The organism is Dysgonomonas sp. ZJ279, from assembly GCF_011039205.1.
Taxonomy (GTDB): domain Bacteria; phylum Bacteroidota; class Bacteroidia; order Bacteroidales; family Dysgonomonadaceae; genus Dysgonomonas.
Map to the genome: position 1 here is coordinate 115,344 of NZ_JAAKEL010000005.1, position 57,671 is coordinate 173,014.

61 protein-coding genes and 1 pseudogene (2 of these 62 cut by a window edge) are annotated in these 57,671 nt (G+C 37.9%); 27 read left to right on the top strand and 35 right to left on the bottom strand.

Annotated features, from left to right (window positions below; genetic code table 11):
* From tssD (G7Y57_RS08520) to G7Y57_RS08555, 8 genes are all read left to right on the top strand, one after another.
* A protein-coding gene (gene tssD / locus G7Y57_RS08520) for a type VI secretion system tube protein TssD (protein ID WP_165022335.1) crosses the window boundary here: on the top strand, positions 1-220 show its 3' portion. 206 nt of this gene lie to the left of the window's left edge; 220 of the gene's 426 nt are visible here — the last part of the coding sequence; its start codon lies beyond the left edge, outside the window; it ends in the stop codon at positions 218-220.
* A gap of 24 nt (positions 221-244) precedes the next feature.
* Complete coding sequence (tssD, locus tag G7Y57_RS08525) at positions 245-685, top strand: type VI secretion system tube protein TssD (RefSeq protein ID WP_165022338.1); 441 nt, start codon at positions 245-247, stop codon at positions 683-685.
* A gap of 3 nt (positions 686-688) precedes the next feature.
* Positions 689-1,495: a hypothetical protein gene (locus G7Y57_RS08530; RefSeq protein ID WP_165022341.1), complete on the top strand. Its 807-nt coding sequence runs from the start codon at positions 689-691 to the stop codon at positions 1,493-1,495.
* Positions 1,482-1,976: a hypothetical protein gene (locus G7Y57_RS08535; protein WP_165022344.1), complete on the top strand. Its 495-nt coding sequence runs from the start codon at positions 1,482-1,484 to the stop codon at positions 1,974-1,976. Before G7Y57_RS08530 ends, G7Y57_RS08535 begins: the two co-directional genes overlap by 14 nt.
* 16 nt (positions 1,977-1,992) lie before the next feature.
* The gene (gene tssD, locus G7Y57_RS08540) at positions 1,993-2,313 is read left to right on the top strand and encodes a type VI secretion system tube protein TssD (RefSeq protein WP_255491385.1); all 321 of its coding nucleotides are present in this window, start codon (positions 1,993-1,995) and stop codon (positions 2,311-2,313) included.
* Between the two features lie 3 nt (positions 2,314-2,316).
* A complete protein-coding gene (locus tag G7Y57_RS08545; RefSeq protein WP_165022347.1) occupies positions 2,317-3,339 on the top strand; it encodes a hypothetical protein in 1,023 nt (340 codons plus the stop codon).
* Between the two features lie 902 nt (positions 3,340-4,241).
* On the top strand, positions 4,242-4,658 hold the full coding sequence (locus tag G7Y57_RS08550; protein WP_165022350.1) for a hypothetical protein: 417 nt from the start codon (positions 4,242-4,244) through the stop codon (positions 4,656-4,658).
* A gap of 104 nt (positions 4,659-4,762) precedes the next feature.
* Entirely contained in the window at positions 4,763-5,167 is a 405-nt protein-coding gene (locus G7Y57_RS08555; protein WP_165022353.1) for a hypothetical protein, read from the top strand.
* A gap of 9 nt (positions 5,168-5,176) precedes the next feature.
* Here G7Y57_RS08555 and G7Y57_RS08560 read toward each other — a convergent pair whose 3' ends face one another.
* The 7 genes from G7Y57_RS08560 to G7Y57_RS08590 form a co-directional block, all read right to left on the bottom strand.
* Positions 5,177-5,776 carry a ribonuclease HII gene (locus G7Y57_RS08560; protein ID WP_165022356.1) on the bottom strand — a complete coding sequence of 200 codons (600 nt, stop codon included), beginning with the start codon at positions 5,774-5,776 and terminating at the stop codon, positions 5,177-5,179.
* 2 nt (positions 5,777-5,778) lie between these two features.
* Positions 5,779-7,023, bottom strand: coding sequence for a metallophosphoesterase family protein (locus G7Y57_RS08565; RefSeq protein WP_165022359.1), 1,245 nt, complete (start codon positions 7,021-7,023; stop codon positions 5,779-5,781).
* A 96-nt stretch (positions 7,024-7,119) separates the two neighbouring features.
* The gene (locus G7Y57_RS08570) at positions 7,120-7,962 is read right to left on the bottom strand and encodes a hypothetical protein (protein WP_165022362.1); all 843 of its coding nucleotides are present in this window, start codon (positions 7,960-7,962) and stop codon (positions 7,120-7,122) included.
* Between the two features lie 59 nt (positions 7,963-8,021).
* Positions 8,022-8,507 (bottom strand): hypothetical protein, encoded by a 486-nt coding sequence (locus G7Y57_RS08575; RefSeq protein WP_165022365.1) that lies wholly within the window; start codon positions 8,505-8,507, stop codon positions 8,022-8,024.
* A 12-nt stretch (positions 8,508-8,519) separates the two neighbouring features.
* Positions 8,520-8,954 carry a hypothetical protein gene (locus G7Y57_RS08580; protein WP_165022368.1) on the bottom strand — a complete coding sequence of 145 codons (435 nt, stop codon included), beginning with the start codon at positions 8,952-8,954 and terminating at the stop codon, positions 8,520-8,522.
* On the bottom strand, positions 8,951-9,463 hold the full coding sequence (locus tag G7Y57_RS08585; RefSeq protein ID WP_165022371.1) for an RNA polymerase sigma factor: 513 nt from the start codon (positions 9,461-9,463) through the stop codon (positions 8,951-8,953). Before G7Y57_RS08585 ends, G7Y57_RS08580 begins: the two co-directional genes overlap by 4 nt.
* A gap of 607 nt (positions 9,464-10,070) precedes the next feature.
* Complete coding sequence (locus tag G7Y57_RS08590; RefSeq protein WP_165022374.1) at positions 10,071-10,856, bottom strand: hypothetical protein; 786 nt, start codon at positions 10,854-10,856, stop codon at positions 10,071-10,073.
* Positions 10,857-11,028: 172 nt separating this feature from the next.
* On the opposite strand from G7Y57_RS08590, the gene G7Y57_RS08595 reads away from it, so the two are divergent.
* Together G7Y57_RS08595 and G7Y57_RS08600 are read left to right on the top strand one after the other, a co-directional pair.
* The gene (locus G7Y57_RS08595) at positions 11,029-12,576 is read left to right on the top strand and encodes a glycoside hydrolase family 10 protein (protein WP_165022377.1); all 1,548 of its coding nucleotides are present in this window, start codon (positions 11,029-11,031) and stop codon (positions 12,574-12,576) included.
* A 90-nt stretch (positions 12,577-12,666) separates the two neighbouring features.
* A pseudogene (locus tag G7Y57_RS08600) lies at positions 12,667-13,809 on the top strand (class I SAM-dependent RNA methyltransferase); the annotation flags it as partial.
* A gap of 204 nt (positions 13,810-14,013) precedes the next feature.
* Here the strand turns inward: G7Y57_RS08600 and G7Y57_RS08605 are convergent.
* From G7Y57_RS08605 to G7Y57_RS08660, 12 genes are all read right to left on the bottom strand, one after another.
* Positions 14,014-14,409 (bottom strand): hypothetical protein, encoded by a 396-nt coding sequence (locus G7Y57_RS08605; RefSeq protein WP_165022380.1) that lies wholly within the window; start codon positions 14,407-14,409, stop codon positions 14,014-14,016.
* On the bottom strand, positions 14,396-14,776 hold the full coding sequence (locus tag G7Y57_RS08610) for a hypothetical protein (protein WP_165022383.1): 381 nt from the start codon (positions 14,774-14,776) through the stop codon (positions 14,396-14,398). The genes G7Y57_RS08605 and G7Y57_RS08610 overlap by 14 nt, the downstream gene beginning before the upstream one ends.
* Complete coding sequence (locus G7Y57_RS08615; protein WP_165022386.1) at positions 14,766-14,975, bottom strand: YtxH domain-containing protein; 210 nt, start codon at positions 14,973-14,975, stop codon at positions 14,766-14,768. The genes G7Y57_RS08610 and G7Y57_RS08615 overlap by 11 nt, the downstream gene beginning before the upstream one ends.
* A gap of 166 nt (positions 14,976-15,141) precedes the next feature.
* Positions 15,142-16,512, bottom strand: a complete 1,371-nt coding sequence (miaB, locus tag G7Y57_RS08620) for a tRNA (N6-isopentenyl adenosine(37)-C2)-methylthiotransferase MiaB (RefSeq protein ID WP_165022389.1) — start codon at positions 16,510-16,512, stop codon at positions 15,142-15,144.
* Positions 16,513-16,687: 175 nt separating this feature from the next.
* Positions 16,688-17,488, bottom strand: a complete 801-nt coding sequence (locus tag G7Y57_RS08625; protein WP_165022392.1) for a pilus assembly protein N-terminal domain-containing protein — start codon at positions 17,486-17,488, stop codon at positions 16,688-16,690.
* Positions 17,489-17,504: 16 nt separating this feature from the next.
* Positions 17,505-18,302, bottom strand: a complete 798-nt coding sequence (locus tag G7Y57_RS08630) for a pilus assembly protein N-terminal domain-containing protein (protein WP_165022395.1) — start codon at positions 18,300-18,302, stop codon at positions 17,505-17,507.
* A gap of 304 nt (positions 18,303-18,606) precedes the next feature.
* A complete protein-coding gene (locus tag G7Y57_RS08635; protein ID WP_165022398.1) occupies positions 18,607-19,035 on the bottom strand; it encodes a helix-turn-helix domain-containing protein in 429 nt (142 codons plus the stop codon).
* 52 nt (positions 19,036-19,087) lie between these two features.
* On the bottom strand, positions 19,088-19,501 hold the full coding sequence (locus G7Y57_RS08640) for a helix-turn-helix domain-containing protein (protein ID WP_165022401.1): 414 nt from the start codon (positions 19,499-19,501) through the stop codon (positions 19,088-19,090).
* 288 nt (positions 19,502-19,789) lie between these two features.
* Complete coding sequence (locus G7Y57_RS08645) at positions 19,790-20,248, bottom strand: GNAT family N-acetyltransferase (protein WP_165022404.1); 459 nt, start codon at positions 20,246-20,248, stop codon at positions 19,790-19,792.
* Positions 20,249-20,437: 189 nt separating this feature from the next.
* Positions 20,438-21,178, bottom strand: coding sequence for a CPBP family intramembrane glutamic endopeptidase (locus G7Y57_RS08650; RefSeq protein ID WP_165022407.1), 741 nt, complete (start codon positions 21,176-21,178; stop codon positions 20,438-20,440).
* 18 nt (positions 21,179-21,196) lie between these two features.
* On the bottom strand, positions 21,197-22,021 hold the full coding sequence (locus G7Y57_RS08655; protein WP_165022410.1) for a DNA-formamidopyrimidine glycosylase family protein: 825 nt from the start codon (positions 22,019-22,021) through the stop codon (positions 21,197-21,199).
* Positions 22,022-22,070: 49 nt separating this feature from the next.
* The gene (locus G7Y57_RS08660) at positions 22,071-22,352 is read right to left on the bottom strand and encodes a hypothetical protein (protein WP_165022413.1); all 282 of its coding nucleotides are present in this window, start codon (positions 22,350-22,352) and stop codon (positions 22,071-22,073) included.
* A gap of 363 nt (positions 22,353-22,715) precedes the next feature.
* On the opposite strand from G7Y57_RS08660, the gene G7Y57_RS08665 reads away from it, so the two are divergent.
* Positions 22,716-23,087, top strand: a complete 372-nt coding sequence (locus G7Y57_RS08665; protein ID WP_165022416.1) for an iron chaperone — start codon at positions 22,716-22,718, stop codon at positions 23,085-23,087.
* Between the two features lie 481 nt (positions 23,088-23,568).
* The gene (locus G7Y57_RS08670) at positions 23,569-24,795 is read left to right on the top strand and encodes an MFS transporter (protein ID WP_165022419.1); all 1,227 of its coding nucleotides are present in this window, start codon (positions 23,569-23,571) and stop codon (positions 24,793-24,795) included.
* A gap of 75 nt (positions 24,796-24,870) precedes the next feature.
* Here the strand turns inward: G7Y57_RS08670 and G7Y57_RS08675 are convergent, their stop codons facing one another.
* The 4 genes from G7Y57_RS08675 to G7Y57_RS08690 all read right to left on the bottom strand — a co-directional run bounded on the left by G7Y57_RS08675 (position 24,871) and on the right by G7Y57_RS08690 (position 29,296).
* Positions 24,871-25,380: a GNAT family N-acetyltransferase gene (locus G7Y57_RS08675; RefSeq protein WP_165022422.1), complete on the bottom strand. Its 510-nt coding sequence runs from the start codon at positions 25,378-25,380 to the stop codon at positions 24,871-24,873.
* 6 nt (positions 25,381-25,386) lie between these two features.
* Entirely contained in the window at positions 25,387-27,447 is a 2,061-nt protein-coding gene (locus G7Y57_RS08680) for a dipeptidyl-peptidase 3 family protein (RefSeq protein ID WP_165022425.1), read from the bottom strand.
* Positions 27,448-27,838: 391 nt separating this feature from the next.
* A complete protein-coding gene (locus tag G7Y57_RS08685) occupies positions 27,839-28,957 on the bottom strand; it encodes a universal stress protein (protein WP_165022428.1) in 1,119 nt (372 codons plus the stop codon).
* Positions 28,958-29,041: 84 nt separating this feature from the next.
* Complete coding sequence (locus G7Y57_RS08690) at positions 29,042-29,296, bottom strand: DNA-binding protein (protein WP_165022431.1); 255 nt, start codon at positions 29,294-29,296, stop codon at positions 29,042-29,044.
* A 256-nt stretch (positions 29,297-29,552) separates the two neighbouring features.
* On the opposite strand from G7Y57_RS08690, the gene G7Y57_RS08695 reads away from it, so the two are divergent.
* The 3 genes from G7Y57_RS08695 to G7Y57_RS08705 all read left to right on the top strand — a co-directional run bounded on the left by G7Y57_RS08695 (position 29,553) and on the right by G7Y57_RS08705 (position 32,275).
* Positions 29,553-30,332 (top strand): hypothetical protein, encoded by a 780-nt coding sequence (locus G7Y57_RS08695; protein ID WP_165022434.1) that lies wholly within the window; start codon positions 29,553-29,555, stop codon positions 30,330-30,332.
* Positions 30,333-30,433: 101 nt separating this feature from the next.
* Positions 30,434-31,480: a winged helix DNA-binding domain-containing protein gene (locus tag G7Y57_RS08700; protein ID WP_165022437.1), complete on the top strand. Its 1,047-nt coding sequence runs from the start codon at positions 30,434-30,436 to the stop codon at positions 31,478-31,480.
* Between the two features lie 30 nt (positions 31,481-31,510).
* Positions 31,511-32,275 (top strand): alpha/beta fold hydrolase, encoded by a 765-nt coding sequence (locus G7Y57_RS08705; protein WP_165022440.1) that lies wholly within the window; start codon positions 31,511-31,513, stop codon positions 32,273-32,275.
* Positions 32,276-32,472: 197 nt separating this feature from the next.
* Here the strand turns inward: G7Y57_RS08705 and G7Y57_RS08710 are convergent, their stop codons facing one another.
* The 3 genes from G7Y57_RS08710 to G7Y57_RS08720 all read right to left on the bottom strand — a co-directional run bounded on the left by G7Y57_RS08710 (position 32,473) and on the right by G7Y57_RS08720 (position 35,875).
* Complete coding sequence (locus tag G7Y57_RS08710; protein WP_165022443.1) at positions 32,473-33,561, bottom strand: family 10 glycosylhydrolase; 1,089 nt, start codon at positions 33,559-33,561, stop codon at positions 32,473-32,475.
* A gap of 6 nt (positions 33,562-33,567) precedes the next feature.
* The gene (locus G7Y57_RS08715) at positions 33,568-34,668 is read right to left on the bottom strand and encodes a carbohydrate-binding family 9-like protein (RefSeq protein WP_165022446.1); all 1,101 of its coding nucleotides are present in this window, start codon (positions 34,666-34,668) and stop codon (positions 33,568-33,570) included.
* Between the two features lie 514 nt (positions 34,669-35,182).
* Positions 35,183-35,875, bottom strand: coding sequence for an SIR2 family NAD-dependent protein deacylase (locus G7Y57_RS08720; RefSeq protein ID WP_165022449.1), 693 nt, complete (start codon positions 35,873-35,875; stop codon positions 35,183-35,185).
* A 260-nt stretch (positions 35,876-36,135) separates the two neighbouring features.
* Between G7Y57_RS08720 and G7Y57_RS08725 the strand changes: the two genes are divergently transcribed.
* From G7Y57_RS08725 to G7Y57_RS08745, 5 genes are all read left to right on the top strand, one after another.
* Positions 36,136-37,353, top strand: coding sequence for an outer membrane beta-barrel protein (locus tag G7Y57_RS08725; RefSeq protein WP_165022452.1), 1,218 nt, complete (start codon positions 36,136-36,138; stop codon positions 37,351-37,353).
* Between the two features lie 238 nt (positions 37,354-37,591).
* Entirely contained in the window at positions 37,592-38,176 is a 585-nt protein-coding gene (locus G7Y57_RS08730; RefSeq protein ID WP_165022455.1) for an FKBP-type peptidyl-prolyl cis-trans isomerase, read from the top strand.
* A 21-nt stretch (positions 38,177-38,197) separates the two neighbouring features.
* The gene (locus G7Y57_RS08735) at positions 38,198-39,190 is read left to right on the top strand and encodes an FKBP-type peptidyl-prolyl cis-trans isomerase (RefSeq protein ID WP_165022458.1); all 993 of its coding nucleotides are present in this window, start codon (positions 38,198-38,200) and stop codon (positions 39,188-39,190) included.
* Positions 39,191-39,314: 124 nt separating this feature from the next.
* Positions 39,315-39,779, top strand: coding sequence for an Lrp/AsnC family transcriptional regulator (locus G7Y57_RS08740; protein ID WP_165022461.1), 465 nt, complete (start codon positions 39,315-39,317; stop codon positions 39,777-39,779).
* Between the two features lie 262 nt (positions 39,780-40,041).
* The gene (locus G7Y57_RS08745) at positions 40,042-40,329 is read left to right on the top strand and encodes a putative quinol monooxygenase (RefSeq protein ID WP_165022464.1); all 288 of its coding nucleotides are present in this window, start codon (positions 40,042-40,044) and stop codon (positions 40,327-40,329) included.
* A 103-nt stretch (positions 40,330-40,432) separates the two neighbouring features.
* Here the strand turns inward: G7Y57_RS08745 and G7Y57_RS08750 are convergent, their stop codons facing one another.
* Positions 40,433-41,473: a linear amide C-N hydrolase gene (locus G7Y57_RS08750; protein ID WP_165022468.1), complete on the bottom strand. Its 1,041-nt coding sequence runs from the start codon at positions 41,471-41,473 to the stop codon at positions 40,433-40,435.
* 299 nt (positions 41,474-41,772) lie between these two features.
* On the bottom strand, positions 41,773-43,227 hold the full coding sequence (locus G7Y57_RS08755) for an aminoacyl-histidine dipeptidase (protein WP_165022471.1): 1,455 nt from the start codon (positions 43,225-43,227) through the stop codon (positions 41,773-41,775).
* 251 nt (positions 43,228-43,478) lie between these two features.
* On the opposite strand from G7Y57_RS08755, the gene G7Y57_RS08760 reads away from it, so the two are divergent.
* The gene (locus G7Y57_RS08760) at positions 43,479-44,669 is read left to right on the top strand and encodes a TlpA disulfide reductase family protein (RefSeq protein ID WP_165022474.1); all 1,191 of its coding nucleotides are present in this window, start codon (positions 43,479-43,481) and stop codon (positions 44,667-44,669) included.
* 315 nt (positions 44,670-44,984) lie between these two features.
* Here the strand turns inward: G7Y57_RS08760 and G7Y57_RS08765 are convergent, their stop codons facing one another.
* Positions 44,985-47,573, bottom strand: coding sequence for an alpha/beta hydrolase-fold protein (locus G7Y57_RS08765; protein WP_165022477.1), 2,589 nt, complete (start codon positions 47,571-47,573; stop codon positions 44,985-44,987).
* Positions 47,574-47,643: 70 nt separating this feature from the next.
* Complete coding sequence (locus tag G7Y57_RS08770) at positions 47,644-48,657, bottom strand: lysylphosphatidylglycerol synthase transmembrane domain-containing protein (protein WP_165022480.1); 1,014 nt, start codon at positions 48,655-48,657, stop codon at positions 47,644-47,646.
* Between the two features lie 106 nt (positions 48,658-48,763).
* Between G7Y57_RS08770 and rsmA the strand changes: the two genes are divergently transcribed.
* The 3 genes from rsmA (at position 48,764) to G7Y57_RS08785 (ending at position 51,284) form a co-directional block, all read left to right on the top strand.
* Positions 48,764-49,576, top strand: coding sequence for a 16S rRNA (adenine(1518)-N(6)/adenine(1519)-N(6))-dimethyltransferase RsmA (gene rsmA / locus G7Y57_RS08775; protein ID WP_165022482.1), 813 nt, complete (start codon positions 48,764-48,766; stop codon positions 49,574-49,576).
* Positions 49,577-49,598: 22 nt separating this feature from the next.
* On the top strand, positions 49,599-50,537 hold the full coding sequence (corA, locus tag G7Y57_RS08780) for a magnesium/cobalt transporter CorA (protein ID WP_165022484.1): 939 nt from the start codon (positions 49,599-49,601) through the stop codon (positions 50,535-50,537).
* A gap of 183 nt (positions 50,538-50,720) precedes the next feature.
* Positions 50,721-51,284: a DUF2179 domain-containing protein gene (locus G7Y57_RS08785; RefSeq protein ID WP_165022486.1), complete on the top strand. Its 564-nt coding sequence runs from the start codon at positions 50,721-50,723 to the stop codon at positions 51,282-51,284.
* A 70-nt stretch (positions 51,285-51,354) separates the two neighbouring features.
* Here the strand turns inward: G7Y57_RS08785 and G7Y57_RS08790 are convergent, their stop codons facing one another.
* The 5 genes from G7Y57_RS08790 to G7Y57_RS08810 form a co-directional block, all read right to left on the bottom strand.
* Positions 51,355-51,984, bottom strand: coding sequence for a nitroreductase family protein (locus G7Y57_RS08790; protein WP_165022489.1), 630 nt, complete (start codon positions 51,982-51,984; stop codon positions 51,355-51,357).
* Between the two features lie 95 nt (positions 51,985-52,079).
* Positions 52,080-52,598, bottom strand: coding sequence for a gamma carbonic anhydrase family protein (locus tag G7Y57_RS08795; protein ID WP_165022491.1), 519 nt, complete (start codon positions 52,596-52,598; stop codon positions 52,080-52,082).
* Positions 52,585-54,012 (bottom strand): TlpA disulfide reductase family protein, encoded by a 1,428-nt coding sequence (locus G7Y57_RS08800; protein ID WP_165022494.1) that lies wholly within the window; start codon positions 54,010-54,012, stop codon positions 52,585-52,587. The genes G7Y57_RS08795 and G7Y57_RS08800 overlap by 14 nt, the downstream gene beginning before the upstream one ends.
* A complete protein-coding gene (locus tag G7Y57_RS08805) occupies positions 54,002-55,780 on the bottom strand; it encodes an aminopeptidase P family protein (RefSeq protein ID WP_165022497.1) in 1,779 nt (592 codons plus the stop codon). Before G7Y57_RS08805 ends, G7Y57_RS08800 begins: the two co-directional genes overlap by 11 nt.
* A gap of 46 nt (positions 55,781-55,826) precedes the next feature.
* Complete coding sequence (locus tag G7Y57_RS08810; protein ID WP_165022500.1) at positions 55,827-56,174, bottom strand: polymer-forming cytoskeletal protein; 348 nt, start codon at positions 56,172-56,174, stop codon at positions 55,827-55,829.
* 230 nt (positions 56,175-56,404) lie between these two features.
* On the opposite strand from G7Y57_RS08810, the gene folB reads away from it, so the two are divergent.
* The 3 genes in view from folB to G7Y57_RS08825 are tightly spaced (at most 60 nt apart) and all read left to right on the top strand, a layout consistent with a single transcriptional unit that may run on beyond the window.
* A complete protein-coding gene (gene folB / locus G7Y57_RS08815) occupies positions 56,405-56,758 on the top strand; it encodes a dihydroneopterin aldolase (RefSeq protein WP_165022672.1) in 354 nt (117 codons plus the stop codon).
* A 4-nt stretch (positions 56,759-56,762) separates the two neighbouring features.
* Positions 56,763-57,290, top strand: coding sequence for an RNA methyltransferase (locus G7Y57_RS08820; protein WP_165022503.1), 528 nt, complete (start codon positions 56,763-56,765; stop codon positions 57,288-57,290).
* Positions 57,291-57,350: 60 nt separating this feature from the next.
* Positions 57,351-57,671, top strand: the 5' portion of a protein-coding gene (locus G7Y57_RS08825; RefSeq protein ID WP_165022506.1) for a DUF4301 family protein. 1,200 nt of this gene lie beyond the right edge of the window; 321 of the gene's 1,521 nt are visible here — the first part of the coding sequence; its start codon is at positions 57,351-57,353; its stop codon lies off the right edge, out of view.

Here is a 57,671-nt window from a genome sequence, read left to right on the forward strand (position 1 = left end):
GGCTCTGAACTCACGCAAGTATTTGAAAGGCGCTATTGTATTGCTCAATGACCATGATGAACCAGTAGAGAAAATCTGGTTCGAAAATGCCGCCTGTATTAGTTTAGACGTTGACTACACTCAACGAGGAGAGTCTTATATGACTACAAAAATAGAGGTACAGGCAGAGAGTCTGCTTCTTGATAACGGGTTAGACTTCGACAACGAGTGGGTAAAATAACAATAACACAAAATATTACAAAGCATGAAAATTAATCCGTCAGCAGCCGTATCGGCAATAAAAAATATGTTCCCGTTTGTAGATTCGCATGTAAATGCATTTTTTTCTTTGGACGGAAAAGAGTATGAAATAGAGCATTTTAATGTGTCTTTTCGTCAGCCTGTGGATCATAAGGGACAGCCACAAAGTGAAACAAAAGGTGGAATAATACATATTAATATTACACAAGGAGCAGATTATAATTTATACGATTGGGCAAAAAGAGAAAATAAGAGAAAAAACGGTAAAGTTCTTTTCCGAACAGAAACAGCGGGTACTGTACTCGAAGTTGTTTTTACTAATGCAAATTGTATAAGGCTTACTCGATCAATTGATTCTTTTTCAGGGACAAAGACATCTTTAGTTATAGCTCCTGAAAAGGTATCAATGAATGGGATTACTCATGAAAATAAATGGAGGGAGTAAAGTATGCCAGAACCAATAATGAGTAGAGAGCAATTTTTTACATCTGTTAAATCAGGCGGTAGGCCTACTGGTGTTATTGCAAATTTAGGCTTTGTTACTTGGAGAACTTCTATAAATAAAGATTCCGTTCCAACATCTTTAATCATAAATCCTGTATATAACCGCAAAGGGTTAACTTATTACTCTGAAACACATATTGCTGAAATTACACCTATTGTCGAAAAAGATGTAAAAACAGGTAAATATGAGATTCTGAGTGATTATAGTAAAGTACAAACAGCAACAGTTATTCCGCTTCCGCCACCTGCACTGCCAATATTCCCTGTTGGAGGTACAGCTGGCTATGAGGCACCTAGAATAACATCTCAAGATTTACAAAGATGGTCTCATGATACAAAAATGTTTATGTTGGCAATGGGAATGGCAACTTACATCATTGGGCGAGAAGAATATTTCACATGGAAAGACTTATTTCTAAATCAAGCTACAGGGACATCCAGAGAAGCTTGGAACAATCAACAAAAAAGAGAAAGGGAAGCCGAAGAGTTTGCACGATTGCAAGGGATTGGACACAAAACGATGCTAAATAATAATATATCAAATCCTCCTCCTGATGGTGGATTTGATCCCAAAAGACCTTTCAATGAAATATCTTTGGGCACGAAGATAGTGATAGGAATTACTGCAGGAGCATTTATTCTAAAAAGCATATTCTATCCGGAAGAAGAAGTCGTTGATAAAAACAAAATAAAAAGTCTCGAAGAAAAAAAAGAGAAGCTAAAAGAGTCATTAGAAAATGGAAAAAAATAAACTCAGATTAATTTTAAATACAATTTATTATTTAATTGCTTTATTCCTAATTATCAGAGTATTTTTATATCAGTATATCCCATACTCATTTAAGATTTACTGTACTATTGGGGTTGCTATAGCACTTATGTCCATAATCGTATTAGAAATTATAATCTATAAAAAAAAGAAAAAGAACCAGTCCGAAAAACCTAAAAAGATTGTAATTCCAGAGAAGATGGAGATGCACCAAAAGGTAATAAGACAGAGAAAAATGAAAACGAATATGCTATACAAATTAAGCTATTACTCATACGTGATAGTTTACAATTCATTTTTCTTTTATCTTTCTTTTCTCCTAATGCTCACCTTATTTGAAGTTGAAATACATGAAGTTTTATATTACATATTTTTCGTGTTGTTAGGTATGTTAATAGGATATTTTATATCTGATAAAGCAAGAACTTACTTGAGAAAGAATCACGAACAAAATAAAAATTGATATAGAGCATTTCAATATTCGATTTACCCAAGAGCTTGATCACAAAGGACAACCACAACATGAAACAACAGGTGGACAGATATTCCTTTCTATGACTCAGTCTATACATGAAAATCTATATGACTGGGCGAAGCGTGAGAGTAAAAGAAAAGATGGTAAAATTCTTTTCAAGACAGAAACAGCAGGTACAGTACTCGAAGTCGTATTTACCAATGCAAACTGTATTAATCTGAAACGAAAGATAAACGCTTATTCGGGTACTGAAACTACTATGGTTATCGCAGCAGAAACCGTTTCACTCAACGGTATCACTCACGATAACAAATGGAGGGATTAAGATATGGCTGAAAGAATATCGCAAGCAGAATTCGAACACAGGTGTAAGTTGGGTGCTACTCAAGATGTATTGGTAGATGGACTGGGCTATGTGTATTGGACGTCGAGAGCAGGCACAGCAATTGGTCCGTGGGGAAATAAAGGTTCCGGCAAAACCCGAGCTTATATCCTACCCGTAGTATTACCCAAACGGGGAATGCCCGATTTGTATCTTGATTGTGCCAAAGTAGCAATCGTGTTACCGGCCTTTCTCGATCCTGATTTTGGAGCACGGAAAAAAGAATCGGAAGAAAAGTTACAAGAACTCTTTAAGAAACATTATACAGATCAATCGACTAACAAACTGGATGAGTGGAGCTACAATAAAATAAAAAGGAGAATTGAAGAAGGTAGCATATCTATGGCTGACGAAATGCCTTTAGATATCAAATATTCAGATGAACTAGTCAATTATTTTGATTATCACACAGGATATGATTCGAGGAAGGTGTATGCATCGGAGATAAAAGAACAGGAATGGGATTGGCAAAGTAGAAGAGATGAATATTTAGCTGGAGAGGGTCGTAATATGCTTATGTCTAGTGTCCTGCCATCACTGAATATGATTGGTGGAGTAGGTGTGTCTATCGCAAAGATGACAACTTTAGCCGGACAAGGGAAGTATATAACATCTAAGGGATTAGTTAGAGAAATATCTACCCTATCTAAATTAACTAAACATGCACAGCCTTATGCTCAAACTGGGCGATTTATAAGATATGGAGGATATTTTAGTCTTTTTGCAGGTGGATATTTAGACTATGTAGCATACGATAATAATGAAATTAGTGGAGCGAAGGTTGCTGCAAATTCGGGAGTAACAGTAGCAGGGTTGGTTATTGGTGCATTAGTGAGTGGCTGGGTCGCCTTGACTCTTAGTGTTGGATATTTTGGCATAGATCAATATTATCCCGGTGGATGGGAAGGTTATGGCAAAGATGAAATGGAGAGAAACAGGACCAGACCCTATGCTGGTCCTAAATATTAAATGATATTATGTTGAAATTATTTCGTTATGCATTTTACAGAGCATATAAATTAATGCTTTCAATGGGTCGGAAAAATACAGAGGCATTAATAGTATTATTATCTTTCCCCATAATAGCGAATATTGAAATAATAAAGAATATTATTTGTATTGTTATGCATTATCCATATCCTAAAACAACATTATTTTATAAAATATTTATTGTTTTAACATGCATTGCTATTATATGTGCAATGCATTGCTATCTAGCAACTAATAAAAGGATGAAAGTTATATTTAAAGAGTTTGAAGATATTACCAATAAAGAAAAACATATACTGAATGTTCTCTATTTTCTCTATTTAACAGTGTCTTTCACTTTGGCTATTTATTTATCTAATATTATCAGAGCTAAGGAATATTTAAACTGGTAAAGATTAAAATATGTTGAAATCATTTAGATACGCATATTATTATCTATTTTATTTCATATATAGATTTATAGAGAATTGGAGTTTTCCAAGATTTTGGAGCGAATGGAAAACTTCGGCATTTATAAATATGACAGTTGCCGTCATTTATGGTTGTATATTTTTATATTGCGAATTATTTTTTAAAAGCTCAATGCTAAAAACGATTATGGATAATGCTTTATTACCTGTTGGAATAGGAATTTGCGTATTATCCGGTTACTTAGATTTCATGTTATTTCATAATAAGAATCAATGGCGACAAATTGTGAAGAAGTATGATAAACTATCTAAAAAGAAAAAAACAATTCGCTCAATACTAGTAATTTTTTTTATAGCTCTCATATATGGAAACTTCGTTTTATCTATATATTTAAATGAACATTCTTAAGTATTAGAAGATTATGAAAAATATTGTGTTCCGCACCCATATGGGCGTCTTAGATAAAGAAAATGAAAATATTAAAAGCATACCAATATTTGTTTTATAAACTCTATAGATCATTTGAGAAATGGAGTTTTCCTGTATTTTGGAGTGATGTAAAGGCAGCGTCAACAATAAGTATTTTATTATTTTTTACTATATTTTCTTTTTTCATTTATTATCAAGTATTTATTGATCGATATGCTCATTTATCAGATAGCAATTTCGAGATTTATATCTTTTTTGCAATAACAGCTATAATGAATTATTTTTTATTCTATAAAAATAAAAAATGGAAGAAAATTATAAAAGAATTCGATCAGCTTCCTCAAAAGAAAAATAGAATCGGTTCTGTATTAGTTATTCTTTTCCTTATATTAGTAATGGGCAATTTTGGATTTGCTATTTATATGCTAAGCCAAATAGATTGGAGTTTATATAGGTAATAAAAGAAGTCTAATTACCTTGGTGGGTGGGAAGGTTATGGTAAAGATGAAATGTAGAGAAACGGAACCAGACCTTACGCAGGGCTTAAATATTAAATTGTTTTATGCTAAAGTTACTTAGATACGCATTTTATAGAGCATATAGGTTCGGTTCTTCTTATGGAAGAAATGATGCTACGCCATTGATAGTATTATTATCTATGCCCATTATAGCCAATGTCTATATTGTAAAAGACAGTTTTCATATTATAATGCGTTATCCATATCTTAAATCAACATTATATGATAAAATATTATTAGGTATAGAGTACGTTATATTATTCACACTATTATACCGATATTTAGCATCGAAAAAAAGAATAAAAGTTATATTTAAAGAGTTTGAAGATATTTCCAATAAAGAAAAATATATACTGAATATTCTCTACTTTCTATATTTAATAGTGTCTTTCACTTTGGCTATTTGTCTATCTAATATTATCAGAGCTAAGGAGTATTTAAACTGGTAAAAGGAGACTTCAAAATTCCAATTTCAATTGCTTATCCGTAAGATTGAATGTCAATCGATGATAAGGAGTCACACCATGCAGTTCTATTGCGTGACGATGTTTTTTAGTCGGATAACCTTTGTTGCTGCACCAATCATAATTGGGATAGTCTGCATCCAGTTGAGTCATGAAATCATCTCTGTATGTTTTGGCTAAGATAGATGCCGCTGCAATAGGCAGCAACTTGCCATCACCTTTTACTACACAAGTGTGGGGTATGTCTTCATATTTCTTGAAACGATTACCATCTATCAGCAGATGCTCAGGACGCACTTTTAATGCTGCTACGGCACGTTGCATAGCCAGAAATGAAGCATTAAGAATATTTATCTCGTCTATCTCCTTGTGATCCACTATGCCTACTGCCCATGCAATAGCTTTTTCCTCTATATAAGGGCGCAATTCGTAGCGCTTCTTTTCGGTCAACTGTTTAGAGTCGTTCAGATCAGTACATATAAAATCGGGAGGTAGTATAACAGCCGCTGCAAATACCGGTCCGGCAAGGCAGCCGCGCCCTGCTTCGTCACATCCGGCTTCTATTAAATCGGGGTATAGAGATAGTTCTAGCATCGTTAAAAAGTAATTGTTACATTGTTGTCGGCAGGGAAGAAATCCAGTTCAATATCATTCGTATCCACTGGAGAGTCGAGCGTAAGCGATAACTGCTGAATCCATTTTCTCATATCATCAGTCATTTTTTCGTCACCATAAGCATGTTGAACAAATACCTGACCCATAACTTTTGCCATCCTGCTGACAACCGTATCGGGTAAGCCAAAGCCCATATTCCTTATCTTTTGAGTCGCCAATCTTTCGGATAACTGTTCCATCCGTATTTTGTTATTTACGCCCAAAGAAGGATCTTGGGGGATCGACATTACATTAAATGTTGAAATATTCATACTCGTTGGCGAGTAATCGATAGAGCGATAAGAGAAAGGGTAGGAGCACAATGTTCCTGTTTCAATATCGTAAATCGTATTTCCTTTGTCGGAAGTAAAAGCCGTAATATCATTGGCATGAAAATGACCTGTGAAGATTGCTTTCATACCTTTATCTGCAAACAAGGGGGCAAGTCGCTGCCAGTCGTCTACCAGATAGTCTTTGAAAAATGTAGACTGATACATGATGTGTTCGACCAATCCCCAGTGCATCATGCCCAGAACTTGTATATTCTTTTCTTTAGCTTCGTCCAGAATCTCTATAACCCACTTTTCAGTTTCGGGAGATAGTTTCCCCGACGAAAGGCTTCGGGTGGTGTATTCTTTATAGCGGGCTACATCGATAGCTAAAAGCCATGTGCTGTTATCCAGTTGAGCGACATAACTTAGTGATGCCGTATCGCGTTTCAAAGCCGTTCCATAACCGCAATCTTTATAAATATCTGCAAATTCTTGAGGAGAGACATTATCTACCGGCTCGGCCTTATCGCCTTCAAATCTTACGGCATTGGGCATATTGATGTCGTGATTGCCCGGAATGACAAAAACCTTCGTTCCTCTATCCTGCAACGGTTTCAGTCTTGCCCTGAAATCGAGATGGCTCTGTTTTTCACCGTCTTTAGTCATATCACCACTTACGAGCAATATATCCAGCGGTTTATTCTCATTGTAATAAGCCAGAACCTGATCTAACACTTGGGGAACAGCTTTTATATTCTTTCCGCTGGATGCAATATAATTGTTTATTGCATTGCCGTCGTCCATCAGTCTCTCCGAAAGATAATGTGTGTCTGATATTACGCCGATTTTCAGAGGTTGAGATGCCGATAATCCGAGCGAAAGGATGAGAAGAATATAGAATATTATGTATCTCATACGTTATATATTAAGCAAATCTTAGCTTTTACCCAATCTGAATAAAAGCCAAGATCAACTGATTAAATAGTCAAGATACAAAGTTAATATTGTTGTTTAAATTCCTATCATAACACCGATAGTATATGTTCTCAAATCGGGCCCTTTATCTTTGCTAAACATCGATAAAGGAGAATAATAGCCGTAAACATGGATACCATTAATACCTGCCTGTAATCTTAACTTTAAATCGATAGGGCGGATATTGAGATCACGCCCCATATTTTGTACAACCCTTCCGTTGTCCGTATAGAAGTTCACCTGCGACTTGGAGTAATATTTTATAAATCCGACAACCCCGCCCGATACATGAATGCCTGATGTCTGATATTCCATCAATAGTGGTATCGTAACATAGTACACCAAGAGTTTCGATGAATTATAATTTATACCTTCGGGAGCCGGCTCGAAGCGCGTAACACCGTCTATACGGGTCAAGGCAGCATTGTCGCGGAAATGGTAGCGCGACCATTCAAAACCTATACCGCTAACAAAAAGCCAGTTCGAATTTTTTATCTGTCTGTGATAATCGAATAAGTTTAAGGTGAAGTTATGAGAACGGCTCAATTGTAAGCTGCCGTTTGGTATATCATTGTTGTTGTAATTCATAAATCCCATACCGAATCCTGTCCAATGAGGGCTCAGTTTCTTCTTCTTTTTCCACGAGAAGATAAAGTTATAATCAGCTCCGTCGAATGCAATATTACTACTGACTTCGTTTTTTATGGGTATTATTTTTTCAGTTTCGGTAGTCGTAGCAGTCACGACTCCTGTTACAGGGTCAGTTTCGGAAACCGTTACAACTGTTCTTATAACAGTGTCTTGAACACATACAATATCATTTGCACGCAGCGATATTACCGCAAGGCATATGAACGGGAGGATAATCAACTTTTTCATATCTATTAATTGTTTAATTTCTTACTTACACTGAGAATCTGAATGCACTTTATTATTATCTATTGCAGTTTCAATCGTTTGTTATTCACATAGATGAATAAGTCTTTGAGCTTCTGCAATTCGTATTCTAACTGTTGAGGCGGGAAATCGCCTTGCAGATATACAAGTGTTATTTTTCTCGACTTATTTTTGTAGAGAATATATTCGTTCGTTCCCGACGACTTGTTTATTCCCAAATAATACATACCCGATTCAACTTTACCGTCTTTCTTCAATTCCGATATTTTAGTTCCGTTTTGGATATCGACCTCTATGGCTTGCAGTATTTGTTGGTTTTTCCTGTCACTTTCGTCCATAATAAGGCTCTTGTAAAGAGTAATCTTACTCCCCTGCGAAAGTATGTCTGTCGACAATTGTACCAAAACCGATCCATCCTGTTTGCCATATTCATCAAAGACAGTTTTTATCTTCAGATGATTTTGAGCAAATGCACCAAGGGCGATCATTTGTGTCATACAGAGTAATATTAATATTTTATATTTCATCGCTTGTTGATTTTATTCGGTAAATGAATTAAGTATTCCTATTTGCGAATTGAGAACGTCTTCATCCACATCAGAGATATTTTCGATAGAAATCAGCGCCTGATTGTTTATTATGTGCACATCCGATATTCTTTTTCCATCTATGTAAACCATCGATTGATCATTAATATTTTCAGGTGTCATATATGCAAGTCTCATGACGGCTAAGAGCAATATACATGCTGCAATGCTGCTCCAAGCATACAACGAGAATCTCTTTTTAGCTTTCTTCGGTTTTGTTTCCGCTGTTTCTTTTCGCTCTTCGGCAAAGAAATTAAACATCGGCGCATATACCTTATGTCTCTCTTCGATATCAGCTTGCAGAAAATAATCGCGAAGCAGCTTTTCTTCTGTCAAAGATGTCTCTCCATCAAAGTATTTCTCTATTATCTTATCTATATCCTTCATATCCCTTGTTGTCTTATTTTATTCATGCCTATGTATATATCACGAACTTTCTTTCGCGCTCTCGACAGATTTACTCTTACAGCAGTGGGCTCGGAGCCTGTTATATCTGCAATTTCGTTCAATTCATATCCTTCTATATCTCTCATCAGCATTATCCTGCGCTGCAATTCAGGCAAAGAGTCGATAATCTTCCGGATAATCTCTACAGTATCACTTAGCTCGGTATAGGTATAAGGATTTATACCTCCTTCGGCAATATGTACATTATCTAACGACAACTTCGGTCTGTCAGCTCTCAATTTGTCGATACAGATGTTTTTGAGAGTCTGCATAGCAAATCCATGCGGATTAGGATGATCGTCGAGCTGCAATCTGACATTCCACAACCTGAGATAGGTTTCCTGAACGGCATCTTCCGCATCGATATCATTTGCGAGCATGCTCCTTGCAAAAAAATGCATCTTTTCGCGGAGGGGCATCACCATTATTTTAAATCTCTCTAATTCCATATCTACTTATATGACGAAGTAACCGAAATAATGTAACATCGGATTTGAAGTATTTTTTAATCTAAATTAAGTCCGGATATTTTCGGTCAAAAAAACATATCGATAACTATTTGTAAATGTATCCGGTAATATGAACAGTATAGCACATTATTATGTTTGTTTTCAGAAATATAAATTTAATAAGAGTTTGGTGTAATTATTATTTTCTGTTTATTGATCTGTTTTTCGTTTCTATCTGTCAGCTCCTCTTTTCTCTCTCTTTGTCATCCCGAACTGAAAGGAGGGATTTATTTAGCCTCCTCAACCCCTCCCAACCCCCTAATCCCCGCAAGGGGGACTAAATGCTCGCCTCTGTCATCCCGATACGCAGTGAGGGATCTTAGCCTCCCCAACCCCTCCCAAGGAGGGGCTCTTGTATACCCTCTTTGTATTCCTCCCCTTAGGGGAGGTTAGGAGGGGCTATCGTTTCGGAATGACAAAGAGAATGATAGTTACAATTACAATCAATTCGTTGACAACTCATACTTCCTTTTAAAAAATTAAAGGACAAAAAAAATACGGCTGCCTCAATATGAAGCAGTCGTATTTTTTTATAATAGAAGTATATTTATTTTGCACTCTTAGGCAGTGCATCGATCCATTGAATTTGATTCGTATTCAGAGCATCGCCGTAATCAGTAAGAGACCATAAGATTGATTGTAATTCTACACATTGATCATTATATGCCTCTTCTCCCTTTTCAAATTCTTCATAATTTATCTTTTTATCTGCTAATCTGTTGCACAGATCAACTATTAAAGACGAGTTAGATACTACTCCCCATTTGTACGTCTCTGATGACGATGAAGAGCTCTTGCTATTATTTCCACAATACATGAGTAAAACAAATCCTAATGTTTTATTGCCGGCTGGAACTTTAACACTCACTTTTTTCAACAAAACACCATTTTGATAATCCCCCGAGTTGGATACTATAATTGTTCCTGCAGGAAATGTAACTTCTATGTCTTGTGCTGTTGTATTTTTAAGAGGAATATATAGGCTTACATAGTAACCACTACCCATTACTACATCAACTTCAGCAGAAGCCTTCGTAATAAAATCACTTACTAATTGAGAAGATAATTTAGATTCTTTCGAAGCGAGGGATTTATAGTAATGACTTCTACTTCCAGTAATTACACCATCTAAAGTTATACCTGTGGGTAAAACGAACGGTGTCCCCGTAAGCTCACCTTCTTTATCTCCTAGTCCTGAAATCAGACCCGGAGTGTCAACAACAACATTATTGTCAATAGGATTGTCATTGTCATCATCACTACTACAAAATGTAAAAGAAAGTGCAAGGCATAGCAATAGGGTCAGCCTTAAAACTGAATTTAATTGTCTCATAAATAAAAATATTGTTATAATTTGTAAAATTTAGTACGTGGCAAAAATACACTATATATTTAACATTTCAAATTATATTAAGTATTATATGTGGTAACTATTATCAGTCATCATAAAGACATTCTATATATTATTCCTATTTTTGTAGGCTAAATAAACAACGTATTCAACTATGAAGCGAAATAACATCCTTTATCTGTCGATAATAACCATTTTTCTTACCATCCTTTCATCTTGTGGAACACAAAAACAGCAAGTGAAATTTGCCGATCTAAAGAACCCTAAAAGAGAGTTTAGAGGTGCATGGTTGAGCACAGCATGGCAATCACGTTACCGTACTATGAGTCCGGAGCAGATGAAAGCATACTTCGTGAGATCGTTAGATCAACTGCAAGCCGACGGTATCAATGCTATAATTTTTCAGGTACGCCCACAATCCGATACATTCTACAAATCGAATCTCGAACCTTGGAGTGCTCATCTCACAGGTACACAGGGAAAAGCTCCGCAAGGTAATTTCGATCCATTGGCTTTTCTGATAGAAGAATGCCATAAACGTAATATGGAACTGCATGCATGGCTCAATCCTTATCGTGTAACAACCAGTACAAACGATCAATTAGTCAGCAATCACTTATATTACAGAGAACCCGAACGCTTCGTAACCTTTGGCGGCAAGATATATTTCGATCCGGGTATTCCTAAAAATCAGGAATACATCTGTCAGGTAGTGAAAGATATAGTTATGCGTTACGATGTAGATGCTATTCACATGGACGACTATTTCTATCCTTACCCTATTATGGGCGAAGGCTTCCCCGATGAAAAAAGTTTCAATACATACGGAAAACAGCAAGGATATACAGGAAACCAACTGGGTGACTGGCGACGCAACAATGTGAATACGCTGATCAAAGATGTAAAATATACAATTGCAAGCACTAAGCCTTGGGTGCGTTTCGGTATCAGTCCGTTTGGGATCTATCGTAATGTGAAAAATACCCCTGATGGCTCGGGTAGTAACACAAATGGTTTGCAGAATTACGATGATCTGTATGCAGACGTGAAACTATGGGTCGAAAAAGGCTGGATAGATTACAACATGCCTCAGATATATTGGGAAATAGGACATACTGCTGCCGACTATAAGACGCTGATTAACTGGTGGGCTGCCAATAATTTCGGACAACCGCTCTATATCGGTCAAGATGTGAAGCGTACTATGGATGCTAAAACTGCTACGGGCGATACCCAACTTGCCGAAAAGATGTTATTGTCTCGCAGTTTTCCGACTGTGCACGGTAATTGTTTCTGGCCTGCATACGAGTTGCTTGACAACTACAAAGGAATAGAGGATCAGCTTCGCAAGAACTATCACCGCTATCCTGCACTTATTCCTGCATATACACATATGCACGATAAACAACCTAAGACAATAGGTAAGATAAAAGAAGAATATACCCAGACTGCTCATATTCTCCATTGGACAAGCAATCATGAAAAATATGATCCCGAAACAGCTCAATATTATGTAGTGTATCGCTTTGCGAAAGGAGAACCGGAAAATATAGAAAATGCACAGAATATTGTGGCTATAACCCGAGAAACAAGCTGTGTATTACCTTACGAAGGAGGGAAGAAGCAATATAAGTATGTTGTGACTGCTGTAGATGCTTTCCATAACGAATCGAAGGGTAAATCGAAAAAGATAAAACTGTAAGGGATTACTGTTTTTATAATTAAGTAAACAACTAAAAAAGGTCACCGACCTCAATAATAAAAAGACAGAATGAACGGACGGAATTTTGCAATGATAGCCAAAACAATGGCAGGCCTCGAAGAAGTATTAGCTGAAGAACTAATAGGACTAGGTGCTAATAATCTCGAAATAGGAACTCGAATGGTTTCTTTCGAAGGAGATCTCGCCCTTCTTTACAGAGCCAATATACAGTGCCGCACGGCTCTGCGCATATTGCGCCCTGTTTATCAGTTTACTGCACGGAATGCGGATGATATATACAAGAAGGTAAAAGCCATGAACTGGTATGAGCATATGACAGAAGACAGCACTTTTGCTATCGATGCCATTACTTTCTCCGAACTGTTTACGCATTCTAAGTTTGTAGCTTATAGGGTGAAAGATGCCATTGCCGACTACTTTATGCAAAAGACAAGCAAGCGTCCATCTGTGGATGTGAAAGACCCTGATCTGCTTATTAACTTCCATATAGCACACGACAAGTGTACATTATCATTCGACAGTTCGGGCGAATCACTGCATAAGAGAGGTTATCGCGTTGCACAAACCGAAGCCCCGCTTAACGAGGTGTTAGCCGCAGGAATGATCTTGAAAACAGGATGGCGTGGCGAAAGCGACTTTGTCGATCCCATGTGTGGTTCGGGAACATTGCTTATCGAAGCTGCCATGATAGCAATGAATGTACCTCCGGGCATTTATCGCAGTAAGTTCGCATTCGAGAAATGGAAAAACTTCAATCAGGATCTATTCGATACAATCTACAATGACGATAGTGGCGAGCGTGAGTTCAAATACAAAATATATGGCTCGGATATATCAGCCGAGGCTATTGAGATTGCAGCCGAAAATGTAAAGAGTGCAAATCTTCAGCGACATATCAACCTAGAGGTAAAACCTTTCGAGAAATATGATAAAGCTCCTGCCGAGAAAGGTATTCTGATAACCAATCCGCCTTATGGTGAACGTATTCAGCCCGACGATCTGTTTGGTCTGTACGAAATGATAGGTGAACGGTTAAAGCATGTATTTATGGGTTACTCGGCTTGGATATTGAGCTATCAACGAGAATGTTTTAACAAGATAGGATTGAAACCAACTAAGAAATATCCGTTGGTGAACGGTTCGCTGCAATGTGAATTCCGCAGATATGATATTTTTGCGGGGAAAAGAACCGAGTTTAAGAAAGGCGATAATTAAAGCCTGAATTTTATATAATTAGTAGGAGTCGTCTATACTTTTGTAATCATTATGCCTTGTCTGTCATCCCGAACTGAAAGGAGGGATCTGCTTTCAGTTATAGTAAGACAACAACAATAGATCCCTCACTACGTATCGGGATGACAAAAAGAAAGATATACTAATACAAAAAAAGAGCTAATGAAAAACATTAGCTCTTTTTTAATCGTCATCGTCGTCACGTCTCTTTTTCTTCTTCTTTTTGCGGGTGAAGATCGATTTTACTTTCTTCATAGCAAAGCCCATAATCATTGGTTGTGCCATTTCCCACAAGAGTGGTGATACAGCCAATAATCCGGCCAGTACCCCTTGAATCAGACCATTGGAACCATGGCTGTTACTATTCTCATTTTCTTTGTCCTCACGTTTCGGAGAACCGCCAAAGCCCAGTTTGCGGCGTACGCCATTTAAAGCACCTGTGAATAGGAGCGAAGTGAAATTATTGGTCACATACGACCAGTGTTCGCCTAATCGTGCTTCACCCTCGGCACACTCGCTTCTGAGTATTTGTTTCTCCCGGCGGAGAATATTTAACGGTGTTAATTTATTCTGACTCATTCTTATCCAAATTTTGAAGGAAAACAATTATCTTGTTCAATAAGAACATTCTAAGTGGTTTTCCACAGATTAATATTATAATCAGAACCAGAATAGAAAATCCTGCCAGAATAGCAAAACCAAGTGCTAAACTTTTTAGCAACTCACCGATAAAGAAGGCAAGGCCTATAAGTACAAAGAACAGAATAGTAAAGACAAGAGTAATAACTATTAAGCCATACCCCATAGCTGAGGCAGATATGCCAAGCTTCTCGAAAGCATCAAGCTTGAACAGCTTGATCCTCGTATTGGTATAGCTTAATAGGTCTAACTTAACTTCGTCAAGTAAGGTACTAAAATCTTTATCTTTTTCTGAATTATTCAGCATCAATCTTACTTGCTAATTCGTCTACTTTTTCTCTTCCTTTATTCGCAGCCGTTTTTACATTACCTTTCACTTTGTCTACAAGACTATTGATGTCTCTCAACCATTGCTCTTTTTTTTCAGAAGCGGCAACATAACCAACAGCAGCACCTATCGCAGCGCCTACGGCTAAAAACAATAAGTTAGAACCAGTCTTACCCATAATATTAATTTCTTTAAATTGTTATTTTACTTTTACGTTCCTATTTATAAACAAACAAGTCTTGATCTTGTTTAGTCAAATAATCTAAATTCAAAACAGGAAGACTAAATTAGTTCTTTTTTTGATAAGAAGAACTAAAGCATCCCTAAAAAATGAAAATAGGCTTTTACACAGCTTCTCCAAATAGAGTTGCCGATGTAATATGCGTTATCTTTACGTTCACAAAATCTCCTATTCGGTAATTACCTTTATCGAATATTACTACCTTGTTTTGAGAAGTACGACCAAATAGCTGATCTTTGGAACGTTTAGAAAATCCCTCTACCAACACTTCGAATGTTTTACCTATATCTTTTAGGTTGCTTCTTTTCGAACATTCTATTTGCAGATCGATAATATCTTGTAAGCGTTTCGCTTTTACCTCTTCGGGAACATTGTCTTCCAATTTTTTAGAAGCATAAGTACCCGGACGCTCCGAATATTTGAACATAAATGCCTGATCGAAACAAACCTCGCGCATCAGCGATAGTGTTTCTTCCTGATCTTCTTCCGTCTCGTCGTGATAGCCGCACATAATATCGGTAGACAGGCCACAGCCGGGGATAATGCGGTTGATTGCCGCTATGCGTTCGAGATACCATTCGCGGTCGTATTTGCGATTCATCAGTTTTAACATACGCGAACTACCCGTTTGCACAGGCAGATGAATAAACTTGCAGAGATTGTCGTATTTCGCTATCGTTTCCAGCGTTTCATCATTCATATCCCGTGGGTGCGATGTCGTGAAACGAATACGCATTTTAGGTGCTATGAGGGCAACCATTTCGAGCAGTTTAGAAAAATCGACGATAGTTCCGTCAGCTTCTTCGAAACGGTACGAATTTACGTTTTGTCCCAATAGAGTTACTTCTTTGAAATTCTTGTCGCGAAGGGCTACTACTTCGTTTAATATACTCTGAGGTTCGCGGCTACGCTCACGACCACGAGTGAAAGGAACGATGCAATAGGTGCAGAACTTATCGCATCCACGCATAATGGATACATATCCCGATATATGATTACCGCCTATTTTAAGCGGAATTACATCCTTATAAGTCTCGGTTTTAGACAATTGTACATTGATAGCTTTTTCGCCACATTCGGCGGCACCTATCAGGTTAGGCAAATCCAGATAAGCATCGGGACCTACCACTACATCGGCATGATGTTTTTCGAGCAATTCTTCTTTTGCACGCTCTGCCATACAGCCAAGCACACCTATTATCATTCCGGGTTTGTGCTTACGCTTAATAGCATTCAGATGCTCGAGGCGTTGAATAACTCGTTGTTCGGCATTGTCGCGCACCGAACATGTGTTGATGAATACTGCATCGGCATCTTCCAGTTTATCAGTTATGGCATATCCGTCCATTTGCATAACGGATGCTACTACCTCACTGTCTGCCACATTCATCTGGCAGCCGTAAGTTTCGATAAACAGTTTTTTTTCTTCATTCGCAGTCGTGGATTTAGAGTCCAGTCCTTTGTCGTTGTTCATAGAATCTGTTTTTTAGTATGTTTTTATAAAATTGGTTTGTTTCAAACCTGCACAAGTGTACAAAAATACAAAGAAAGTAAAAGAGTAGTGAAGGATAAATGATAAAAAAGCCATCTTACGGTGTTTATAATTCCGTAAGATGGCTTTCCTTGCCTGATATATATAACAAGTATATTTAAAAGTTATTAGCTATTCGGGCATAAAGTCCACCTTCAGCTTTTGTTATTTTAGGATCTGTCATTTCCTTATAGTCTTCCGTGAAATCACGTATCAGGTAATAACCTGATATGATAGATGTCTTTGTGGCAGATTGAGATCTATTGCCATGACTCATTCTGTAAACATACTCTTTGTCATTATATTTCAAAATAAGAAATGATGTCTGTAGAGCTTCATCATAGTTATACCTAAAAGTGCCTTCCTGTTTTGTATTCAGGTCTTTTATGTCAGGATAATAAGTGAGTTTCCCCTCTTCAGAAGACGTGTAGAGTAGTTTGAATCCTCCGCCTACAGGTGGCAATTCAGCAGTGATTTCAGCTTTTATATTTCCTATTAATATCTGATCGGTATTCGTTATATTATCAGTCAAAACTTCAATCTGATGTTCACTGATAAATAAAGAAGAAGTACTATTGACAACAGTTACGGTCAATGTCGCTGTCCTGTTCTCGCTGTCAGTGACACTGATGGTGGTCGTTCCCAGTTTATGTCCTGTAAGAGTTACATAGTTTATATCAGATATCTCGACTGTAACGATTTCTTCATTGTCGGACTTGCCCGATAGAGTGCCTTTTGCATTTTTTACCTCAACTGTAGCTGAGTGTATATCGGTTATTTCGATCGACGTAATTTTCGCGTTATCTTCGGGATATATCATTTGCGAAAAATGAATGCGATCGTCGTCGTCCTCACACGATGTGAGAACCATACATAGAGAAATCGTGAATAAGAATAATAAGGTTTTGATCTGTTTCATAGTATATAAGGTTTAGTTAGAAGCCGGAACCTGTCTTAACACTAGTTGTTAGTGTTCCTGTGGCAATATTTATTTTAGGATTGATCATTGTCTTGTAATCATTAATAAAATTCATTTCTAACTCAAGAACTGTGGCTGTAGTCGATTGTAAATCATAAGGGGCACTCATCGTATAAGTATAGCTATTATCATTGTATTTTAAAATGAGTAAAACCTTTTTCAGATTATCGTCATAACCTAATTCAAAAGTACCTTCTACCTTTTTTGTCAAATCTTTTACGTCCTCAAAATAAAGAAGTGTACCTCCGGTTGATGAAGTATAGGCAAGACTAAATCCTCCACCTACAGGCACTAGTTGACTAATTATGTCTGCTTTGATTTTAGCAATAGTAAATTTATTGTCGTCCGTCGGATTTTCAGCTTCTACATTAGAAGATTGCTGGGTAACTAACATCGACAATGTATTATCTTTTACAGTGACTGTCAATCTTGCTGTCCTGTTATTACTGTCTGTTGCTATAATAGTAGTTGTTCCTTCTGAATGTGCTGTAATAACCACCAGATTTTCTTTTTTTTGTTCTACTGTTGCAACTGCGTCGTTATCCGATTTAACAGTGAATCCACCTTGTGCGAAACGTACACCTACTGATGTGGATCCAAAACTAGGTATTTGAGTCTCGGTTACTTCAATAAAATTTGTAATGGTCGATGATAGGCTATAGAAAAACATATCGTCATCGTCGTTGCATGATGAAAAACTCAGGCATAACGAAAATGTCAATAATAGGAACAGTGAAAATTTAGTTCGTTTCATAAATTAAGGATATAGATTAAATATCGAAGTGTCTTATACACACGCACAAATGTAATATTTTATTTTAAAATTCAAACCATATTATAATCTATTCATTGCATTATTGTACGTACAAATAATGTCTGGCTCATCTATGAGAAAGACCAGATAAAAAGAAGCATTATTTATTGTTTCTTTATCTGTTATATTATTATGCTTAGGCACGAGAGTTTTTCCTTGGGAGGGGTTGGCAGGGCGAGATAGATTTCTCCTTTCGGTTTGGAATGGCAGGGAAAAAGAAGAATGACAAGTTCAACTAAATATTTTATTTCTTATTTTCTGCCTTATTTTGCTGAACGATGTACTTAAGTTCTTTTTCGAGAGCGGCAATCCTCTCATCTTTTTCTTTAAGAGCCCTTTCGTAAAGCTCTACTACTTTATCTATCGGATTGAATGTACATTTGTAATGAGTAACATAGCCTGCTGCTTCGTCTTGAAACGTATTTGATATAATATTTACAGCATACTCGGCTTCGTAGTTTTTTATCGATTCTACAGGAATACCTAATACTTTCGATATTTTGTTTAATATCTCGTTTTCCAACACTTCTTTCTGTTCCAATTCTAAAACAGCAGAAGCAGGAATATCGAGTTCCTTAGCAATTTTTTCGGGTTGAATACCTAACAACTCACGCAACTTGCGCACAGTATGCCCATGATGAGCTCTGGGTGTGAAAGTTTTATCTGTATTCATAATCTAGAAATCTTTGTTAGTGAGTTATATAAACGTGGTCAATATCCGCATCTTACTGCTTATCTTTAAGCATTTGCTGCATTAATGCCAGTTTTTCTTCTTTCTCTTTTATTATCTGATCATAAAGTTCTACAATTTTATCAATCGGATTAAACGAACATTTATAATTGAATTCATCTGCACGAACATAACCGTTTGAACCATCCTGAAATGTATTAGAGACTATATTTACAGCACGTTCTTCGTCGTAATTTTTGATTGCCTCGACCGATACTTTGAGTACACTGGATATTTTCTCTAATATTTCTTCATCCAATTCTTCTTTTGTTTCCAATCGGGAGATTCCCTGTTGTGATATACCCAACTCGTCGGCAAGCACTTCTTGCTTTACACCAAGTATTTCACGCAATCTTTTAACATTCTGTCCGTGATGGGCTTTTTTATCGGAAGTCGCTTCTGTATTCATAGATAAAAAATTAGTTCATTTGTTTATATTGGCAAATATATGAAAAATATAGAGAGATTGTATGATGTTTTTTACAATTACAAATGGATATTTTACGCATTTTTGTTGTTTCATACGCATCTTATTTAACTTTACTTTGTTCGTAAGATTTATAATTAAACAAATAGTATCTATTACCTGGATATATTGCTGACTCAATAAGGCTATGCGCGCTATGCCTTTTTACGAAAAAAAATCATGCGTTGTATTGAAAGGTAAAATAAAGCAACCAATTATATTATTAGCAGCTCATAATTTCTTATTCATGCAAACACTATTCGGATTGCCAATGTATCGACCATAATTGTCAATTTTAGAATAACCGTTTTTTGTGTAAAACCTGATTGCTTCGGGCTGATTAAGACCTGTTTCGAGAACAATCTCATCGAATCCGATCTCACCAGCCCATTTTTCAATTTCTTTTAGAATGAGAGGCGCGACACCAAGACCCCGATAATCAGGATTTACATACATTCTTTTTAATTCTACCGAATGCGTGCTAAATGTTTTGAAGCATGCACAGCCAATGGGGCTGCTGTTATCGTATGCAATTACGATAGTATTTAGTGATTCAATTTTGTTAAGACCATCGTATAGGTATTGCATTTCTCCATTTCGTCGATTGAGATCATCGTCTAAATCTTTTATCAGTAGTCTGAAATCTTCGTTGTCGGAGTTTGTTCGGATTATTTGAATCTTGTTTTGCATATTCTCGCTTTAGAAAGTAGTAACCAATATTATAAGTTAGAAGTTGTCTAGACTTTTCAAAATTTTTCGTATTATTTTGTCATCCTGAGGAACGAAGGATCTCTGTTGTGAGATGCTTCTCTATCGTTCAGCATGACAGAGAGAATAAAAAAACAAATAGAAAAACTTTTGAAAAATCAAGACCACTTCTTAGAGTATATGATAAAATATAAAATATATCATAGCGAAATTAAACCCTGCATGACATACAATTGCCCCAAAGATAGAATCGGATAGTTGCTTACATCTGAAAAGTAGCTGACTCAATGCAAACATAAATAATACCCATAACAAAGCAGGTACAGGTAAAAAACTCCACGTGCCTAAATTGTAGATAATACCAAAGTGCGCCAAGTGTGTGAGTGCAAAAGCTGCGCTATCGAAGAAGGATGCTTTTCTCTCTCCAAATTGTTCTACAAAACTACCGTGTACAATACCCCGAAAGAATAATTCTTCGCCAATAGGACTAAAAATCATACCCGAAATGGCGAATGTTATAAAAAACATAAATCTGTTTGCATCCAATTGTCCTTCGGGCAGTAAGTAAGACTTGGAGATGTAGGCGAAGCTATTACCTAAAGAGTCTCCGTAAATGAAGTGTGTTATGTAGAATGCCAAACCGCAAAACAACGCCCCTAAAATGAAAGAGTATAGAAGTTGAAGGAATCTGGGTTTTTTGAGTCCGATTTCCTTCCTGCCTTTTCGGGTAAGGAAGATAAAAGGAGAGAACCACATTGCCACAAATATAATAGAAACTAAGCCATATCCTCCTGAGATATTAGCTTGAAGAACCAGAATGAAGCGGGGTATTCCAAGCAGAAGAATAACAAATAGGCCGAATTTCCAATCGAATTTGAAAAAACGAGACCATACTTTGTTTAATGTATCCATACTTCTCTATTATTGATGTTATAGTTTCTGACAGCCGGCACAATAATAGATTGTTCCACCCAGATATGCTTCTTTGTGTATTTGGTCGCCACAGAGAGGGCATGGCTCTTTGTATGTCTTTTTCGAGAGGAGTGTTTTGTATTTGCCGAAGTTGCCGTAAAAATCTTTTTCGGTATCACGCCCGCCTTTTTCGTACATGCTTTGCAAGGTTACTTTCAGGCAATGGAATAGTTCGCCCCGCTCAAAATCGGATATAGTCGATATTTTCCTTTTCGGATGAAGCCCCGCTTTGAATAGGATGTCTTGCAATACCCCGTTACCTAAGCCCGGTATGCGCTGCTCGGTTGCCAATAAGGCTTTTATCGAATAATCTTTCTTTGCATTCTTGAAAATATCATTAAAAAATGATTTGTCGAAAGCATCATCAAGTGGCGAAAGGCTATTCAGGCTGCCACTGTGATATGGGTTGTCCATTTCGCCTTTGTAGGCAAAAATAGCACCGTACATGGAAACGGTGAAAGCTAGGAAGCTTTTATCTGTAAATTCTATCAGCAACTGATGTTTCTTCGGATGCTCCTGACTGGCAGTGAAATATTTGAGGTTCGTGCCGTCACCGACAGAGAGAGACATATCACCGTTGCAATGAATATCTACATACGCTCCGTGTCCTTTTACCGACACTATCTCTTTGCCCGAAAGCATTTTGTCGTAAAGTGCCGGATCGCCATTATACCACGTGAAGCTATGAGGGCTGCTTGCTGTTAAGACTCTGGCGATTGTTTTCCCTACTAATATTTCGGATGCCTGTTCGCCTATTGTTTTAGATTCGGGTATTTCTAACATAGCATAACTTGTTTAAGGTTAATGTATTTCAAATAGTCGTCAGCAGAACTTACTCTTCGTCTTCTACCTTCGACCAGCGTGTACTATCTTTCTCGCGCGCTGCCGCTTCTCCGGGTTGCATATCGGGGAGTTTACGCAGTGCAGGTTCCATCTCAAGCATTTCGTCGACCGATACCAGATAGGCATCTTCGTTTACGTCTACTTCATCGTCACCAAATAGTTGCCAATCGCCATCTTCATCGTATAATACAAATGTTACGGGCGATCCGCTGCACAACACATGACTGGTAGTCATTATCGACTTATTACCCGGTTCTTCTTTCAGTTTCATATTCTTTATTTGTTTGACGATAAAGATAGATTGTTTTTTTTGAATTGATGGTATTTAATACAGTGAAGTCGTCTCGACATTTTCTTTAACCACAGAGTCGCACATAGTAACACGGAGTTTTTACAGTTATCAACCAACAGTTATCAGCTATCATGTAGAGCTAAGGGCTATTGGCTAAAAGCTATCAGCTTAAGTCAAAAGTCAAGAAGAACTCAGTTACAAGTTGAAAATTTCTATCAGCCTATGCCTAATATGTTTTTCAATAATCAGTAATCATAATTCGCATTTAACGCACGCAATTTCTCTAATAAATATAACTTTGTAAGAGACTATTAATAAGGTTGAATATAACAAATCAGAATTATGAAACCAGAAAGCATAACTCCAACGAATATCGATGAATATATCGCAACATTTCCTGAATATGTGCAGAATATGATGCAGGAACTCAGATCAACGATTCAACGTGCAGCACCCGATGCCACAGAAAAGATAAGCTGGGGTATGCCAACATTCTATCTAAACAGAAATCTTGTTCATTTTGCAGCTTATAAAAAACATATTGGTTTCTATCCCGGAGCTTCGGCAATTGAACTTTTTAAAGAAAAACTGGACGAGTATAAAACATCGAAAGGGGCTATTCAGTTTTCTATAAATAAACCTCTGCCTGTCGATTTGATTACGCAGATTGTAAAGTATAGAGTGGAAGAAAATTTAAAGACGAAGTCATCTTGACTTTTTGTTTAACCACGGAGTAAAAGGAGTTTCGCAGAGTTTTTTTAGGTTTCTATACTAAAATAAATCATATTTTGATGATGAGAAAATCTGTTTTACAGTAATTATTTACTCCGTGATAATCTGTGCAACTCCGTGGTTAGAAGTCAAGACAAACTCGAAGTAAACATTCTTGAATTTATGCCGCTGAATGGATAAACTACCTCAAACAGGTATATTGATTTTTCAATCTATATTTTCTTTATTCTAAACAAAATCTTATCTTTGCCCTCCGATAAAAATATAAATATGCTACCGATAAGCTATTTTCCTACACTATTCTACTGGAGGCTCGATGCTCCTCTCAACTGAGATAGATATCTTGGTCTTTTCAATCATGCACCTCAACTTTATGTGAGGTAATCCGTTTACTATTAATATTACTTGACTGATAAATTATGCTATCATTTAGCTAAACTTATCACCTTTGCAGAAATCAATTATGAATAATTGGAAAAAAACATTCGCTATAATATGGAGCGGTCAGCTCTTCTCAACATTAAGTAGTTCAATTGTAGGTTTCGCCGTTGTATTCTGGCTGAGTATTAAAACAGGTTCGCCTGAGGTATTAGCCTATGCCATGATAGCCGTACTTTTGCCCTTTATCGTATTGGGCTTATTCACCGGTGTATATGTAGACCGTTGGGATCGAAAACGCACGATGATACTTGCCGATAGCTTTGTAGCTGTATGTTCGGCTGCTCTGGGTATTCTGTTCTATTTAGATATGACGCCTATTTGGCTTATATACATTTTACTCGCTTTACGTTCGGCAGGTAGTGCATTTCACATGCCGGCTATGCAGGCTTCAGTTCCGTTATTAGCTCCCGAAAGTGAATTGATGCGTGTAGCGGGTATCAATCAGATGATACAATCGATCAGCAATATCGCAGGGCCTGCTCTGGGTGCTGTGCTGATCTCGATACTCGATATGTCTTATGTAATGATGTTCGATGTGTTGGGTGCTGCAATAGCTTGTACTTCTCTCTTGTTTGTGAAGATACCCAATCCCGAAAAGAAAGAAAATACCGTTCCTAACGTTTGGCTCGAAGTGAAAGAGGGAATCCGGCATTTATTTATGAACAGGGGAGTAACTTATCTTATGATATCTGTTATCGGTGTCACCTTCTTCATCGTTCCCATCGCCGCCCTTTATCCGTTGATGACACTTAAATATTTCGGTGGAAACGCTTATCAACTGGGACTTGTAGAAGTTGCATGGGGTATAGGTATGCTTGTCGGGGGTGCGTTTTTAAGTATTAAGTTTATGAAGACCGTCAACAAGGTGCTCACTATGAATATTGTGGCCATTGGTTTAGGCTTGACTTATTGGGCAATGGGCGCATTACCTACGTCGGGATTTGTGCTGTTTGTAGTTCTGACTTCCATTAGTGGGATAGCAGGCTCGATATACTGGAGTTCGTTTACCGTAATTCTGCAAACCAAGATCGATCCTGCGGCGCTGGGGCGTGTCTTCTCTATCTACGATAGTGTGAGCCTCCTGCCTACCATACCGGGATTATTGGCTACGGGTTATATTGCCGAAGGTGTAGGACTGTTGAATGCTTTTGTGATAGCAGGGATAGCAACTCTAATAATTGGAGTGGCAGCATTGTTTATTCCGGAAATAACCAGATTAGGTATTTCGACTAAGGGTGTGAAGGAGTGAGAATTAATTTGCATGAAAATTCTATATAAAAAATAAGAGGAATACTAAATCAGTATTCCTCTTACTTTATATCAATTATAGAGGAGGGTATCTCCACCAAAAACTGGTATCTGTTTCTAGATACTTTTCCATCCTGCACTTTTGAAGGACTTTATGCGAAGCCTCATTGTCTTTATACGTTTCGGCAATGATGGCATCTATATTCTCTTGACGAACAGACCATTCGGAAACGGCCTGTACGGCTTCAGACATATAGCCCTTGTTTCTGTAACCTTCGTTTGTTCCATAGCCTATTTCAACCTCTTTCTTATCATTAGGTTCTCCTTTAAAACTCAGACTGGCTATCATTCTGTTTTCCGATTTCAATACAATCAGCCAAAGAGCAGTGAACCACAACGTATCGGATGGATATTCAATAGCTTTGTTAGCAACATACTGCATAACCCAAAGCGTTTTTTCATCCAAAGGTTCTTCTATTGGAGTTAAACCCAATTGTCTCTCGATTTTAGCCACTCCATCCGCTAAGAGTTTCGACTGCTCCAGATCGAGTGGTATTATCCGTAGTCGGGTTGTTTCTAATTCCACTGAAAATCAATCGTTATAAGTAGGCAGTGTAGAGAATTGCTTGGAATAGCGCATCATTTGTTCTGCATAACCTTCTGTGTATGTTATTTGCACGTCGGTGATCTTACCGTCTTTATCTTGCACGAGTTCGAAAACAGGATTTACAAAACCTTTGTAAGGTTTCATATTCAATGTCTTGTAACGGGCCAATACTTCATCGTGCAGCTTCTGATCTACTTTCACAGCATAATTGTCCACAAGCGCTTTAGCTCCATTGAAGTCTCCTTCCGATTTCACACGTTGTATCACAGCCAATAGCTCGCCGAATAGCGAACGCAATTTCACATAATCGTTTACCACAACGTATGTTTTGCCATCTTTCACCTTATATTCAACTACATTGTCAGCCTTGCCTTTTTCGTAAACCCATTTTGCAATTAGCTGACGGTTGCGCATGTGAGCTTCTTCTATATCTTTACCTGCTTCTATACGCACAAGTTGAGTCATAAGTCCGTTCATCATAAACTTATAATACTCTGCCTTGTAAGCATCAGCATTAGGTATAATACCCAATTCTACCAGTTTTGCATCGCCCAAGAAGTAAAGACCGAACAAATCGGCACGAGCTTCTTCGATTGTCGAACTGAATTCACCCAAAGCATTGGGATCAACCTCCGGCAATAGTTTGCCCGAACCATGACCAAGACATTCGTGCAAATCGGTATGAAGTACATCGGTAATAAAACCGTATTCTTTTATCATATTGATCTCGGTATCAGACCACATAAATTCTTTTCCGAATCCTGTATGTGCTCCTGCTGCATCGTAAGCCTCCATTATGTTTTCGATAGTCACCGATTTAGAACCGTGATCTTTACGAATCCAATCCGCATTCGGCAGATTGATACCGATAGGTGTTGCCGGATAACAATCGCCACCCAATTGAGCAACGGTTATAACCTTAGCAGATACACCTTTTACTTTCTCCTTTTTGAATTGTTTATCCACAGGCGAATGGTCTTCGAACCATTGCGCATTGCTGCTTATTATTTCGGTACGCTTTGTAGCCTCTACGTTCTTGAAGTTAACGGTCGATTCCCAGCTGGCTTTAATTCCCAGCGGATCGCCATATACTTCTGTGAACCCATTTACGAAATCGACACTTGATCCCAAGTCTTGCACCCAAGCAACAGCATAATCGTCGAAAGTTTTCAAATCGCCCGATTTATAGAAAGAAATCAGCTTGGTTATAACTGCTTTCTGCTGATCGTTTTCGGTTACGCCCTGTGCTTTCTCTAGCCAGAAAACTATTTTCTCGATGGCAGGAGAATACAATCCGCCTACTTTCCAAACCTTCTCTACCAGCTTACCATTCTCTTTTACCAAACGGCTGTTCAAACCGTACGATATAGGAGTAAGATCGGTAGTATCTTTCATAGCACCGTAGAATGCCTGTACTTCTTTCTGAGTAACGCCATCCCCGTAATAGTTATTGGCAGATGTAACAATAAGGTCACCACCCGATTGGTTTACTTTCTTAGCCATTACTTTGGCATCGAACATCACGGGAGTAATCATTGCAATGAATTGATCGACCGACTGATTGTCTTTTACAGGTACAAGATTAGCAGGCAAAGCCTTTACTTGTTCAGCGAAGAATGCCTGAGAGAATTTAGGCAGGAACTTTTCTTCACCATAATGATGATGGATACCATTCGAAAACCACACACGTTTCAGATAAACCTCAAATTCTTTATAGTCGTCGGTTGCTTTATCGCCTTTATAGTTTTCGTAGATAGCTTCTAATGTACGACGAATAGCAAGATTGTATCTGTTATTCTGATCGAAAAGTATGTCACGCCCTTCTATTGCTGCCATAGACAGATAATAGATCAGTTCTTTTTGCTGCAATGGTAACTCTTCGAAACCCGGTACTTGGTAACGTAATATTTCCAAGTCGGCAAAAGCGTCTACTTCATAAACAAAATCTTTATCAGCAACTGTTTTCTCACTTTCCTTCTGTCCACCGCCACAGGCCGTGAATGTCATCGATAATCCAGCCATAGTTATTAATGCTATTTTTTTCATTGTTATTTTCACTAGTTATTTATGCTTACAAAGGTAAGTAAAATCGATAAATAGTTAGCTGTCAATAATCAATAAAGAAAATAATCAGGCAAGACAATTATACAGTTGGTTCTAATTTCATCAGCCTTGTAATTATGAGTTAATCGCACTCTGTCATCCCGATACAAAGTGAGGGATCTACTATGAAGTGAGCTGATAGCTATTAGCCAATAATTTCAGGAGACAACAGATCCCTCACTGCGTATCGGGATGACAGGGAGGGTATATCCCCAATGGGGTTAGGAGGCTACAAGAGAACTTTTCAATAGTTTGGATTATTGACATTAACAGAAAAAAGGTCATATCCTCAGATACAACCTTTCTTATATTTATATGATCACACAATTAAAGATTATCCTCTCAATACCAACAATGGGGTGTCGGAGTGGAACAACATCTTACGTGAAATACTAGGGCTAAACATACGCGCAAAAATATTACGTTTGCTGGTAGTCAGTGCCAGAATTTCAATCTGATCGCTCTTTATATGGTCATCCAATGTTTTTAGCATATCGCTGGTGTCGATAAGGGTATAGTCGAGTTTCAGGTTAGGGTATTGTTTAGAGAAATACGCCCTGATACCTGCTAGCTTTATCTCGTCCCATTTATCGCTTTTCTTAAGAGCAATGTGAGTTAATTGTATCTCGATATTATATGGAGAAAGTAATTTCGCCATAGTATCGAACGAAATAAGATCACGCTGACTGAAATTGGTGAGGAAAGCCATTCGCTTCACATCTTTCATGTCGACAAACTTCGTATTTTGAGGAATAGCCATCATCGGAATACGCGACATTTCTATTACTTCGGCAGTTACACTACCTATAAGGTCGGCATCTTTCTGGTCTTTACCTCTTGTACCCATCACGATCAATGACGGTTTGTATTCTTTCGAGAAAGTAACTATTTCCTCTTCGGGCAATCCTTCGCGCAATACATACGAATAGTTGATAGACGGAAATTCTCCTGCCGCTATCTTATTATCTATTGTATTGCACAGTTTTTGTATATTTTCTTTTACTTTATCTATTATACTTTGAAATTCTTTTTCTTCTTTTCCCTGATACGCAAAGGCTTCGGCCATTGGCAGAGCAGTTGGATAATAAGGATTGAAATAAACGTGAAGTATTTTGACTTTGGCGTTTATATCGCGAGCCATATTGAATGCTATTTGGCAGGCCTTGAGTGAGTAGTCGGAAAAATCGACCGGCACAAGAATACGTCTGCGACCATCGTCGGTGCGATACGTTTCTTCATCATCATACCTGAATAAGTGACGGTTTTCGACAACGCTCAGTGCTCTGGGAAGATCCGATTCTTTGATGCGAATACGCACACCCGGAGCCACACCCGGATTATCGAGGTCTATATCATTGATATGTACTTCTATATTTTCGCTCTCCAAAACCTTTTTTAGTATTTGGGCTTTTTCATTGGTATGAATCGCAAGTGTTACTAATTTATCTTCCATAGCTATCTTGTTTTTAATATTATCTGTCGGTTCATTTTAAAAGAGATGAACGTTGTTATAACATTCATCTCTCTATTTTGGTTCTCAGGCTTCTTTTAGCTCTAACATTTCTAAAGCCATGTCTAAAATAGTAGTATCGTCCAACGAGACATAGCCTCCGTCGGGTCCGGGTTCAATATGGACGCCGCAACTCTGTCCATTCTGGTAACTATAACCACCGAAGTAGTTCCACACAGTTTCAACAGGTAATTGCAGCTCTTCAGCAATTTGATGAATGCTTCCATCAGGCAGAGTGTCTTTGATTCTGCGAAGTTCTGAAAATTTAATTATTCGTCCCATACACTATCTGTTTTAATGGTAAATGATTCTGGTTTGTGTTTCTAAAGTTAAATAAAACTTTCATATCAACCCAATTATTTTATATGAAAAGATATTAAAATTGCGAAAATAGTAAATGGTTTAAGGGGAAACTTTCTGGTAACGTTATAATGCACCAATAAAAATAATTGATAAATCGGTGAAGATTTAAGATGAAAGAATAGACTCTTCTTTTATCTTTGAATTGTATTTATTATATAAATTTAAAACTATAACTATGAGAAAAATTATTGTATTGATATTACTAACAATCTTAGCCATAACAGCACATAGCCAAAGTAGACTCCAAGTTGAGAACTCTTATTTATCTATTAATTTACATGGAGATATTAGTTTGCATAATCTTGATAGGAAATCGGGAGGAAGAGCCTTAGTTCCTTATGGAAATAATACGCTTCTGATTAATGCTGGTAACGATTTTACGGGAGGTACTCAAATAGCAAATCAAGCTTTCTTTAAAGATTATGGCATGGTGTTGGGCGAGCAGATGAGCACAACAGTGTTTGGGGAAGTAAATAGATTAATAATAACTCCATATCGTCATGGATCTGGAACTTGGGTGGTATCATCCAGAGATATACCATCAGCGGCTTTCCTCGATTTTAGTTACGGAGTTAACAAAGGACTTCTGACAATAAAACATCAAGGTAATATTGGAATCGGTGTAGCTGATCCTCAGAACAAACTGGAAGTCAACGGTACTATTCGTTCAAAAGAAGTCAAGATAGAAGCCACAGGGTGGGCTGACTTCGTATTTGCTAAGGATTACCAATTGCCATCATTGGAAGAAGTAGAGGCCCATATCAAAGAACACAAACATTTACCGGATGTACCATCCGAGACACAAGTAAAAGAAGAAGGTATAAACATTGGGGAAATGCAGGCGAAACTACTTCAAAAGATAGAAGAACTGACGCTATATGTTATTGAGCAGGATAAAACGATCAAAGAGCAAAGTAAGCTTATAAATAAACTTCAGGAGAGGATTGGCGATTAAAGATTTCTCTTGACATATTTTAGAATGACGATAGAGAATAAAATAATTATATCTTAATCTAATTTACTTGATTTAATCTATTTTTGTCAAAAACCAATTATATGATAAAAGATATACGCCTATTAAGCCAACAGTTGGTAAATCCGGCTTTTGATACGCCTAAAGAACTTGTTTCTTGGATGGGAGCCATGCAAGCCCAGCACTATAATATGTGCAAATGGGCGGTAGGTATCCGATTGAAATCGGCAACACTCAAGGCTGTTGACGAATCGTTGCAAAAAGGTGAGATACTCCGCACGCATGTGATGCGCCCCACATGGCATCTCGTTGCAGCGGAAGATATACGTTGGATGTTGAAACTATCGGCGAAACGGCTCAGGTCGTGCGGTGCATCGAGAGACAGGGAGTTGGGTATAGATGAAAAGCTATATACTAAATTGAATAAACTGATCGAAAAGATGCTCGAAGGTAACAATAGCCTGACAAGAGAGGAGATAGGGCTAAAATTGAACGAGGCAGGCATTGAGGTTAACACATCGCGGATGACACATTTCATGATGCGTGCCGAAACCGAAGGAATTGTTTGCAGTGGCACAGACAAGGGTAATAAACAAACATACGCGCTTCTCGAAGAACGTGTCCCCGCTGCAAAAGAACTTCATAAGGAAGAAGCACTAGCCAAGCTGGCTACTAATTATTTTAGAAGCCATTCGCCCGCAAGCTTACAGGATTTCGTTTGGTGGTCGGGATTATCACTAACAGAAGCCAGACAAGCTATCGGTTCGATAGAATCGGATTTGATAAAAGATAAAGTTGCATCCGAAAACTTTTTTGTTCACCAAGCATGGAATAAGGATATAAAAAGCAGCGAAGTTTTTCATTTCTTGCCTGCATACGATGAATATCTTATCAGTTATAAGGACAGAACGAATGTCTTAGATTTGGAACATTATCCCAAAGCATTTAATAATTATGGTATATTCTCTCCTGTTATTCTTCATAATGGTCAGATCGTTGGCAACTGGAATAAAATAACAAAGAAAAACGGGACTACAATCGAGACTTCTTTCTTTGATGAGGGATTTAGTGTCAATGATAAACTGGTGCGGATTGCAGAAAGCAGATATCAGAAATTTATCTCAGAATAAATAACAAACAATTAAAAATATTCGATTCTTATGAAAAAACAAGCTATTGCTTTTTATTCTCTCTTAGTTATATTGATTCTTTTACCCAATAATATCTTTGCTCAATTATCCGATAAAGAAAAAATAAGGGAATATACTTTCGACTTGTACGATGATGCGAGAGAACGGTCGATTCCGGTAGTCATATATTCACCACAACACGACACTAAAAATGCAAAAGTGGTTATTATGAGCCACGGATATGGTAAAAATGTGGGCGAATCATACAAATCATATTCTGCTATTACCAAAGAGTTGGCATCGAAGGGTTATTTCGTTTTGAGTATTCAGCACGAATTGGCGGACGACGATTTATTGGCAATGGACGGTAATCTATATGAGACAAGAATGCCGAATTGGGAGAGAGGAGTGAAGAATATCCTCTTTACGATAAGTGAATTTAAAGAAATACGTCCCGACTTGGATTGGACTAATGTAAATCTGATAGGACACTCTAATGGTGGGGATATGACGATGCTATTTGCTGCAAAATATCCTTCACTTATAAAAAGAGCGATCTCGTTAGATCACAGACGGATGCCAATGCCACGAGTTAGTAGTCCGAAATTATATTCGTTGAGAGGATCTGACTTTGAGGCGGACAAAGATGTACTGCCTACTGCTGATGAGCAAAAGAAATATTCGATAACAATCGTAAAACTCGATGATATAAAACATGGTGATATGGACGACAAAGGTTCGCCTGCCCAATTAGAAAAGATTAATAAGTATCTGTTAGAGTTTTTGAACGACTAATATTGCTGAAACTATAAAAAAGTAAGAGGGTGTGTCATAAGTAAATGTACACTGTCTAAGTGTTACTCTCTTTTGTCATTCTGAACGAAGTGAAGAATCTTGACTCTCCATGAGAGATCCTTCACTTCGTTCAGGATGACAATATTATACGAAAAATTACTTATAACGCACCCTCTTACTTTTATAGTTGAAACGTTTTATTTCGTTTTTGTTTTATGTCTTGATAAAATATCTAATACATCATCATTCAGATTTCCAAAAATGGAGATGCCCGATGCGCCATTTTTTAGCGCGTATTCTACGCCCTGCTCTATTTCTTCGTTACTCTTAAAGTCGGGCATATACAATCCTGCATAGATAGGGAAGCGTCCATCCAGCCCTCTCATACCTTGTGCTACGGCATCGCCTATCCAAGGTACTTCTTCTTTATAGAAACCATGATAGATCATTGGGAAAACAGCATCTAGAGGCCAGTTAGTCCAGTCTTGGCGAACAATGCGTTTAGCAACATCAGGTGTAGGGAAAACGGCCGCTGTAAGGGGTTTATTATTTGCTTTGGCAACTTCCGAAATCTTGTTTACTATATTGCTGACAGCATCGTAGCGGAATGTACGCCATGAAAGACTCTCTTGTGGATATTCCATGCTATCGAGATCTTGTTTGTATTTTTCTTTAAATTTCGATTTACATAAGTCGCAATAACAGTAATCGTATTCGGGTAGTTCCTGTGTTTGCACTATATCATATACTTGCCATAAGTTTACAGCCAGCACTACATCGCAGAAGCGTACATAATCCATATGTATGCCGTCTACATAATCTTTAGCCAATGTGTTTTTTACATCGTTCACTAGGAACTCTGCCACTTCGGGTTGCGAAGGACACATCCATTTGTAGTATCCTACATAAGGAGGTTTGTCGGCACACGATTCGCCTTTTCTATTGATGGCTGCCCATTCCGGATGATCTTTCAATGCATCGCCTCTATTCATGATCCACATCCAGCGATGAGCTTGCAATCCTTCTGCTTTGGCTGCACGATAATGACGTTCGCTGTCGGCTTCGAAGAATATACCGACAACGCCTGCGTCGTGATATTTCTTATATCTGGCGGCAAGTTCTTCATCCGTATCGTTTTCGTTCGGATTAGTCCATACCCAGTGTTTATACACATTTTCATCGGCTGCTACGAGGCTTTTTGTCTCGGTCTGCTTTGTCGATGTATTACATCCTGTAGCCAGTAAAGTGATAGCTACAATTGCAAAAAGTTTAAATAGTTTTTTCATGGTTCTTTACTTTATAATTAGTCCTTCGTTGTTGATACTTATGACCTGAGATTTATTGTCGGTTATTGTTATCTTGAATCCCTTTGCGGTTGGCGATAATGACAGTGTGTTTTTTGTTCCGTCCACATCTATTGCTGTCTCCTGCATACCTAGCTCTTTTAGGGTCTGTGCATATCGCTTGTTTTTAGCATGGAAATCTTTTTGTTTGTAGTAGGCAAGCCACAGATATTGTCTTTGTTTTTCGGCATAAGGCATTTTGAATTGTGGAAGTGTATTTCCTACTTCTACTTTAGAAAATTGCACATATCCCCATCGTTCGGGAAGGTGCATATTTATAACACCTTGTGGTGACCATACCCAATTGTGTTCGGGCAGATCTTTACCTTTAGCATCTTTTTTCTTAACGTATTTTCCGTTTACTATGTCAGTTTGCCACTGTACACGGGAGAAATTTAGGCGCCATATATCATTGTCTTTTGGTGCAGGTGCTGTATATCCCATCATGCTTAAGGCTGTAAATGGAACTGCTATTTCTACTGTCCAGCCTTTATCTTCGTCGCTGGCATTGTTGAGCGTACCTTGTATGTTTACTGCATGAAGCATGCCTGGTGTGTTCCATTCGTGATGAGCCGGTCCACCATTTCGGTAGGGTTTTGCCAGGAATAAATCGAATATAGTGTTCAATGCATTTATTTCTATTTCGAAATACTTATGTGTGGTGTTGCTCGGATCGATAAATATCTCAAAATCGTTATCATAAAAAACAATTTCATCATGCTTCGTCAAATTAGCCCATACATGCGGATCTTTTAGCTCGGCAGCAAAATAGATGTATTTGTCGTCCCAAAGCATTTTCATACGGGTTTCGTAATATGGCTTTGGTTTCAGATCGCCTTCTATATCTTCGAAATAGACTGTCCACGCTGCTTTTTTCCAAACATCATCGTTGATATTTCCATCAATTACGGGTGGGGTAGAGGTGAAGCCTGCTACATAATTTAAAGGTGTGGTAAATAGGTTTTCGCGACCAGCAAAAGGTGATTGAGCTAAAACAATCGTTGTGGTTTGGCAAAGAACTATCGCAAGGATAGCTAATTTTTGCTTCATAAGATGTTTTTTTATGAACGTCTGCATCATCCGGTATCTCTAAAAGGTTAATAAATTGGAATTAGAACGCAAGTTATAGAAAAACACCGAGAGTCGTATTACAAAAAGTAAGAAATTAAAATAATTTACTAAGTGATTTTGGCTACTCTATGATATATTGTTCTGTTTTATGATGAAGAATATATAGTTCGATTTTTAGGTATAGAGTTCATCTTGACTTTTAAGCACAGAATAGCACAGAGTGCCACGACGTATTATAAATAAGGGAATTGTTATTAGTATATAAATTAATATGAGTTAGATATAAACATCATGTAATTATGAGTTATAAGTTAGTAGCTATTTTTCGCCTGTTTTGTCATCCCGAACTGAAAGGAGGGATCTTGATTAGCCCTTGTCAGTAGGATAATAGATCCCTCCTTTCAGTTCGGGATGACAAATTCGCATAATATTTTATTTCCCCTTATTATCGAAACAAGTTCATAAAAAGCATGCGTATGCATAAACCAAAAAACTATGAATCTTTTTTCAATAACTCTCTCAATTGAGCAACTCCTTCCGAAGCTCCTTTATGTATAAAGTGAATGTCTCTTCTTGCTGTATTTACATTGTTGGGATCGATAAGATAGATCGGTGTGCCGGGTTTTACATAGTTTACTAATCCTGCTGCGGGATAAACATTGAGCGATGTGCCTATTATAACAAGTACGTCGGCTTTTTCGACTTCCTCCGCTGCTTTTTCTATCATTGGTACAGCCTCTCCGAACCATACGATATGTGGACGGAGTTGCGACCCCTTTTCGCATTTGTCACCCATATTTATTTCGGGCTTATCGGTTGTCAGTTCATAAATAAGGTTGGGATTCTGTGTCGATCTCACTTTTTTAAGTTCGCCATGCAGATGTATCACATTGCTGCTGCCTGCCCGTTCGTGCAGATCATCTACATTTTGGGTGACAATAGTAATTTTATATTCCTTTTCCATTTCGGCTAGCCCGATATGTCCGCCATTGGGCTTTGCGTCGAATGCTGCTTTGCGTCGGGCATTGTAGAAGTCGAGTACAAGTTGAGGGTTTTTAGCAAAACCTTCGGGAGTTGCTACATCTTCTATATGGTGTTGTTCCCATAATCCACCTGAATCTCTGAATGTAGAAATTCCGCTCTCTGCACTCATGCCTGCTCCTGTGAGGATAACTATATTTTTCATACTATTTAAAATAGATAACTATAAAACAAATATAGGATAAATGGCTTTGATATCCTTAATCGTTATTAAATTTAACACCTACTAACCCAGTGAGAATGGCATTTGTTTATTCTATTGTTAAAATAGATTAACAATAGCTTTGTTTAGAACTAAAATAGTGTTTTCTTTGCGGCCAATAATCAATTCTACCTACACAATCCGTTTATTAAACCTGTCTCAGGTATTTTATTCGAGGGTAGTAAATAAACACCGAACCAACTATGAAAGCTATACTTAGCATTATTATTTTTTCTTTATTGTCAATGAGTACGAGCTTGTTAAATGCTCAAAGTAACTTTAAACAAGGATATATTATCACCAACGATAATGATAGTCTTATTGGGCTGATTGATTTCAGAACAGATAAAAGTAATTCCAATGTTTGCCGTTTCAAAGAATCGGAAAAGTCGAAGGTACAAACATTCTATCCAAGTGATATTGCTAAATACCGATTTGTAGACGAAGGAAAATATTATGTTTCGCGCGAAATAATAATTAAAGATGCTCCCCGTAAAGTGTTTCTCGAATATTTAGTTCAGGGAATGATGAACCTTTATTATTACAAAGATTGGGATTGGACTTTAGAGTCTGACTCGGAGATGGAATATTATTTCTTCGAAAATCCCGATGGTGTAATGATGCCGGTTACGAAGAAACCTGATGAAATGGTTAATTACAAGAAAAAGGAAGATGGTCGGTATATTGGTATGCTCGGCTCTGTTTTTAAAGATTATCCGGCTATTACGAGCCATTTGGATAAAACACGCTTTGATAGAGAATCAATGATTGGATTAGCTAAAGATTATCACACTATCACTTGTGCTCCCGGGCAAGAATGTATCGAGTTTGAAAACGATTATGCAAAACAATTTATGGAGGTTAAATTCTCTGTATATGGAGGATTTCAGTTGCTCGATTATGAATTTAGAGAAGATATTTTAAAGGGTTTTAGTTCAATGAGTTCAACTTATCCGGTAATAGGTGTGCAAATGAATGTTCTGAATCCGAGATGGTCAAAATCATTCAGTTTTCAGGTTGATGTTTCTTTGTCAGGTCTGAAAGGTGAGTCTAGAGGAGCTAGTGAAGTTTTCCGTAAAGAATATAAATTAGATGCTTTGATGATTGGTACAGAATTAGGACTAAAATATACATATCCGTCGGGTAAATTCCGTCCAACTTTAGAAGCAGGATTGGGGTATAAAGGACTTTTTAGTTCATCGACTAAATTTAGTAAAGGGTATGCCGATGAAAATGGTGAAGATTATGAATTATACAGCTCTTATAAATTACCTTCTTCTTTCATTGGGTATTACTGTGGCGTAGGAGCAGACTATTTAGTAGGCAGTGAGCATTCTGTATTCTTTCGTGTTACGTACAACAGCTATAGAAATGTAGATAAAATGAATTTATTTCAGTTTAAGTTCGGATATACTTTTTAAAAGACGATATTTCAAATATCATATTCTCTAAAATGAAATGCAAATAACCACTTATTTGCATTTTTTTTATTCTAAACTTATTCTTATTCACAATATAGCTTTTTTCACCTGTAATTTTGATTGTAATAACGTGAAAAGCATTACTTTTGTCCAAAATCAAAAAATATAAATCAGGTTTTAACGTTTTCTTAGAAGAATATTTATAGAATCGGATAAAACAAGTTTAGAAAAATAAATTATGGATAAAATTAGTTACGCTTTAGGATTGAGTATTGGTAATAATTTCTTAAGCTCGGGTATTAAAAAAGTAGACATAGAAGCATTCACAAAAGGAATGCAAGATGTGTTGAACGAGAATCAGCCCGATATGTCGTACGACGAGGCAAAAGAAGTTATAAATGAATTTTTTGTTGAATTACAAGCTGGAAGAATGGATCTTAACCTAAAAGCAGGAAAAGAGTTTTTGACTATAAACAAAAACAGACCCGGAGTTGTTACTTTACCTAGTGGTCTGCAATACGAAATATTGAAAAAAGGAGAAGGTAAAACACCTGTTGCTACCGATCAGGTGAAATGCCATTACCATGGTACGCTTATCGATGGCACTGTATTCGATAGCTCTGTACAACGTGGTACGCCTGCTACATTTGGTGTGAATCAAGTAATACCGGGATGGGTAGAAGCTCTTCAATTAATGCCTGTTGGGTCTAAATGGAAATTGTTTATCCCTTCAGAACTTGCTTATGGTGAAGCCGGTGCAGGTCAATCGATCGAGCCGAATTCGACATTGGTATTCGAAGTAGAAGTTTTAGATATCGTTTAATATAATTATTAGAAAAAGAAAATGAAAAAAATTCAAGTTGTTGCTCTTTGTGCTTTTACTGCATTCGGAGCATTCCTTACATCTTGCAGTAGCGGAGTTTCTACAAACGTTTCGTTGAAAAATGAGACTGACTCTGTTTCTTATGCTTATGGAGCCAGCCTATACGATCAAGGTCTATCTGCTCATTTACAACAATTAGGTTTGGTAAGCGATACTGCAGGTATGAGAGCTTACTATCAAAGCCAGATAGCTGCGGCAGCAGACGATGCAAAAAAAGCATCTCTTGAGAAAGAGTTTAAAACAAAATTAGATTCAATCGTTTCTTTGAATAACAAGAATTCAGCCGAATTCATCAAAGGAATACAAGAAGGTCTAAATTCTACAGGTTCTAAAGAAGCTTACCTTGCAGGTTTGAATATCGGAGGTCAGATTTCAAAACAAATGTTCCCTTATTTTGTAGAGCAACTTTATGGTGCAGATGCTGAAGTTAAGCAAAAAATCAGCACAGATATGTTCCTATCGGGAATTGCTACTGCTATGCAAAAAAGTAAATTTGCTATTGACAATCCATCTGAACTGATCGAAGGTAAAATGAAAGCTGCTCAAGAAAGAGCTTCAGCCGGACAAAGAGAAGAAGGCGATAAATTCTTAGCAGAAAATAAAACTAAAGAAGGTGTAGTAACACTACCTGACGGATTACAATACAAAGTAATTAAAGAAGGTAACGGTCCTAAACCGGCTGCAACTGATGTAGTGAAAGTTCATTATCATGGAACACTTATCGATGGAACAGTATTCGATAGCTCTGTACAACGTAACGAGCCTGCTACATTTGGCGTTAACCAAGTGATACCGGGATGGACAGAGGCTCTTCAATTGATGCCAGTAGGATCTAAATGGATGGTATATGTACCTGCCGATTTAGCTTATGGTGCAGCAGACAGAGGTCCTATCAAACCATATTCAGCTTTGATATTCGAAGTAGAATTGTTAGGTATCGAATCAGCGAAATAAATAACATAAAGAAACTTACGGGCAATAGTATTTTGATATGACATATTTAATAATTAAAGCAGAATTATGTTTTTTGTAAAATATATGTTACATTTGAAGTATATAACCTGTAAAAACTAATCTCATGCAAAAAATAGACAAGCTTGACAAAAAGATATTAGAGATAATATCTCAAAATGCAAGAATTCCGTTTAAAGATGTCGCTCTAGAATGTGGAGTCTCTCGTGCTGCTATCCATCAACGTGTACAACGTATGATCGAGATGGATGTAATTGTAGGCTCGGGGTATTTCATCAATCCTAAAGTATTAGGTTATAATACATGTACTTATATAGGAGTGAAACTTGAAAGAGGATCGATGTACAAAACTGTTATTCCCGAACTGGACAAAATTCCGGAAATTGTAGAATCGCATTTTACAACCGGTCCTTATACTATCCTTATCAAGCTTTATGCTAAAGATAATGAGCATTTGATGGACTTGTTGAACAATAAGATACAAGATATACCGGGAGTGGTAGCTACTGAGACTATGATATCTTTGAGCCAAGGAGTGAAGCGTCAAATACCTATTACAAAGCCTGAGTAAAATCGGAAAAGAGATTTAAATCTTTAATTATAAAAAAAGGATAATCGGCGTTCGGCTGATTATCCTTTTTTATTTAGAGAATATAAGTTCAGCTTCCCTCTATGTCATTCCGAAACGCAGTGAGGAATCTACTTTCAACAAAGGTAATGATGACAGATTCCTCACTGCGTTTCGGAATGACAAGGAAGAATATTAGGATGATAGAAATAAGTGTTAAAGTCAAAATAAAATATAAATACACATTGAGAGAAGAAGAATAGATATGATAAAAGTTATTGCAGAAGATTTTATTAAGCCCGAATTCTTGGACGTAGTAAGACCATTGTATGAAGAACTTGTTGCCAAGACTAAACAAGAGAAAGACTGTATCGAATATAATCTTTATGTGGATCAGGACGACAAGGGGCATTTTATATTTATCGAAGAATGGCCCGATCACGAAGCATTGGAAGCTCACTGTCAGACGGAGCATTTCAGAAGGCTTGTTCCCATGATTGATAAACATCAGTCACGAGAGGGTACGGTTTTGATAATGGATTCATTTATGTAAGGTAAATATTAAAAATACATAGATGGAAAAAGTATAAATAAAAGCGAGAGGTGGAATTTTCACCTCTCGCTTTTATCTAATTCAATTTTCAGTAACTATCTGTTTATATACCTTGAAAAACAAAAGGCTTTGATGGCGTAAAGTCTTTCAACGCATTTCCGGCATGAGTTTCGCCACTCACCAAATCCAACTTCAGCACTTTGCCTTTTTCTGAGAAATCTATATCCTTAAAGTTTACCCAAAATATATTAGGGTAGAGAGTCGATTCGAAAAAATAGACTCTGTTCTTCTGATCCGATACAGTTCTCCATCTTGTCGATGAAATATTAGGCTCGTTTGGTGTACTGATGCCATAAGGTACAGAAGCATTACGTATTACACTGAATACGCTGGCTACATTTATGCGGACATCTTCTACCTGTGGAATAGCATTTATATAATAAGATGCTCTCACAAACCTATCGGCGGCACGATTCGTTCCGGGTAGCATAGTTGCTCCTCCTATATTCTCCCAATATTTATTGAGAGCAAGCTGTTCGTCGAATACCGGAGAATTAGTCATCACCTGATACGACCTGTCGTGATGAATTACAAGTTTTCCTTTAATGTATTCGAATATAGCATTATCGCCTGTTGCATCAGATATAGAAAGATGGAGTGTTGCCATTCTGTCTTCTCCCGGCATATTATCCGAAACGACTTCAAATGTTTCTTTTTCTAGGAAAGAAACAGCTTCGTCAACAGTCGCAAAATTGTCGAGTACATACTGTACCCATGCAGCGATAGTAAGACCGGGTTTCTTCTGATCCCATACAGCGTATTCCGATTCGGCTAACCAAAGTAGATTTGCCACTAATCCCTTTTCATTCATGCCATCCGTACTTGCGATATCGTATGCAGAAGCTATAACACTTCCATACTTAGATGTCCATTTCAGCGAATTAGGACCCACTTCGCCATTACGTTCCATTCCTCTTGGAAATACCCAGAGATTACTCATTATATCCTCTTTCCAGTCCATACTACGAGCTGTTAAGATGGTGTTGTTCGGACCCTGATATACTACTCGGGTACACGCTTTGATATCTTCTGCCGATAAGCAGATAATGATAGCTGTAAATAGAAAACAGATTGTTTTTTTCATATTATTTAGTTGTTTATTCTATTAATAACATCTTATATCTGAGATTGTTTAAAGTATAGCGTATTGAAAATAGTATTTGTAAACAAAAAAACGAGAACCTATGATTAGGCTCTCGTTTCCATATAATTTAAGAAGTCGTTTCGACTTTTTCTTTTTCGTATTATTTTGTCATCCTGAGGAACGAAGGATCTCTGTTGTGAGATGATTCACTATCGTTCAGCATGACAGAGAGTGTGAAAAAACAAACAAAAAGAAAGCCTTTTGAAAAGTCAATACGAACTCATAGTATATAATTCTGATTATTTCAGATTTTCCAATGTTTTCAATAGGTAATTATAGAAACGCTCTACGGTATCTATCACAACATATTCGTCGGGAGAGTGTGGGCACATGATTGTAGGTCCAAAAGAAACAATATCCAATCCCGGTGTACTTCCTAAGATGATACCGCACTCCAGACCTGCATGTACGACTTTCACTTCGGCTGGTCTGCCAAACATTTCCTGAAACAGATGAGCCATTATATCCATCGTTTTCGATTTGGCATTAGGCTGCCATCCCGGATATGAAGCGTCTATTTCTACTTTTGCACCGGCAAGAGCGAATGCACTTTCGAGAGCCGAGCATATCTCGTCTTTACGTGTTTCGGACGAACTGCGGGCAAGCATCTTAGCCTCTACTAATCCCGGTGACGATTTTACCGATGCCAGATTTGTAGAAGTTTCTACGATACCTTCGAAGCTGGTAAGCATACTGATAACACCATTCTGACAAGCTACCACAGCATTGATAAGGCTGTCTTGTATCTCTTCGGGAATAAGCGTTTCGGGAAGTTCTGTTTTTTCTGCTTTGAATATCAGGTTTGGTTCTGTTGCCTTATATTCTTCTTTGTATATATCTTCGTACTCATTCACCAGATCGATGAGGTCTTGTGTGTCCTCTTGGGGGATAGTAACTATTGCGAATGCTTCGCGAGGGATAGCATTGCGCAGCGAACCACCATCGATGGACGATAGGCGTACTTCGTAATCGCGAACTGCATCTTTTAAAAATTGGAACATCAGCTTGTTGGCATTGGCTCTGCCCAAATGTATTTCACCGCCCGAGTGACCGCCTTTTAATCCGATAAGACTGATCTTATATGCAACGTCACCTTCGGGTACTTCCACATCTTTATATTGGAACGAAGCATTTACATCTGCTCCTCCGGCACAACCTACACACAATTCGCCTTCCTCTTCGGTATCAAGATTAAGCATGATGCTTCCTGTAAGGAATCCGGGCTCTAGTCCGAATGCTCCTGTCATACCGACTTCTTCGTCGATAGTGAAAAGAGCTTCAATTTTGCCGTGTTTGAGGCCTTTGTCTTCCAGTAGAGCCATCATGGCAGCTACACCGATACCATTGTCGGCACCAAGTGTTGTAGAACGTGCCTTTACTTTATCGCCATCTATATATGCATCGATAGGATCTTTCGTGAAATCGTGCTTTACATCCGAGTTCTTTTGCGGAACCATATCCAGATGTGACTGCAATATTACGGTCGGTGTACTCTCCATTCCTGCCGAAGCCGGTTTTGTGATAAGTACATTGCCTACTTTGTCTTGCTTTGTATCCAAGCCCAACGATTTACCAAAGTCGCATACAAATTTTGTTACTTGGCTCATCTGTGCTGTCGGACGAGGTATCTGGGTCAATTCATAGAAATGCTCCCAAAGGCGTTGAGGTTTGAGGCTGGTTATTTCTTTCGACATAATTATGTTAGTTTAATTTGTTACTAATATAACAAAGGTAAGAAAATATGAGAGGATAGAAGAGAAAAAGACTTGGGTTTTAGTCCAAGTCTTTTATATTATGTTAAATGCCTGTCTTTGATAAAATATAGTATTTAAGATATTGTAATACTAAACTGATTTTTATTTAGTTATAATTAAATAGATTGTTAAATTGGAAGAGTTTATAACTCTTAATAGTCATTACCTGTTTTAACCAAAAATATTATATTATGATGAGGCTTATTTTTTGTGTCTGTCTATTAACTATTTTAATGTCGTGTAGCAACACACCGTCGGATTCCTTTACATTAGAAGGTTCTGTTAAGGGTTTAGAAGAAGGTGAAACCATTACATTATTCTATCCGTTGCTCCAAAACGATCAGTGGTGTGCAGTGACTGATACGACAAAAGTAATAGATGGTAAATTCTTTTTTAAGGGGAAAATCGATGAATTAACTCCTGTCTCATTATATTTGGGGGATATATTTGTTCAACTATATATTGAGCCTGCTGATATGAAGTTGATGGTGGATATGAGTCAGCCTTATGCCTACGAATTATCAGGAGCCGAGGTCGAAAAAGAAAACATTGAGTTAAAAAAAGAATTAGCATCCGATGAAAAAAAACAATATGAAAAGCTAATTGAAATCTTAAAGGTACTTGAGCAAATAAATTCATTGACTGATGAGGGACCTGTTCGTGACAGCCTGATAAATGTTTTTGAACAATGTAGAGCAGAAAGGAATACTATTACTGAAAGGCTGGATAAAACGCGTCTTGACTTTGTTCTGAAGCATAATACTTATCGCATAGCTCCTCATTTGCTATATTTGGTTTCAAGAAATGACATTGTCGATGGTAATATGATCAAATCCATTTATAATGGCTTACCGGAACAGTCAAAAGCAACTTCAATAGGTAAGCTTGCTTTTAAGCAGATTGAAAGTCAGGAGATGGCTGGTAATTCTATGGTTGGTGGTATCGCCCCCGATTTTAAAGTTGAAGATTTGTCAGGGAAAACTGTACAGTTGTCTGAATTTAGAAATAACAATTATGTCCTATTAGATTTCTGGGCAAGCTGGTGTGGTCCTTGTATAAAAGAAATCCCTAAGATGAAGAAAATACATAGTCAATATAAAGAGAAGGGATTGGTGATTATCGGTATATCTTGTGATACCGAAAGAGAAAACTGGCTAAAGGCAGTAGATAAGCATGAATTGGGTATATGGTCTCAGATTTTGAGTGCTCAGGGTGCAGATAATGCCCTTTTTAATCAAGATGATATAGCTGATTTCTATAAAGTAGACGCGATACCGTTTTGTGTATTGGTAGACAAGCAAGGAAAGATTGTAGCAAGGTGGCAGCATATTGGCGACGAACAGTTAATTGAGCTAGATAATATTTTAAAAACTTCACTTTAGGAATAAACGCAAAAAAGACTTGGGGAAATCCCAAGTCTTTTATATTATGTTAACGTCAGTTCGATATAAGGAAGGAATGATAAATCTTCATTCGAATTTGTCATCCCGAACTGAAAGGAGGGATCTCCTCTTGTATAACAAGGAGTAATCAAGATCCCTCACTGCGTTTCGGGATGACAGAGTAAACGAAAGATATATCTCGGTTCATAACTCAATTATATGATGTTTATATCGAACTCACACTATGTTAATAAGATTCTATACCGATCTTTTCCACTCATATACTATATTGATATGAAAGAAATTGTACTCAGTTTAAAAGTCTTTATTAGTTAGAGTCCAGTCATTATCAAAATATCCTGCTGCTTCCATACCTGTTAATCCGTTTTTCAGTGCATCTGCACGATATATCATAAGATCAGGGAAACCTGTGATACCCGATATATAATTGTTAGGAGATGTGGCACGCATACCGATTTCACCTGTTCCTGCAACAACCCCCACAGAAGCAGTATTGCTGTTAGGGTGAGGATAAACGAAATAAGTTCCGAGATCATCACCCGTGAATGTTTTTCTGCCTGCTGTAATCATTCCTTTACCCACTTGAATCGGGCTGTTTTTCAATAACAAAGGCCATGCGCTGTTATTATCCTTGTTGCCATAAATTACTACATTACGATCGGTATATTTAGCCACTGTATATTCAGTATCAGGAATAACATCGATCGACCCGTTTCCGCGATAATAGAAAGTTTCAGCATCGAAGCGGGCTTTATTCTGGTACCATTCGTTTTCTTGCGCAGTTCCTTTTGTTGAATATACAAATACTACATTATTGCCATAAGCGTTCTTGAATCCGCCATAGCGACCGGAATATTTGTTTTTCAAATTCACCTCGCCTTTCACCTGCCATTTATCGTTTTCAAGAGCGAAAATTGCTTCTTTGTCGGTCGGTACAGATAATGTTTGCCCTGCAATATTAACTGCGATTTGTTTGTTTTCGAGCATCAGAGAAGGGATGTCAAGAACCAACAAGGCTACATTCTCTATTTTGACAACTTGAATTGTATCTTTATTCAAACGAGCTTGTACATTACTAAAGTCGAAAGGCTTGATTTGTTGCTCTACCTTTATCCAATAGTCTTTTGGCGAGATTGCAGGAGATGCTGTATGGAAATCTATTTCTTTTACATCTTTAGCTTCCGGAATCGAATGGCGAGAGAAAAATTCAAATATCGGATTCCAATCTACACTATGGTTTCCAAACCAATGCTCTCCTCCGGGATATTCATAATAGCAGAAGTCCGGATGGAATTTACCCAATACTTCACGCATACGACGTGCATTTGATGGTGAAACAACACTGTCTGCACTTCCGTGGAAAATATATACTCCGGATTGTTTCAGATTTTTGGCTAACGAGACAACACGTCCACCGTTGCCACCACGTTTGAAAGCATCGTAAGTTGAGTTGTCATCGTGCATAGCATCACCTTTTCCTCTTCCATAACTGGCAATGTCTGGATAGCCGGCACAAGGCGCAACCGCTGCAAATTTGTCGGGATAAGTTGTCCCTAAGAACCATGAACCGTGTCCACCCATAGAATGACCGGTCAGGTATATTTTTGATTTATCGGGTTGAAATACACGCTTTGCTTCTTCTAAAACTTCTAAACCGTCTATACGACCCCATTCTTCCCAGTTAAAGCCATAGGGACGACGGTTGGTTGCTGCAATAATATCCGTCCAATCTTTCGAACTATATGCTCTGGCTTGGTTGCGGGCTTCTACACCTGCTCCGTGAACAGACAGTACCATCGCTTTTGTTTCACCTGTATTTTTACGTATCGCAGGAGCAACACTATAATATTGCACACTTCCATCTATCAGGCTTATAAACGTGCGTTCGTGATGAACCGATGGCAAAACCTGACGGAACTCGACATCTGTCTGGTCTATTATTTTTCCCGATTTATCCAGTAATTCAATCTTTGCGATAATGTTTCCTCCCTCAGAGCCATTGTTATTCGCAGGGGCAGGAATTTTATATTTGACCTTTCTTACAGTCAAAGGCATTACATCTTGAGTTTTATACTCTTCTTTGCGACCATCAGCGAGTGTGGCGCGTATCGTTAGTCCCTGCAACGGTTTTTCGGTCGTGTTTATTACCCGGATAGCAGCCCATTTAGAGTCGTTCTCTCCAATGATAATATCAGGTATAGTCATATCACGTTTTGTAAACATGATTGGTTTTTCAGGTTTCACGAGTTTAGATGCTACCTTTCCAAAACGTCCGGGTGTGTAAACGAATTCATTCAAACCTTTTTTTAGCTTAATTGGAGTCAATGTATAACCAAAATCGTAATGATCTCCCTCGTGGGGCATTCCATTCACATAAGTACGTGTTCCTCCTGTTGTTTCCAACAGTACAATTTGCTCCTTTGGAGAGTCGTATGATGTGTATAGGAAGGCAGAGCGTAGTTCAGGGCGTTTGAATAATCCCGTAGAGTCGGCTTCCATGGCTGTCCATGTCCATTGAGGAAGTAATTTCATCGCGTTTTCACCCTTGCTTTGAGCTAACCATCTCAGATAAGAATCTTCTACCTGACCATCCATGTTAGGATAAGAATATCCGATCGCAGATCCGTCTTTGGGTGTTATAAAGTTTCCCGTAGCATACATCCATGCTATCATGTCTTGTCCATTGAACAATGTTCCCGGGTTAGTACCGCCGGGTAGTAAAAACCCGTTGCGAAAGTTATGAGATACTTCTCCCTCTTCAGTTTTTTCGACCTTTTCCTGTCCGAAAATTGTCACAATGTTTTGTGCCGGAATATTTTGTGTGGAAATGGCTGCAAGAAGCAAGAATCCTGCAATCTTTGCGTATAAATTTTGTTTTATCATAATACCAATATTTAAGAAGGTTATTAAGTCGTCGTGTGCTGGTATTGTATATTAATACCTTAAATCGGGTTTATCTCTTGCTCTTTCTTATCGACAGAGCAGCTATACCAACCAATCCGCAAAGAATAACCCAAAGCGATTGGGTGGTGAATACACCTGTGGCAAATGCAGTAGCCGATAATTTGTCTACACCATACAATCCTAATGATGCTACAACGGCAACGTGCCACGGCCCTAATCCTCCGTTAGATGGTACACCCATGCTGATACTGCTTAGTGCAAAGGCAATAAGCCCTGCGGTTACGCCAAGATGTTCTGTGAATTCAAAAGCGTAGAATGTAGTGTAAAAGTAAAGGAAGTAAGAACCCCATATACCGATGGTATAAAGGAACAATCTGTTTTTTGTCTTCATCTTCCAGATAGCTTTCATGTCTTTGCCCATACCTACTACAAGGTCGGTAATCTTTTTTACGATGAAGTTGTTTTTGAAAAATTTGAATATAACGTATGTTCCGATCACAAGAACAGCAATTGATATGTAAAGTATAGGTGATTGTAGAACGCCCAGAACTGAATTAAGAGCTTCTTCGTTTTCTTCAAGCTGCGAGATGAAGAACTGCATATTGAACAGAAAAGCAAATAATGAGATGCACAAAACCGTAATTGTATCGAATATACGGTCTACAATCATTGTCCCGAAGAGTTTCGAAAAAGGAATGTTTTCTTCTTTAGCGATAACTCCGCATCGCCAGATTTCTCCCGCACGAGGTAATACGAAGTTGACGGCATAGCCCCCATAGATGGAAAAATTAAGATTCGATACTTTCGGGTTGTATCCTAACGGTCTGATAAGTAGTTGCCAACGGTAACCTCTTATGGTGTTTCCCAGCAAGCCGAATATTAGCGAAAAGGCAAGTATGCCCCAGTTGGCATCTTCAAGCACAGTCCACAATTCTGTAAGGTTGATATCTTTGAAAAGATAATAAATAATCGCAATACCCAAAGCAAGAGGGAGTACGACCTTTACAAACTTGTTTATCAGTGAACTTTTTTTAGACGTTTTTTCTTCCTCTTTGGTATCCATATATGCTTGTGAGTCGTTCGTTTTTTTGTATTTATGTTGCTCTGATAGTCAGGTTTTAGCAATAAAACACTACCTTTGCGCGGCAAAGATAATGATATTTATTAGTATGAGAGAAGTTAAGCCAAAGAAATTCTTAGGACAGCACTTTCTGAAAGACCTCGGTATTGCGAAGCAAATAGCTGATACAATGGATGGTTTTCCAGGAGTACCCATCGTGGAGGTGGGTCCCGGTATGGGAGTATTAACTCAGTTTCTGCTAGAAAAAGACAGGGATTTGACGGTCGTAGAACTCGATCGCGATTCGGTTCCTTATCTTAACGAACATTATCCGGCACTACGTGGACATATTATAGAAGGCGATTTTCTTCAACTGGATTTGGGAGACCTTTACAAAGATAAATTCTGTGTGATAGGTAATTATCCCTACAATATATCTTCTCAGATATTTTTTAAGGTACTTGAATATAAAGATCAGGTGGTTTGCTGTTCGGGTATGCTACAAAAAGAAGTAGCCGAACGTATTGCTGCCAAGCCCGGTGGGAAAACCGGTGGTATATTGAGCATTCTTTTGCAGGCATGGTATGATGTAGAGTATCTCTTCACTGTCAGCGAAAAAGTCTTCGACCCTCCCCCCAAAGTCAAGTCGGCGGTGGTAAGGCTTGTTCGCAACGATCGACAGAGTCTGGGCTGTAACGAAAAGTTGTTTAAAACGGTTATAAAAACAAGCTTTAATCAACGACGCAAAACTTTACGTAATTCGATGAAACCTCTGCTAGGTAAAGATTGCGAAGCTTACAGTCTACCCATTTTCAGTAAACGCCCCGAACAATTGTCGGTGACCGAATTTGTCGAATTGACAAATATCACGGCAGCATTCTTGTCGGAAGGAGGCATAGGAGGAGAGAAGAAAATAGAGTAATGTACCCTTAAAAAATAAGTACATGTCAGAAGTAAAGCTATTCTACCATAAAGACAATGTTATACGGATGAGCCGTAGCATTGAGTTTTTGAAAACTACACCTATCAAGAATTTCCTCTGGATCGACCTGAATAATGTCGATGAAGAAATAGAGTCGGAACTAGAGGATTATCTGAAAATATATATACAGGAAGAAGAAGAGATGATCGAGATCGAGATGTCGTCTCGGTATATGGAAACAACAGATTCACTTGTTGTTAATCTGAATTTCTTACAAAATAATTTTGAACGGGAGCCCGTTTCATTTATCCTTAAAAATAATATACTGATTACCGTTCGTAGCGAAGATCTAGTGTCTTTTCACGAAACGGTGAAGAAAATGTCGGCCAGTCCGCGAAATTATCCGACAGGTTTCCATGTATTTGTTGCATTGCTCGAAACACGGGTAGAGATAGATGCCGATATGATCGAGCAAATGACGCAACGTATTACTGCATTGAGTAATAGCATTCAGGATGCGGACGAAGAGATCCTGATGGAGATTAAAGACTTACAGGAAAAAACGATGATGCTTCGCGAGAACATTATCGATAAGCAACGCACTGTGTCGAGTATGCTGAAAAGTGAGATGATGCCAAGCGATTTGCACAGTAAGTTGACTATAATTGTGAAAGATATAAATTCGCTAGTCGAGCATATCCGATTCAGCTTCGATAGGCTGGACTACTTACAAGATACATTCCTCGGTTTTGTTAATATCGAACAAAATAAGATTATTAAGATGTTTACCGTTATCTCAGTGATATTTATGCCTCCTACGCTTATTGCGAGTGTATATGGTATGAATTTCGACGATATGCCCGAACTTCAGTGGGACTACGGTTATGAACTTTCAGTCGGATTAATGATCGTTTCGGTTGCAACTATTCTTATTTACTTCAAGCGAAAGAAGTGGCTGTGAAGCTACCTCTTGTAAGCTGAATAAATTGATATTCTATATTCAATTGTTAGTGAAAGAATTGCTGGTATTAAGAAGTCAGTCTCTAAAGTCCATGATCTTAAAGATTGCTAATCTATTCTTTTAAGGAAGGATAAATTCTTACCTTTAACTTAAATCATTTATTTACTTAAAATTAGAATTACCATGTTTGATTTTCTCGAAACTTCACCCTGGTTATTACCCTTTATTATATTTTTCGGTCGTATCTGCGATGTAACTTTAGGTACATTGCGTATCATTTTTGTATCGAAAGGAGAACGTTATAAAGCACCCATTGTCGGCTTTTTCGAAGTGTTTATCTGGGTAGTTGTCATATCGCAGGTTTTTGCAAATGCAAATGATCTAATAACTTATCTGGCTTATGCAGGAGGGTATGCAACGGGTAATTATGTAGGGATTCTGGTCGAAAATCGTATTGCTTTCGGTTATCAACTATTTCGTGTGTATACCAATAAGAATGGTAATGAACTGATTAAGCTCTTGAATCAAAGTGGTTTTGGTTCTACTTTTGTTCGTGGCGAAGGAGCCCGATCGGAAGTGCACATAGTAGAGACTGTTATCAGCCGTAAGTCGCAAAAAGCCGTAACAGGTATAATCGCGGCATTCGATCCCGAGGCGTTTTATCTGGTAGAAGATATCAGAACCAAGAAGAAGGGTATCTTTGCCTCTGCTACTCCCGCAGCGGGGCTATTTGGTATTCGTAAGTAAAGTGATGTAAAATTAAAAGGCTGTATTCTTTTGAAAATACAGCCTCCATTATAATTTCAGTAAAGATTTCTTACTTTATCACTTCAAACAAATCCTTATTGTCTTTTCTTACTTTAGGTACATTATTCAACCAATCGTTAGCCTCGTCTTTATAACCCAGAGGTAATAATACAACTGATGCCAAGCCTTTTTCGTGAAGATTGAGAACCTTGTTCAATGCTTCTTTACTAAAGCCTTCGATAGGTACAGAGTCTACTCTCTCGTTTGCAGCAGCAGTACAAGCTACACCAAGTGCAATATATACCTGACTAGCAAGCCAGTTTTCTGTATTGCTGTAGTTTTTCTCCATAAAGCCTTCGATTTTTTCTCTATAGTGATCGCACCATTCTTTACCCGGATTACGAACTTTTTCTATCAACGTAAAATATTCGTCCAGCGTTTTTTCTGTAATTTGAGTATATGTTGTAAACACAAGCAGATGAGAACATTCTTTCACCGGTTGTTGAGGGCAAGCCTCTGCCAGAATCTGTTCTTTCAACTGTTGATTTTCTATAACTAACACTTTGAATGCCTGCAATCCTAATGATGTAGGAGCGAGGTTTATAGCTTCTAAAATTCTGTCAATTTTCTCTTGAGGTACTTTTGTACCATTCATTCTCTTGCAGGCATGTCGCCATTTAAGATCTTCTATTAAACTCATTTTGTTTCCTTTTCTTTTTTTATTACTAGGGTACTTAACTTAATAAGCACGCGTTATATAAACACATGCTTACTTAAAAAGTTCTTCTTTATGTATTACTCTTCCTTAAACCAACCCGAATACATCAGGTAGTTTTTAGCAATCTTCTGGTTGATCTCTTTCGCCTGATCGGGATCGACTTTCTTTACAAATTTAGCAGGAACACCGGCATATATGCTACCCGGTTCTACTTGTGTGCCACTCAGCACAACCGAACCCGCAGCCACGATAGCACCTTCGCCTATCACAGCATAATCGAGTACCACCGAACCCATACCAATCAATGCACCGTTTTCTATCTTAGCACCGTGTATAACTACATTATGACCGATAGATACATCGTCGCCGATCTCTACAGTCGACTTTTGGTATAAGGTATGCAGCACGCTGCCGTCTTGTACATTAACTCTGTTGCCGATACGTATCGAATTTACATCGCCACGCAGTACGGTGTTGAACCAGATGCTGCAATCTTCGCCAATGATAACATCGCCGATGATTGTTGCGTTTTCGGCTAAATATGTATTCTTACCTATTTGAGGTGTGAAATCTCTAACTTCTTTAATTAGTGCCATTTTTACTATCTATATAATATTCAAAAAACTTTGCTAAATTCTTCTCGTCTATTTTCTTAGCTATTATTGTTTTGTTTTTGTCCAGTACAAATATGGATGGTACACCGCTGGTGTCGTAATACATCCAGTATTGCGATGTGAAATCAGGGTCACTTACATTTATCCAATCCGACAGATTATTTTTTTCTATGAAGCTTGCCCATTCTTCTTTGTCGTTATTAATCGATATTGCTACTACTTTCATCTTTTTATCTTTGTACTTAGCGAATATCTGATCGTGAATTATAGGTGTTTCCTGTTTGCAATGGCTACATGTAGGATCGTAAAAATAGAGTATAAGATATTCTGCGTCGATAGTATCGGTGTCGATCATTTTGCCGTTTATATCGATCAATTTCAATCCTTTTCCCTGCATTCCGATACGGTTGTGCCGGATTTTTTCATACCCGCTTCTCATTTCGATCAATTGAGTACTGTCTATCCAAGTAATATTTTTGTCGAATATGTAATCTTCAGCCAGCTTAGCCCATACATTTTCCCTGCCCATTATCGGACTGGTAATTGATTGATTTGCCAATCGGGATAACATTTCTTTGAATGTGTATTCATTACCTTGTGTTTTGCCTACCAATCGACTCGAAGCTATAGCAATAGAGTCGGGGATGGGTTCTACCCATTGTTCCATATAATTATCGAGGTAGGTAGTAAAGTAATTCGTATTCCAGATTCGTGGATCTTCGAGATCAATATTATCGAAGAAGTGATCTTTTATAAACTGTCTGTTAGCTCTATATTCATCTTCATTCTGAGGTGTGGTATAGAGGGGTGTAATCGGCTCCATTCCTTTAAGGAAAGAAGCAAACCAGCTACCCTTATTTTTATCGGTCATCGATTTAATATAAGCCTGAATATTTGAATCTATTGTTTGTATCTTTTTCTCCAAGCTTGTACGTTGTTGTGCCGATATGGTTTCGTTTTCCAGTTTCTCCTCTAAAGCTTCTTTCTCTTTTCGGCTGTCATCCAACTTTGCAAGATACTGCCATAAGAGTTCCGTATCTCTGCTTCCTCTTACAGTACATGCTTTGAAGTTGCCTTCTTCGATGTGCAACTTTATATTGTCTTGCGTATCACCTATCAGCAAATCTAGTTGTATGTCAGGCTTGATATATACCAGATATTGCCCTTCGCTCAGTTTCTGATCCGAAGACAAAACTCCTTTCCCTTCGTTCGACAATTGGACAGAATCTTGTGCATAGCTATCCCCGTTCCAATATCTGACAAGATAGGTCACCTTGTCTTTCTTTTGAGGAGCATCGATCTCGATGCGGTATCTGTCTTTTTTCGTACTTGTGCTTTGTGCTCCAATATTTATACAAAGAAGCAGTAGTAATAAAGTGAGAAATTTAGATTTCATTCGTCTTTTCTTTTAACCATTGCTTTTCATCTTCGTTCAACAGTGGAGAAAGACGATCGTAAACGTATTTCTGATATTCGTTGAACCAAGTGATTTCTGTTTGTGTTAGCATTTCTTTTATTATCGGCGTTGTATCTATAGGGCAAAGAGTCAATGTCTCGAACGAATAGAAATCGCCAAACTCAGTTGTCATTTCATGTCGAGTCAATATGAGATTCTCGATACGGATTCCATACTTTCCTGCCCGATAAAGTCCCGGTTCGTTAGATGTAACCATTCCCGGCTGCAAGGTAGTCGGGTTCTCATTCATGCGGATGTTTTGAGGGCCTTCGTGTACATTCAGAAAATGTCCGATGCCGTGTCCTGTACCATGAAGATAATTTAGTCCGTTATCCCAAAGGGTTTTGCGGGCAAGTATATCTATCTGGCTGCCACGTGTTCCTTGCGGATAAATAACTGTCGCAATACCGATATGCCCTTTCAGCACCATCGTGTAGTCTTTCTTCATCTGTTCGGTAAGCGGACCAACTGCGACAGTACGTGTAATATCGGTTGTCCCGTCAAAATATTGTGCCCCCGAATCGATAAGCATAAAACCATCGGGTTTCACATCTGCCGAACTTTCGGGTGTTACATGATAGTGTACAATAGCCCCATTTGGTCCATATCCGGCAATGGTGTCGAAGCTTTCTCCTACATAATCGGTTTGCTGGCTTCTGTATTCAACCAGTTTTTCGGTGATAAGCATTTCCGTTACTTCTCCTTTTGGCACAGCCTTTTCGAGCCACATAAGGAATTTTACAAGAGCAACACCATCGCGTTGCATTGCATTCTGAAAACCCTCTATTTCTGTCTCGTTCTTGATGCTTTTCATCAGGTCGGCAGGAGAGGGGATATCTACAATGCGGCATTGCTTAGGTATCGTATTATATAGGTTGAAAGTGATCTTGTTGCTATCTAGGCATACGGATGTATCCAGTTTAGCTACAAAGTCGTATATCTTCGTATATTCGGCAATTATAACACCTTCGCTTTGCAGGTATTTGGCTATTTCGGGTGATAGTTTCTTCGGGTCTATAAATAGTACTGTTTCTTCTTTCGATACAAATGCATAACTCACTGCTACCGGATTGCATTTTACATCGTTACCTCTGATGTTGAATATCCATGCAATAGTGTCGAGTGATGCTACAAGTAACGATTTTGCACCGGTTTTTTCCAGGCTGTCGCATATACGCGCGATCTTTTTGCGAGCAGGTTCGCCTGCATATTTTTCGGGTAGAACAAATATCGGATTTTGTGGTATATGCGCTCTGTCGTGCCATATTTCGGCAAATGGATCGTAATCGTTGATGAGGTGCAACCCCTTCATGTTTAGTTTATGTATTAGCGAGAATGCATCTTTCGCTGCATATACACCGCCATCTATACCTACATATTCGCCTTCACCCAATTCGTCGGTAAGCCATTCATCTATGCTCGGTGTAGAGGGTAAACCTTCTTTTTGCAGAAGATATGAGGTTCCTCTCAATTGGTCTGCAGCTTGTAGAAAATAACGGGAGTCTGTCCACAATGCAGCTTTCTCGCGTGTTACGACTACCGAACCGGCGGAACCGGTAAAGCCACTGATCCATTCTCTCGATGCCCAATGAGGAGCAGGATATTCGCTCAGGTGTGCATCGGTAGTTGGTATCACAAAGGCGTGTAAGCCTTTTTCTTCCATAAACTTGCGCAGTGCACCAAGTCTATGTTCTATTATATTACTCATAATTCTGTATATTTTATAACAATATATGATTTTACATATTGTTCTTTTATTCTGTTAGCATAGAGCAAGTTCCCGAAAATATAGCACCGGGTTCTATCTCGATTGTTTGAGATTTTATTTCTCCGTTGAGATTAGCCGACGCTCTAAGTATAATATTGTTCGTACAACAAATATTACCTGTCACTTTGCCCATCATTTCTATATTCGTACATTCTATATTTCCTGTTATAGAACTTTGTGCTCCTATTATTATTTTCCCTTTACAGGTGATATCGCCTTCTATTGTACCATCGATACGGAAATCTTCTTCGGCGCATATATCTCCTTTTATAACAGTGCCTGTAGCAAGCACATTATGAGTGCCTGATGTTGTAATGATTTCATTTTTAGCCATATATTCGTATTTTAATAAGTAGGTAAAGTGTAATATTAAATGTTGTGTCGTATAGTTCAGGTCTTTGAACTCAAAATATTTGACGAGCAAATTTAACTAAAAAACTCGAAGTAGTTTAAATCTCTCTATTGATTTAAGAGTTTATAAGAAATGGGTAACTTGCCTTAAGAAAAACAAAGAGATACTTGTTGTTTTTTCTACCTTTGTCGTGTAATTAAAATATGAATCAAGTGAAAAGTTATATCTTACTCGAAAATGTTACCATCTATGCCAATCATGGCGTTTTTGAACAGGAAACGAAGGTTGGAAATATTTTTGTAATAAATTTAAAAATAGAAGTTGATCTGTTAAAATCCTGTGAATCTGATGACTTAACTGATACTGTTAGCTATGCGGATGTATTTGAAATAGTGAAAAATGAGATGAAAACGCCATCTAAGTTGCTCGAGCATGCAGCGTATCGCATAATTAAGCGTCTTAAAGATAAATATGCTCAAATAAATACTATCGAGTTAAAACTGTCGAAACGTAACCCACCGTTAGGAGGTCAGGTAGATTATGCAAGTGTCCTTTTAATAGATTGACTCGATGAAGGTAAAGAAAATAACAGAATTAGATAGAATCTCTATAAATGAGTTTAAATTGGCAAACAAGATACCACTTGTAGTTGTTTTAGATAATGTTAGAAGCCTGAATAATATTGGTTCTATATTCCGCTCGTCGGATGCGTTTCTTGTTCAATCGATCTATTTGTGTGGCATAACAGCCACGCCGCCAAGTGTGGAAATACACAAGACTGCATTAGGCGCAGAAGATTCGGTGGATTGGCTTTATTTCGAGAAGACGGAGCAGGCTATCGAGCGGTTGAATGAGATGGGTTTTACAATTTGTGCGATAGAACAAGCCCGAAACAGTATTATGCTTGATGATTTGCAATTAGATAAGAGTAAAAAATATGCAATCGTTTTAGGTAATGAAGTGAAAGGTGTACAGCAAGAGGTCGTTGATTTATGTCATTCGTGTATCGAAATTCCACAATTTGGAACAAAACATTCGCTAAATGTCTCAGTAGCAGGAGGTGTTGTTATTTGGGAATTTTCGAAACAATTACGATGATAAATTCAGATTTTTTATTAGATTTGTAACTATAGGTTAACTAATTAAAACGGCAATAGCATGATTACAGAGCAAGATAAAGCCCTCTTGGCTAAAAAAGGAATAACAGAAGACGAACTTCAAAAACAATTGGATTGTTTTCGTAAAGGATTTCCATATCTGGAACTGGCTTCTGCAGCGTCGACACAAAAAGGTATTTTGGTTGTTGATGGCAAAGAACAAGTATATTTGGATGCGTGGAATAATTACTTATCGTCTAATAAAAAGATTGTGAAATTTGTTCCGGCATCTGGTGCTGCCAGCCGCATGTTTAAAGATTTGTTTGAATTTCTTGACGCTCCTTATGATATACCGACTACACCATTCGAAGATAAGTTTTTC

Excerpts from the sequence above, each read along its gene's own strand:
- G7Y57_RS08590 (WP_165022374.1), bottom strand. The coding sequence starts at position 10,856 with ATGAGACAATTAAATTCAGTTTTAAGGCTGACCCTATTGCTATGCCTT.
- G7Y57_RS08690 (WP_165022431.1), bottom strand. The coding sequence starts at position 29,296 with ATGGGACGAATAATTAAATTTTCAGAACTTCGCAGAATCAAAGACACT.
- G7Y57_RS08580 (WP_165022368.1), bottom strand. The coding sequence starts at position 8,954 with ATGAAGGATATAGATAAGATAATAGAGAAATACTTTGATGGAGAGACA.
- G7Y57_RS08810 (WP_165022500.1), bottom strand. The coding sequence starts at position 56,174 with ATGGCTAAAAATGAAATCATTACAACATCAGGCACTCATAATGTGCTT.
- G7Y57_RS08785 (WP_165022486.1), top strand. The coding sequence starts at position 50,721 with ATGTTTGATTTTCTCGAAACTTCACCCTGGTTATTACCCTTTATTATA.
- G7Y57_RS08765 (WP_165022477.1), bottom strand. The coding sequence starts at position 47,573 with ATGATAAAACAAAATTTATACGCAAAGATTGCAGGATTCTTGCTTCTT.
- G7Y57_RS08565 (WP_165022359.1), bottom strand. The coding sequence starts at position 7,023 with ATGAGATACATAATATTCTATATTCTTCTCATCCTTTCGCTCGGATTA.
- G7Y57_RS08615 (WP_165022386.1), bottom strand. The coding sequence starts at position 14,975 with ATGGGTAAGACTGGTTCTAACTTATTGTTTTTAGCCGTAGGCGCTGCG.
- G7Y57_RS08660 (WP_165022413.1), bottom strand. The coding sequence starts at position 22,352 with ATGAAACTGAAAGAAGAACCGGGTAATAAGTCGATAATGACTACCAGT.
- G7Y57_RS08770 (WP_165022480.1), bottom strand. The coding sequence starts at position 48,657 with ATGGATACCAAAGAGGAAGAAAAAACGTCTAAAAAAAGTTCACTGATA.
- G7Y57_RS08750 (WP_165022468.1), bottom strand. The coding sequence starts at position 41,473 with ATGAAAAAAACAATCTGTTTTCTATTTACAGCTATCATTATCTGCTTA.
- G7Y57_RS08760 (WP_165022474.1), top strand. The coding sequence starts at position 43,479 with ATGATGAGGCTTATTTTTTGTGTCTGTCTATTAACTATTTTAATGTCG.
- G7Y57_RS08745 (WP_165022464.1), top strand. The coding sequence starts at position 40,042 with ATGATAAAAGTTATTGCAGAAGATTTTATTAAGCCCGAATTCTTGGAC.
- G7Y57_RS08630 (WP_165022395.1), bottom strand. The coding sequence starts at position 18,302 with ATGAAACGAACTAAATTTTCACTGTTCCTATTATTGACATTTTCGTTA.
- G7Y57_RS08695 (WP_165022434.1), top strand. The coding sequence starts at position 29,553 with ATGAGAAAAATTATTGTATTGATATTACTAACAATCTTAGCCATAACA.
- G7Y57_RS08820 (WP_165022503.1), top strand. The coding sequence starts at position 56,763 with ATGAAGGTAAAGAAAATAACAGAATTAGATAGAATCTCTATAAATGAG.
- G7Y57_RS08625 (WP_165022392.1), bottom strand. The coding sequence starts at position 17,488 with ATGAAACAGATCAAAACCTTATTATTCTTATTCACGATTTCTCTATGT.
- G7Y57_RS08535 (WP_165022344.1), top strand. The coding sequence starts at position 1,482 with ATGGAAAAAAATAAACTCAGATTAATTTTAAATACAATTTATTATTTA.
- G7Y57_RS08545 (WP_165022347.1), top strand. The coding sequence starts at position 2,317 with ATGGCTGAAAGAATATCGCAAGCAGAATTCGAACACAGGTGTAAGTTG.
- corA (WP_165022484.1), top strand. The coding sequence starts at position 49,599 with ATGTCAGAAGTAAAGCTATTCTACCATAAAGACAATGTTATACGGATG.
- G7Y57_RS08735 (WP_165022458.1), top strand. The coding sequence starts at position 38,198 with ATGAAAAAAATTCAAGTTGTTGCTCTTTGTGCTTTTACTGCATTCGGA.
- rsmA (WP_165022482.1), top strand. The coding sequence starts at position 48,764 with ATGAGAGAAGTTAAGCCAAAGAAATTCTTAGGACAGCACTTTCTGAAA.
- miaB (WP_165022389.1), bottom strand. The coding sequence starts at position 16,512 with ATGAACAACGACAAAGGACTGGACTCTAAATCCACGACTGCGAATGAA.
- G7Y57_RS08725 (WP_165022452.1), top strand. The coding sequence starts at position 36,136 with ATGAAAGCTATACTTAGCATTATTATTTTTTCTTTATTGTCAATGAGT.
- G7Y57_RS08610 (WP_165022383.1), bottom strand. The coding sequence starts at position 14,776 with ATGCTGAATAATTCAGAAAAAGATAAAGATTTTAGTACCTTACTTGAC.
- tssD (WP_165022338.1), top strand. The coding sequence starts at position 245 with ATGAAAATTAATCCGTCAGCAGCCGTATCGGCAATAAAAAATATGTTC.
- G7Y57_RS08730 (WP_165022455.1), top strand. The coding sequence starts at position 37,592 with ATGGATAAAATTAGTTACGCTTTAGGATTGAGTATTGGTAATAATTTC.
- G7Y57_RS08710 (WP_165022443.1), bottom strand. The coding sequence starts at position 33,561 with ATGAAAAAACTATTTAAACTTTTTGCAATTGTAGCTATCACTTTACTG.
- G7Y57_RS08640 (WP_165022401.1), bottom strand. The coding sequence starts at position 19,501 with ATGAATACAGAAGCGACTTCCGATAAAAAAGCCCATCACGGACAGAAT.
- G7Y57_RS08635 (WP_165022398.1), bottom strand. The coding sequence starts at position 19,035 with ATGAATACAGATAAAACTTTCACACCCAGAGCTCATCATGGGCATACT.
- G7Y57_RS08560 (WP_165022356.1), bottom strand. The coding sequence starts at position 5,776 with ATGCTAGAACTATCTCTATACCCCGATTTAATAGAAGCCGGATGTGAC.
- G7Y57_RS08595 (WP_165022377.1), top strand. The coding sequence starts at position 11,029 with ATGAAGCGAAATAACATCCTTTATCTGTCGATAATAACCATTTTTCTT.
- G7Y57_RS08550 (WP_165022350.1), top strand. The coding sequence starts at position 4,242 with ATGAAAATATTAAAAGCATACCAATATTTGTTTTATAAACTCTATAGA.
- G7Y57_RS08575 (WP_165022365.1), bottom strand. The coding sequence starts at position 8,507 with ATGAAATATAAAATATTAATATTACTCTGTATGACACAAATGATCGCC.
- G7Y57_RS08705 (WP_165022440.1), top strand. The coding sequence starts at position 31,511 with ATGAAAAAACAAGCTATTGCTTTTTATTCTCTCTTAGTTATATTGATT.
- G7Y57_RS08700 (WP_165022437.1), top strand. The coding sequence starts at position 30,434 with ATGATAAAAGATATACGCCTATTAAGCCAACAGTTGGTAAATCCGGCT.
- G7Y57_RS08585 (WP_165022371.1), bottom strand. The coding sequence starts at position 9,463 with ATGGAATTAGAGAGATTTAAAATAATGGTGATGCCCCTCCGCGAAAAG.
- G7Y57_RS08665 (WP_165022416.1), top strand. The coding sequence starts at position 22,716 with ATGAAACCAGAAAGCATAACTCCAACGAATATCGATGAATATATCGCA.
- G7Y57_RS08655 (WP_165022410.1), bottom strand. The coding sequence starts at position 22,021 with ATGTTAGAAATACCCGAATCTAAAACAATAGGCGAACAGGCATCCGAA.
- G7Y57_RS08740 (WP_165022461.1), top strand. The coding sequence starts at position 39,315 with ATGCAAAAAATAGACAAGCTTGACAAAAAGATATTAGAGATAATATCT.
- G7Y57_RS08755 (WP_165022471.1), bottom strand. The coding sequence starts at position 43,227 with ATGTCGAAAGAAATAACCAGCCTCAAACCTCAACGCCTTTGGGAGCAT.
- G7Y57_RS08680 (WP_165022425.1), bottom strand. The coding sequence starts at position 27,447 with ATGAAAAAAATAGCATTAATAACTATGGCTGGATTATCGATGACATTC.
- G7Y57_RS08650 (WP_165022407.1), bottom strand. The coding sequence starts at position 21,178 with ATGGATACATTAAACAAAGTATGGTCTCGTTTTTTCAAATTCGATTGG.
- G7Y57_RS08715 (WP_165022446.1), bottom strand. The coding sequence starts at position 34,668 with ATGAAGCAAAAATTAGCTATCCTTGCGATAGTTCTTTGCCAAACCACA.
- G7Y57_RS08790 (WP_165022489.1), bottom strand. The coding sequence starts at position 51,984 with ATGAGTTTAATAGAAGATCTTAAATGGCGACATGCCTGCAAGAGAATG.
- G7Y57_RS08555 (WP_165022353.1), top strand. The coding sequence starts at position 4,763 with ATGCTAAAGTTACTTAGATACGCATTTTATAGAGCATATAGGTTCGGT.
- G7Y57_RS08530 (WP_165022341.1), top strand. The coding sequence starts at position 689 with ATGCCAGAACCAATAATGAGTAGAGAGCAATTTTTTACATCTGTTAAA.
- G7Y57_RS08570 (WP_165022362.1), bottom strand. The coding sequence starts at position 7,962 with ATGAAAAAGTTGATTATCCTCCCGTTCATATGCCTTGCGGTAATATCG.
- G7Y57_RS08670 (WP_165022419.1), top strand. The coding sequence starts at position 23,569 with ATGAATAATTGGAAAAAAACATTCGCTATAATATGGAGCGGTCAGCTC.
- G7Y57_RS08800 (WP_165022494.1), bottom strand. The coding sequence starts at position 54,012 with ATGAAATCTAAATTTCTCACTTTATTACTACTGCTTCTTTGTATAAAT.
- G7Y57_RS08720 (WP_165022449.1), bottom strand. The coding sequence starts at position 35,875 with ATGAAAAATATAGTTATCCTCACAGGAGCAGGCATGAGTGCAGAGAGC.
- G7Y57_RS08605 (WP_165022380.1), bottom strand. The coding sequence starts at position 14,409 with ATGAGTCAGAATAAATTAACACCGTTAAATATTCTCCGCCGGGAGAAA.
- G7Y57_RS08805 (WP_165022497.1), bottom strand. The coding sequence starts at position 55,780 with ATGAGTAATATAATAGAACATAGACTTGGTGCACTGCGCAAGTTTATG.
- G7Y57_RS08685 (WP_165022428.1), bottom strand. The coding sequence starts at position 28,957 with ATGGAAGATAAATTAGTAACACTTGCGATTCATACCAATGAAAAAGCC.
- G7Y57_RS08645 (WP_165022404.1), bottom strand. The coding sequence starts at position 20,248 with ATGCAAAACAAGATTCAAATAATCCGAACAAACTCCGACAACGAAGAT.
- G7Y57_RS08795 (WP_165022491.1), bottom strand. The coding sequence starts at position 52,598 with ATGGCACTAATTAAAGAAGTTAGAGATTTCACACCTCAAATAGGTAAG.